The 57,671-nt window shown below is 42.7% G+C and carries 41 protein-coding genes (2 of these 41 cut by a window edge); 23 read left to right on the top strand and 18 right to left on the bottom strand.

The window, feature by feature from the left end; genetic code table 11:
- From M1P97_RS18460 to M1P97_RS18450, 3 genes are all read right to left on the bottom strand, one after another.
- Positions 1–3,050, bottom strand: partial view of a DUF6383 domain-containing protein gene (locus tag M1P97_RS18460; protein ID WP_249389838.1) — the 5' portion only. Its footprint begins 1,339 nt before the window's first position; the window shows 3,050 of its 4,389 coding nt (coding positions 1–3,050); its start codon is at positions 3,048–3,050; the stop codon falls past the left edge of the window.
- Positions 3,051–3,776: 726 nt separating this feature from the next.
- On the bottom strand, positions 3,777–6,062 hold the full coding sequence (locus M1P97_RS18455) for a DUF2339 domain-containing protein (protein WP_249389837.1): 2,286 nt from the start codon (positions 6,060–6,062) through the stop codon (positions 3,777–3,779).
- A gap of 45 nt (positions 6,063–6,107) precedes the next feature.
- Complete coding sequence (locus tag M1P97_RS18450; protein WP_195373416.1) at positions 6,108–7,073, bottom strand: helix-turn-helix domain-containing protein; 966 nt, start codon at positions 7,071–7,073, stop codon at positions 6,108–6,110.
- A 110-nt stretch (positions 7,074–7,183) separates the two neighbouring features.
- On the opposite strand from M1P97_RS18450, the gene M1P97_RS18445 reads away from it, so the two are divergent.
- Complete coding sequence (locus tag M1P97_RS18445) at positions 7,184–8,077, top strand: PfkB family carbohydrate kinase (protein WP_195373415.1); 894 nt, start codon at positions 7,184–7,186, stop codon at positions 8,075–8,077.
- 383 nt (positions 8,078–8,460) lie between these two features.
- On the opposite strand, the gene M1P97_RS18440 is transcribed toward M1P97_RS18445, so the two are convergent.
- Entirely contained in the window at positions 8,461–9,675 is a 1,215-nt protein-coding gene (locus tag M1P97_RS18440; RefSeq protein WP_249389836.1) for an MFS transporter, read from the bottom strand.
- Between the two features lie 201 nt (positions 9,676–9,876).
- On the opposite strand from M1P97_RS18440, the gene M1P97_RS18435 reads away from it, so the two are divergent.
- The 5 genes from M1P97_RS18435 (at position 9,877) to M1P97_RS18415 (ending at position 17,876) form a co-directional block, all read left to right on the top strand.
- Entirely contained in the window at positions 9,877–10,446 is a 570-nt protein-coding gene (locus tag M1P97_RS18435) for an RNA polymerase sigma-70 factor (RefSeq protein ID WP_195373413.1), read from the top strand.
- A 93-nt stretch (positions 10,447–10,539) separates the two neighbouring features.
- The gene (locus M1P97_RS18430) at positions 10,540–11,481 is read left to right on the top strand and encodes a FecR family protein (RefSeq protein WP_249389835.1); all 942 of its coding nucleotides are present in this window, start codon (positions 10,540–10,542) and stop codon (positions 11,479–11,481) included.
- A 207-nt stretch (positions 11,482–11,688) separates the two neighbouring features.
- A complete protein-coding gene (locus M1P97_RS18425; protein WP_249389834.1) occupies positions 11,689–15,000 on the top strand; it encodes a TonB-dependent receptor in 3,312 nt (1,103 codons plus the stop codon).
- A 13-nt stretch (positions 15,001–15,013) separates the two neighbouring features.
- Complete coding sequence (locus tag M1P97_RS18420; RefSeq protein WP_249389833.1) at positions 15,014–16,495, top strand: RagB/SusD family nutrient uptake outer membrane protein; 1,482 nt, start codon at positions 15,014–15,016, stop codon at positions 16,493–16,495.
- A gap of 1 nt (position 16,496) precedes the next feature.
- Positions 16,497–17,876: an FAD-dependent oxidoreductase gene (locus M1P97_RS18415; RefSeq protein ID WP_249389832.1), complete on the top strand. Its 1,380-nt coding sequence runs from the start codon at positions 16,497–16,499 to the stop codon at positions 17,874–17,876.
- Positions 17,877–17,907: 31 nt separating this feature from the next.
- Here the strand turns inward: M1P97_RS18415 and M1P97_RS18410 are convergent, their stop codons facing one another.
- Positions 17,908–20,010, bottom strand: a complete 2,103-nt coding sequence (locus M1P97_RS18410) for a PAS domain-containing sensor histidine kinase (RefSeq protein ID WP_195373409.1) — start codon at positions 20,008–20,010, stop codon at positions 17,908–17,910.
- Between the two features lie 282 nt (positions 20,011–20,292).
- Between M1P97_RS18410 and M1P97_RS18405 the strand changes: the two genes are divergently transcribed.
- Positions 20,293–20,868: a DUF4840 domain-containing protein gene (locus tag M1P97_RS18405; RefSeq protein WP_195373408.1), complete on the top strand. Its 576-nt coding sequence runs from the start codon at positions 20,293–20,295 to the stop codon at positions 20,866–20,868.
- 72 nt (positions 20,869–20,940) lie between these two features.
- On the opposite strand, the gene M1P97_RS18400 is transcribed toward M1P97_RS18405, so the two are convergent.
- From M1P97_RS18400 to uvrA, 3 genes are all read right to left on the bottom strand, one after another.
- On the bottom strand, positions 20,941–21,240 hold the full coding sequence (locus M1P97_RS18400) for a Fic family protein (RefSeq protein WP_229058546.1): 300 nt from the start codon (positions 21,238–21,240) through the stop codon (positions 20,941–20,943).
- 185 nt (positions 21,241–21,425) lie between these two features.
- Positions 21,426–22,568: an iron-containing alcohol dehydrogenase gene (locus M1P97_RS18395; RefSeq protein ID WP_195373407.1), complete on the bottom strand. Its 1,143-nt coding sequence runs from the start codon at positions 22,566–22,568 to the stop codon at positions 21,426–21,428.
- Positions 22,569–22,572: 4 nt separating this feature from the next.
- Complete coding sequence (gene uvrA, locus M1P97_RS18390) at positions 22,573–25,359, bottom strand: excinuclease ABC subunit UvrA (protein WP_195373406.1); 2,787 nt, start codon at positions 25,357–25,359, stop codon at positions 22,573–22,575.
- 101 nt (positions 25,360–25,460) lie between these two features.
- Here uvrA and M1P97_RS18385 point away from each other — a divergent pair, with 101 nt between their 5' ends.
- From M1P97_RS18385 to M1P97_RS18355, 7 genes are all read left to right on the top strand, one after another.
- Positions 25,461–26,990 carry a glycoside hydrolase family 10 protein gene (locus M1P97_RS18385; RefSeq protein WP_249389831.1) on the top strand — a complete coding sequence of 510 codons (1,530 nt, stop codon included), beginning with the start codon at positions 25,461–25,463 and terminating at the stop codon, positions 26,988–26,990.
- A gap of 14 nt (positions 26,991–27,004) precedes the next feature.
- On the top strand, positions 27,005–27,862 hold the full coding sequence (locus tag M1P97_RS18380; RefSeq protein WP_249389830.1) for an AraC family transcriptional regulator: 858 nt from the start codon (positions 27,005–27,007) through the stop codon (positions 27,860–27,862).
- 122 nt (positions 27,863–27,984) lie between these two features.
- A complete protein-coding gene (locus tag M1P97_RS18375) occupies positions 27,985–28,896 on the top strand; it encodes a DUF5119 domain-containing protein (RefSeq protein WP_249389829.1) in 912 nt (303 codons plus the stop codon).
- 51 nt (positions 28,897–28,947) lie between these two features.
- Positions 28,948–29,880 carry a fimbrillin family protein gene (locus M1P97_RS18370; RefSeq protein ID WP_249389828.1) on the top strand — a complete coding sequence of 311 codons (933 nt, stop codon included), beginning with the start codon at positions 28,948–28,950 and terminating at the stop codon, positions 29,878–29,880.
- Positions 29,881–29,961: 81 nt separating this feature from the next.
- Positions 29,962–30,837: a fimbrillin family protein gene (locus M1P97_RS18365; protein ID WP_195373401.1), complete on the top strand. Its 876-nt coding sequence runs from the start codon at positions 29,962–29,964 to the stop codon at positions 30,835–30,837.
- Position 30,838: 1 nt separating this feature from the next.
- Entirely contained in the window at positions 30,839–31,747 is a 909-nt protein-coding gene (locus M1P97_RS18360) for a fimbrillin family protein (RefSeq protein WP_195373400.1), read from the top strand.
- An 808-nt stretch (positions 31,748–32,555) separates the two neighbouring features.
- On the top strand, positions 32,556–33,473 hold the full coding sequence (locus M1P97_RS18355; protein ID WP_249389827.1) for an Rpn family recombination-promoting nuclease/putative transposase: 918 nt from the start codon (positions 32,556–32,558) through the stop codon (positions 33,471–33,473).
- Positions 33,474–33,544: 71 nt separating this feature from the next.
- Here M1P97_RS18355 and M1P97_RS18350 read toward each other — a convergent pair whose 3' ends face one another.
- Together M1P97_RS18350 and M1P97_RS18345 are read right to left on the bottom strand one after the other, a co-directional pair.
- Positions 33,545–34,048, bottom strand: coding sequence for a DUF3868 domain-containing protein (locus M1P97_RS18350; protein ID WP_195373398.1), 504 nt, complete (start codon positions 34,046–34,048; stop codon positions 33,545–33,547).
- Positions 34,049–34,055: 7 nt separating this feature from the next.
- Positions 34,056–34,619, bottom strand: a complete 564-nt coding sequence (locus M1P97_RS18345; RefSeq protein ID WP_195373397.1) for a DUF3575 domain-containing protein — start codon at positions 34,617–34,619, stop codon at positions 34,056–34,058.
- A gap of 146 nt (positions 34,620–34,765) precedes the next feature.
- Between M1P97_RS18345 and M1P97_RS18340 the strand changes: the two genes are divergently transcribed.
- Positions 34,766–35,899, top strand: a complete 1,134-nt coding sequence (locus M1P97_RS18340) for a clostripain-related cysteine peptidase (protein ID WP_249389826.1) — start codon at positions 34,766–34,768, stop codon at positions 35,897–35,899.
- A gap of 15 nt (positions 35,900–35,914) precedes the next feature.
- Here M1P97_RS18340 and M1P97_RS18335 read toward each other — a convergent pair whose 3' ends face one another.
- The 3 genes from M1P97_RS18335 to M1P97_RS18330 form a co-directional block, all read right to left on the bottom strand.
- Positions 35,915–36,352 (bottom strand): DUF5053 domain-containing protein, encoded by a 438-nt coding sequence (locus M1P97_RS18335; protein WP_249389825.1) that lies wholly within the window; start codon positions 36,350–36,352, stop codon positions 35,915–35,917.
- A gap of 58 nt (positions 36,353–36,410) precedes the next feature.
- Entirely contained in the window at positions 36,411–36,533 is a 123-nt protein-coding gene (locus tag M1P97_RS26305) for a hypothetical protein (protein ID WP_262923244.1), read from the bottom strand.
- Positions 36,534–36,651: 118 nt separating this feature from the next.
- The gene (locus tag M1P97_RS18330) at positions 36,652–38,982 is read right to left on the bottom strand and encodes a lamin tail domain-containing protein (RefSeq protein ID WP_249389824.1); all 2,331 of its coding nucleotides are present in this window, start codon (positions 38,980–38,982) and stop codon (positions 36,652–36,654) included.
- Positions 38,983–39,113: 131 nt separating this feature from the next.
- On the opposite strand from M1P97_RS18330, the gene M1P97_RS18325 reads away from it, so the two are divergent.
- Positions 39,114–40,124, top strand: a complete 1,011-nt coding sequence (locus M1P97_RS18325; protein WP_195373394.1) for an aspartate-semialdehyde dehydrogenase — start codon at positions 39,114–39,116, stop codon at positions 40,122–40,124.
- A gap of 355 nt (positions 40,125–40,479) precedes the next feature.
- On the opposite strand, the gene M1P97_RS18320 is transcribed toward M1P97_RS18325, so the two are convergent.
- The 4 genes from M1P97_RS18320 to M1P97_RS18305 are packed head-to-tail and all read right to left on the bottom strand — an operon-like array spanning position 40,480 to position 45,036.
- Positions 40,480–41,667 (bottom strand): phosphoribosylaminoimidazolecarboxamide formyltransferase, encoded by a 1,188-nt coding sequence (locus M1P97_RS18320; RefSeq protein WP_195373393.1) that lies wholly within the window; start codon positions 41,665–41,667, stop codon positions 40,480–40,482.
- Positions 41,668–41,689: 22 nt separating this feature from the next.
- Positions 41,690–42,574 carry an SDR family oxidoreductase gene (locus tag M1P97_RS18315; protein WP_195373392.1) on the bottom strand — a complete coding sequence of 295 codons (885 nt, stop codon included), beginning with the start codon at positions 42,572–42,574 and terminating at the stop codon, positions 41,690–41,692.
- Positions 42,574–43,797, bottom strand: coding sequence for a DcaP family trimeric outer membrane transporter (locus M1P97_RS18310; RefSeq protein ID WP_195373391.1), 1,224 nt, complete (start codon positions 43,795–43,797; stop codon positions 42,574–42,576). The genes M1P97_RS18315 and M1P97_RS18310 overlap by 1 nt, the downstream gene beginning before the upstream one ends.
- Positions 43,798–43,812: 15 nt before the next feature.
- Positions 43,813–45,036, bottom strand: a complete 1,224-nt coding sequence (locus M1P97_RS18305; RefSeq protein ID WP_249389823.1) for a hypothetical protein — start codon at positions 45,034–45,036, stop codon at positions 43,813–43,815.
- A gap of 156 nt (positions 45,037–45,192) precedes the next feature.
- On the opposite strand from M1P97_RS18305, the gene M1P97_RS18300 reads away from it, so the two are divergent.
- Entirely contained in the window at positions 45,193–46,557 is a 1,365-nt protein-coding gene (locus tag M1P97_RS18300; protein WP_075559306.1) for a TrpB-like pyridoxal phosphate-dependent enzyme, read from the top strand.
- A gap of 110 nt (positions 46,558–46,667) precedes the next feature.
- Here M1P97_RS18300 and M1P97_RS18295 read toward each other — a convergent pair whose 3' ends face one another.
- Complete coding sequence (locus M1P97_RS18295; RefSeq protein WP_195373389.1) at positions 46,668–47,078, bottom strand: DUF3836 domain-containing protein; 411 nt, start codon at positions 47,076–47,078, stop codon at positions 46,668–46,670.
- 367 nt (positions 47,079–47,445) lie between these two features.
- Between M1P97_RS18295 and M1P97_RS18290 the strand changes: the two genes are divergently transcribed.
- From M1P97_RS18290 to M1P97_RS18265, 6 genes are all read left to right on the top strand, one after another.
- Positions 47,446–48,654, top strand: coding sequence for a hexokinase family protein (locus tag M1P97_RS18290; RefSeq protein WP_249389822.1), 1,209 nt, complete (start codon positions 47,446–47,448; stop codon positions 48,652–48,654).
- A 171-nt stretch (positions 48,655–48,825) separates the two neighbouring features.
- A complete protein-coding gene (locus M1P97_RS18285; protein ID WP_195373387.1) occupies positions 48,826–49,701 on the top strand; it encodes an AraC family transcriptional regulator in 876 nt (291 codons plus the stop codon).
- 330 nt (positions 49,702–50,031) lie between these two features.
- Entirely contained in the window at positions 50,032–51,546 is a 1,515-nt protein-coding gene (locus M1P97_RS18280; protein WP_195373386.1) for a glycoside hydrolase, read from the top strand.
- Positions 51,547–51,784: 238 nt separating this feature from the next.
- Positions 51,785–54,808 (top strand): SusC/RagA family TonB-linked outer membrane protein, encoded by a 3,024-nt coding sequence (locus M1P97_RS18275; protein WP_195373385.1) that lies wholly within the window; start codon positions 51,785–51,787, stop codon positions 54,806–54,808.
- Positions 54,809–54,828: 20 nt separating this feature from the next.
- Positions 54,829–56,457, top strand: a complete 1,629-nt coding sequence (locus M1P97_RS18270; protein WP_195373384.1) for a RagB/SusD family nutrient uptake outer membrane protein — start codon at positions 54,829–54,831, stop codon at positions 56,455–56,457.
- Positions 56,458–56,558: 101 nt separating this feature from the next.
- On the top strand, positions 56,559–57,671 hold the 5' portion of the coding sequence (locus M1P97_RS18265) for an aryl-sulfate sulfotransferase (protein WP_195373383.1). The gene runs 687 nt beyond the window's last position; only the first 1,113 of its 1,800 coding nucleotides appear in the window; it begins with the start codon at positions 56,559–56,561; the stop codon falls past the right edge of the window.

The following is a 57,671-nucleotide window of genomic DNA, read 5'->3' as shown; positions in this document are numbered from 1 at the left end:
CCAGTAGTCAACAATGTTTCGTTATGAACACGCAGTGCATAAGCTGCTTTATAAAGCTGTACAGCACCTGCTTTTGTGCTTGCATAACCGAATTCAGTATCTTCAGAAGCAGGAACAAATTCGATGAATGTCTTACCACCCTTCAGGTCTACATAAACAGAAGAGTCACCCTTGAAGCTTACATAGTTACCCAATTCCATACCTGACAGATAATCCAAGTTGTAGAATTTTTCGTAGTCTAATGCTTTTTCAAACTTCTTGTAACCAAGGTATTTGTCTGATGTATATTTGTCAGCAACCTTAGTATAAGCCAATGTATCAATTACAGAAGTATTAGCAAATGCACCTACCTGAGCAAATACATTGTCACCAGCTTTGTACAATTGGACATTATTATAACGAACACCAAATTCACGGTTTGTGATAGTTACAGTCTGAATTCCAGCTACGCCTTCGTTCTGTTCAACAACCCACTGAGTACGTGGCATGTGATTGAAGTCCTGAGCTTTACCAAAACGCTGAGTTGTTTCTTCGTTTTCATAAGCTTTCCAGTTATCACCACAATAAGTAGCTACACGATATTTACCATTGTCATCTATTCTTGATTTCAGATCTGTTACCAGATTGAAGAAATAAACACCGGAAGCCAAAGTTGTACGTTCGTAGTTTGAATTTCCACCCAAGTAGATACGAGTGTTGATAGTTGTAGCAGATGTAGATGTGTTCGTTTTATCAGCTACACCTACTGTCACTTCACGGTGATCCTTAGCCAAAATAGCCAATTTAACCTGCTGACCAGCATATTCCGGTTTAGCTTTAGCTGTTGCAACTTCTGTATTAGTTATATCAGCATATGCTTTGTCAGTAAATGGATAAATGTAAGAAGCCGGTTCAATCATCAAAGAATCCTGAGTAGGATAATAAGTGAACTTGAAGCTATAACGACCATTGAAGTCTTCTTGTAAACGTGCATCAACCAACTGTTTTTTAGAGTTTTTCAATGCAGAATTAAATGTACCGACAGCAAATGCCAACTGATACTTATCAGAAGATACAGTTGTCAAATAAGTAGTATCTACACGCAGATATGTAGTCTTGCTTGCATCTGTTTTATTGATATTTGAAGCCAAAGATACATAATCAGCAGAAGCACCAACATATTCTGCAGCTTTTTCTACAGCAGCATCAATAACTTCAGCCACAGCTGTTTTTGCATTAGCAGCATCATGAATAGCTGTTACAGCATCATTTTCTTCTGTAGAATAATAAGATTGTTTTGTTGCATTAATAGCGGCAAGAACCTGTGCTTTATCACCATTATAGCTAGAAACTGCAGAACCTACAGTTGTTGCAATTGTATTTGCTCCTGTTGCAGCCAACTTAGCATCTTCAAAAGAACGAACTACAGCTAAAACTGCTTCAGGCGTTGGTTTTACAAAACCAGGACCAGCAACCAATGCTTTCATAGCCTTTTGAACTGCCTTCATTTCGTCGGTTGTAGCAGATGAAGCACCTACGGTAACTGCTTCTACAGCAGCATCGTAATCAGCTTTTGAATTAACGCCAGTCAATGCTTTAACTTTAGTATTAATTGCCTGAACATCTGTCAGATTAGAAGCAGCCGCTGCTGCTGCAGCATCATAATCTGCTAATGTAGCTTTTGCTGCAGTTTGAGCTGTTCCTATCGCAAAAGGAGCACCACAATCAGCTTCAGCCACTAAAGCAACCTTATCTATTAACTCCTTAAATATAACCTGATCTACAGCTGGTAAAGATATAGCTTTGATACCAATGACAAAATTTGCAAAGTCAACACTAGCTAATTTATCAATCTCAGCATCAATCAAATCTCTGATAGCCTTCTTTTGATCTGCACTAGTTTTTTTTGCAACATATTCATCTTCCATTCCTTGGATAGCCGTTTTTGCAGCAGTCAAGCTATAACCGGCTTCTGCAACTAAGCCTTTTGCATCATTTTTCAAAGAAGCTGTTGTAACAGAAGCTCCATCCACAGCATCAACAAATTCAGCATAAGTTGCAGCAGTTAAAGCGTTAATAGCAGTCTGTTGCAGCACTGCATAATCATATTCATGAGTCGCTGCAGTTTGAGCTGAAGTATATTTACCAACAGCAGTAGTAGCTTTGGTTTTTGCTTCAGCAACTGTACTTCCTTTAGCAGCCTCTGTTGCGATTGTATATACAATCTCTTTTTGAGCAGCTGTATAGCTAGGAATAATTGTTGCAATAATGGCATCTGCAACTCCAGAAGGAGTATTTACATTCTTTGCAGCTTGAGCAGCAGCTTGCGCAGCTTTAGCTACAACACTTTCACCAAGAGCCGTTACTGCTGTGTACTCTTTTAACCAAATGTTCTCAACACCATTCAACTGATCGCGAGTGAAGCCTAACTTCATCTTGCCATCTATCGGCTGGATACCCAACATAGAGTTCAAAGCATCAACCCCTAAAACAACTTCCTCTGCCTGATATGCATCAACAGTAAAAGAACTTGAAGGAGTTGTTGTCTTTGCATACACTTTCTTTGCAGAAATCGCACCTCCGTTATTTTCCAAAACCAAAGCAGAGTCCTTATGGAAATAAGACACTAAATCTTTAGCACCTTTGACAGAAGTACCAGTTCTCCATTTCCACAAAGAAACATTACCCATTGCATTTGTAGCATTTGTACCACCTAATTTTGCATCTTTTGTATCGAATGCAAGAGGAAGACCTGTTGCTTTGTTGATGAATGTATAAGAAACACCACCTTCACCATCATCTTCAGATACAATCGTCCATAAAGAAGACATCAAGTCTGCTTCATCAGCAGCAACCATCTTTAATGCCATAGTACCATTGCTCTGTTCCTGCATAACCAGAACATTAGCGCCTGAAGTCAATTGATAGGACACACCATTAACAACTGTTTCTGCCTGAGTACCGACACCGACACTCTTCACATAACTGTTGTAAGGAACAACAGCACCCACAGTTCCAACGGCACCCGCCAGCAGGACGCTGGCAACAAGCGTAGAAAACTTTTTGTTCATAATTCTAAATTTAATATTAATACTAATGTTAATGAAAACTTCTTTGTACACGTTCTATAGCTGTAATGACTAGCTAAAACGTTCCTTTTTTCTAGTCATTCTTTCCGGGTTCGTGGCCAGAACGCCCTATTTCGTACAAACTTTGCTATTCGGTTGATAAGAAAGCATATAGAGAGGGAAAATATTTTTACAAAATGATTGCAGAAACAAAACTTATATCTAAATTTGTAGACTAGAAAAAAGGAACGTTATTTCTAGTCATTCCGATTTGTTCGTAATACTCACCATAAAAGTAATTTAAATCACTTTTCCTTATATATAATGTACCCGCGTACATCTTATATATGTATTTTTTTGATATCTCATTTCCAGCACCTTACGAACACCCGATTCACCGATTTTCAAACTTCCCCCAAAATTCACCTGAAAAGCAGGTTCTTTTCTCTCTTTCCAGCCATCTGTCGGCTACTACTACGGAGGCAATTTAAACGATCCGGCATCTGCCGACAATCACCTGCGGGGTAAAGGGGAATACATGCCGAACTAATCTTTGTTCGACACAGGTCAAACAACTGTTCGACGAGTGTCAGACAGCTGTCCCATTCGGGTCGAACAGCTGTCCCACCCCTGTCAAACAAATATTAAGTGAGGAGTCAGCAAGAACAGGAAGCACATAAAGGAGATGAGAAGGAAGGAGAACAACAACAATACAAAGGTAATTGGCACTTACCCATTTGCCGATAGATTGTCATCATTATCCATAAACAACACCTTCTTCAGCTTCTGATACAGGAAGGACAGGACAAGCAGGATAACCCCCAGCATGATAAAGACAATGATCTTTCCGACCGTAGGCAGCAACCACAAATCGACAATGACCAGCTTCAGAAGAACAACGCCAAAGACAGCCAGGCTAATCATACGCAGAATCTTCAGATGCAAACGCATACCAAACGACATTTGAATAAAGCCCGCAATACTCAGGGTAATGGAAAGGGCTGCACTCGATTCATTCTGTAAACCGGAAAGATACAATATATTATGCACAGCAACTGCCCATAGTATAGTTGAAGCAATTGCAATAAACGAAGTCATCGGGTTCGCCCTTTTCTGACGGAAATCGAAAGAACGGTAATACCATTTTCCAAGAAGAAACAGATGGATCACTACAATAACGAGGGATGTCCACTGCAAAATAAACAGGGAAGAATCACCATACTCGTTGGCAACCCGCGAAAGCTGGATAAACAGACAGCCGGAAAGCCCCGCTGCCACCGCGTAAACAACAGAGAATCGCTCCATCGGAAAACGCTTCCTCAACCCTATCAACAGTAATAATAGGGTAAAGCCTGTAAAGGCCAGACAAGAACAACAACTCAACGGCCAGTACGCTATATTACGGTAGAAATCTACAATAAACGAAAGATATACCACACTACAGGCAACCAGTAACGAAATCACACTAAAAGGAATATATTTCAGGCTTGTCGCCCCGGCAAACAGTTCTTTCTCCCGTTCCATCAACCAGGCAAACAAGCCAAAGGCCAACCCGGTAAAGATCCCGGTAGCAAATGTACCGTTCAGCAACAAAGGCTGAACAAGACCTTCCGATAAGGCATTCTCCACATCGATCAGGAAAGAAATGATTGTCAGGAAAAGAAGAGCTAAAGCAAAATACTCATAAACAGTCTGCCGGAACTTTGTGAAAAACCACAGGACAGCAACCATTTCGGTAGCCCAAAGCAGCGTAATGAAACTACCTTCCAACTGAATAGGTGTGCTTATCGAAATAAAGGTCAGAAACATACCTGTCAATGCGGTAAACAGATAACCCGTATCCGACTTTCTCCGACGTATGGCAAAAGCAAGACATGCATTAACCAAAGCAATAAACAGGGTGAATGCACCTTTGATATTATAAGGCAACTGCAACTCATGGAGATACCATAAAGCAAAATAAAGATAGATGAAATTATTCAATACTACAATCATCATCAACGGCTGATTCGCTTTCTTATTATCCGTACGCAACACAGAAACGACAGGCAGCAGGAATATCAGATAAAACAAGGTGGAGAAAAGCAACAGATGGATCAATTGTCCGCTTCCGGCAATATCCAGGTCAGCCACCAGTGAATATCCCAGCATGATCACATAAGTAGCCACAAAGCCGATAACAGGTAACTCACCCCATTTCTTATACAGCGACAAACCGAACATACCCAGATTCAAAATTGTCAGATAAATAAACAGAACCAGGTAGTTTCCCATCCCGTTACTGACCAGGAAAGGAGCGATAAAGCCACCCACCAAACCTATAATAGCCAATTCGCGCCGGTTGTAAATTACCGAAAGCAGGGACATCAACACCGTCAGTACCACCAATATAACAAACGCAACAGTCTGGCTGAACAAACCATAATAATGATAAGCCATCGCCACCGTTACATAAAAAATAGCAAAAGCGCCACCCGCCAGCAGGGAACTGAATGTGCGGTAGGTGTTCTTCAGCCTTTGCGACACCACCAACAAGCCACCGCCGACCACAAAGCCCAGGATTGTACGGAATACTTCATTTATCCAATCCTTATCGATCGCATATTTAACAAACAATCCCATACCGACCACAAGGACAAGGATACCTATCTTTCCGAATAAATTCTCTCCGATGTATTTCTCGTAATCGACTTTCTTTTTCTCTTTGACGAGGCCGAACGGCTGGATCAGGGGTTGGATTTCTACCTCGTCCGACTTTTCCACAGAAACCGTAACAGGTTCTTCTGCAATATTTTGTACCGGTTCTTCTATTACTACCTCTTTCGGAATATCCTCCGTTATGATAGTCGTACTTGTTCCCGATTGCCGTTTTATCTCTTCCAACTGAGATTCCACAAACTTCTTCAGACTGTAAATATCTTTCCGGAGAGCATCTGCATGAGCATTCATCTTACTTATATGAGAATATAGGCTGACCCACACGACAACGATCAGTACGACTAGTAGAAATTCCATAACGTTATATTTAAAGATCGCAACTAAGATACGGATTTATTTGGATTACAGGCAATCAATAATCGCCCTTTGCTTTTCAAAAAATAAGATACGCTGTTTCTCCCCACTGACAGAGATCATCGTCGACGATTTCAATAGCGCCTGCATCCAGTTATAAAATATCCCGTACGCCTTCTCGTCCAGTGAAATAACCGAATTCAAGATAAAAGCACGGATCATACTGATACGCAAGCTCTTGGTTTCCAGATAACTGTAACTGGCATTAAAATTAATATTGGATATATAGAGTTGTATCGGATTACCGGTATCACTATACGTTCCCCTCGAAGCAAGAATCTCCAACTTATTAAGAAAATGCAGTAATTCTTGTTTTATCGAATGGACATCCTCCATATCGATCAGACGGATACTGCTGTAATACTGGAGATCATTTACTATATACTGGAAGATCAAAGGGTCCCATATATAAGTAGTATTCTTTATATGTTTGGATTCGATGGCTGTTACCCGCTGGACTTCCAACAATTTCTCTGCTGATTCAATATCCCGGAAATGGACACTCCTATCCGAATGGCCATACTGGTTATACCATTTAAACAAATAAAAACGGGTGATATGTGTATAATCGAGCAAAAAAATAGTTGGCAGAACGTTTATACATTCCACATTACAGGAGGCCGGATCTTCCCGTGCTTCCTTCAGTCGTTCGTTGTACAGTCCCCACATCTTGTAATCGTCTTCGATCGGATCGACATACTCCACCAGACTCAACTGGTAAGGACGACTTTTAGCCGAGTTTGTTCCGACCAGATTATCCAACGAGAGTCCTAGTTTATTGGAGATCGCCGCAATCTCCGAGAAGGAGAAAGCTACATCGCCCCTCATACGACGATAAACAGCCTCTCTCTCCAGGCTCAGTAATTCAACCAATGTGTTGGTTAAGGTTGCTTTGTGCGGTATCTTCTCTCTGATTGCGCCAACGAATTTTTCATGAATCAGGTTTTTACTCATAACAACAATTTTAATGATCGTCAATAGACAAAAATAATAAAAATAAAGATACGGTTCCTATCCGTTGCAATTTTGACTACTTTTGTACGTATTTACAAATAATCAATAATATGCATGATCTTTGCTGTATAGGGCACATCACGTTAGACAAGATAGTGACCCCTAAAAATACTGTACACATGGCGGGAGGAACCGCATTTTACTTCTCGCATGCAATCAAACATTTCAACGATATAGATTACACATTGATAACCGCGCTTGCAGAATCTGAAATGAAGGAGGTCGACAGACTGCGGTCTGAAGGAATCGACGTCGCGGTAATGCCCAGTAAACATTCCGTTTATTTTGAAAACATCTATGGAGAGAATCAGGATAACCGTACACAACGGGTATTGGCTAAAGCCGATCCCTTCACCATCGATTACCTGAAAGATGTGGAAGCAAAAATATTCCACCTGGGCAGCTTGTTGGCAGACGACTTTTCATTGGATATAGTAAAATACATGGCCAACAAAGGATTTGTCTCGGCCGACTCGCAAGGTTATCTACGGGAAGTAAGGGATAAAAATGTATACGCCACCGACTGGGTCGGGAAAGAGGAAGCACTGAAATATATCCATTTCCTGAAAGCCAATGAACTTGAGATGGTAGCACTGACCGGATACGCAGATGTTGCCAGTGCTGCTAAACAGTTATATACCTGGGGAGTAAAAGAGGTATTGATCACTTTAGGCAGTCTGGGATCTGTCATTTATGACGGACAGGCATTCCATAAGATACCGGCTTATAAGCCGAAAGAAATTGTCGATGCCACCGGCTGTGGCGACACTTACATGACCGGCTACCTGTATCAGCGTGCCAAAGGTGCCGGGATAGAAGAAGCAGGGTGCTTCGCAGCTGCCATGTCGACCATTAAGATCGAAGCATCAGGTCCTTTCAATGGAACCAAGGAAGATGTCATCCGTTGCATGGAGACGGCAGAACAACGTTTGCCGGAAATTTAAATTTAGCAAAAGGTGAAACCTTTTCAATTAATAATTAATAATGAATAATTGGGCTTCGCGCTCGGATGTTAGAAATAATTGAGCTATTATAGCAAGATATGAGCTTATGTGCCCACCGGCTAACTGTCCTTAATAAGGCAGGCTTAGTTACAGGTTCATTTGCCGTCAGTTTTAACTGACGGATTAGTAAATGCTCTCTCTCATTGGACTTTAGTCCCATTTTAAATACACACTCTCTGTTAAGAGAAATGTGGCTAAAGCCAAAAAAGGAGAAACAACTTGTAATCCGTCAGCTAAAGCAGACGGCAAATGAACCTGTAATGGCGAAGTCTCTTTGATAAGGGGATAGCTTCAATGATTGCTCAAAACTGACAAATACCGAATCATTTAAAAGCTTTACTGAACGTAGTCATCAACAAGATACATAGACCTAAAAGACCTACCACCATATAGGCATATTCCATATTGAATGCCTGCGAAATAGCGCCAATCAAGAGCGGAGCGATCAGTGAACCTATAAAGCTGATACTCGACAGAATAGTCAGAGCAATACCGACCGGTGTTTTGGACTTTGCACCGACCAAGCTATAAATTGTAGGCACCATACTGGAAATACCCAATCCTACCAACATGAAACCGAAAGAGTTTACGATCACCTTCAATACCATCGAATCAAAAGAACTTCCCAGTAGGGCCGATATAAAGAACCCAAGAAAAATAAAAGCACCGGACAACTGCAATACCCGCTGTTTACCTAATATCCGGTACGCATAATTAGCCAGGAAACGTCCTACGGTCATCATCACCATAAATACCAGGAATCCGATCTGCAACGATTTCGGTACCTGTAATACCGACTCAAAGTACACACCACTCCAGTCAAACATTGCACTTTCCACGATCAAGGCAAATAAACCTACCAAACCGAGTTTGATAAGCAGCATCTCCGGGCGTTTTATATATTGCCATTTCTCTGACTTATCTTCTTTTACAACTTCTCCTCCGGCCTTCACCTGCTCCGTATCTTCCTGCAGGTACCCCCTGCTAAACATCGTTATAAAAAGAATTATCACGGCAATCATCGTAAAATGCCAGAAAGGAGTAATACCGGAAACGATCATAATAAAACCTATCAGGGCTCCCAGACAGGCTGCCAGACTCCATCCTCCGTGAAAAGAAGCCATGATCGTCCGCCCATAAAGACGTTCGATCCCGATCCCCTGCGTATTCAACGAGATATCGCATAAATTCCAGAATACGCCAAAAGAGAACAGACATGCTCCCAACATATAGATATTCACGGCAGACCCGATAGCAAACAGGGAAACGGCATATCCCATAATACTCACCTGCACCATGATACGGCTTCCCAGTTTCGACACCAGGTAACCCGCCAATGGAATGGCTATGAATTTTCCAACCGGGATCATAAACAACACCATTCCCCAATAGAGCGCATCATTGACTGTGAATAGTTCTTTAATATCGGGAATACGACTCGCCCAACTGGAGAAACAAAGCCCCTGGGCAAGAAAAAAGGAAAGAACAGCATAACGTATATGTTCCTTCGGATAAGTAGCGAGGTTATTAAGATTCATTTTGTCAAATGTTTTGAACAAATAAAAATAGGTATATTTTCTTTATCCCGGTAATCTTTCCGATAAAAAACAATAAACCAGTTATCAATCCCCTCTCAAGCCCGGTTGATTAAAATATTATTTTATTGGAAGAAAATCAAGGTGTGAAATAGGAAAAACCAGATTTATGCATATCTTTATCACCAATTTGATCATACATTTATGAAAGGCGAATCCGAGATACATTCTTTCAATCAGCTATTTACTGATTATAAAAGTCGTTTTGTCCATTTTGCCAATACATACGTAGGCGATAATATGATTGCAGAAGATATTGCAATCGAAAGCCTGATGTATTATTGGGAAAACAGGAAAAAGATTGCGACTGACTCCAATGTGCCGGCTTATATCCTTACTATCATCAAACATAAATGTTTGAATTACCTTCAACGTCTGCGCACACGTGAAGAAATTGTCGAATATTTAAAGAACTGCGATGTTTGGGAATTAAATCTGCGGATTGCAACCCTTGAAGCCTGCAATCCGGAAAAGCTGTTTTCCGATGAATTACAGTCTTTGGTAGAAAAAGCCTTAAAAACACTGCCAGAACAGACCCGCGACATCTTTATCCGCAGTCGCTATAATAGCCAAAGCCACAAAGAAATAGCGGAAGCATTGGGTATCTCGACGAAAAGTGTCGAATTCCATATCACTAAAGCTTTAAAAATTCTACGCATAACATTGAAGGATTATTTCCCTCTACTGGCTTTCTTGCCAAGATTTTTAAACTAAGCCTCTTTCCTGAGAAAAACTTTTTTGAAAAAAGTGCCATTTTCCGTTAGGGATGTTTTTTCCTTATTTGCTATATAAGCAGAAACGGAAAAAATGGAAAAAGAAATACTATATAAGTTTTTTGACGGAAAAGCTTCCCGGGAAGAAAAAGAAGCGATCCGTATATGGCTGGAAACTTCGGAGGAAAACGAACAGGAACTATTCAGGGAGCGTGAGTTTTTCGACGCAATGATTCTGTCGGGAGATACCGGAAAGACTACGAAAGAAAAGAAATCCCGTCCTTTCTATCTGACAGCAATATTGGAAATGGTAAAACTAGCTGCCGTATTAGCGATAGCGATTACCTGTGGTACTTATGCTTATAAATCAGAGATAAAAAAGATCCGTCAGGCAATGAATACAATCACCGTTCCTGCCGGTCAACGCGTAAACCTGACCTTACCCGACGGGACAAATGTCTGGCTGAACGCCTGCTCGGAAATGAAATATCCCGCTGCATTCACCGGAGATAAAAGAGAGATCACACTGAACGGAGAAGCTTATTTTGAAGTTACCCATAACGCGGATAAACCATTCCTTGTGCAAACAAATAAATGTAACATAGAAGTATTAGGTACAAAATTCAATGTAGAAGCATATAACGACTCGAAAGACTTTTGTACTTCTTTACTCGAAGGTTCCGTCAAGATCGTCGAGAGAGAGAAACCATCCGACAACCTGATATTAACACCCAATCAGCAAGCGACTCTGGTAAACGGTCATTTATCATCGGAACCTATTGCCGATTTCGATCTTTTCCGTTGGAAAGAAGGACTTATATGCTTTAGAAATATGCATTTCAAGGAATTAATGACCCGTTTTGAGAAATGTTATGGTATACATATTATTATAGAGAATACCAATCTGGCCGATTATGTTTGCAGCGGCAAATTCCGTATATCCGATGGTATAGATAAAGCATTGAGCATCTTACAAAAAGATGCCCAATATACATTTATACGAAGCAAAGACGACTCGGCTATTTATATAAAATGATGTTTAACCCTAAAAAAGAGAGCCTATGTAAAATTGAAAGTTAACCTTTAATTAAAATGCCGACAAGTGTGGGGACACTTACCGGCATAGAATTAACACAATTATCTAACTGTATTAATAAACTTGATTTCCAAAGATATGAATAAAAAATCTTTGTCGGTGTCTTATTCTGCAAAAAGACCTCGATGTAAACAATTTTTTAGAGTCATGAAAATAACCACTTTGTTATTATTCGTGTTCATGTTCTGCCTGTACGCAGAAAATTCCAGTTCACAGAATGTAAACGTTACTATCAAAAGAAGTAATACCGAATTGGAAAACGTATTGAACGAGATTGAAAAACAAACCGATTATCTGTTCATTTATAACAAGCATGTAAATGTAAACAGAAAAGTGTCTGTCAACCTGAAAAAAGCATCTCTGGATGATGTATTGGCTAATCTGTTTGAAAAGACAGATGTGAAATACTCCATCGACGGATCGTATATCATATTGTCTGTCGGTAGAACAACAACTGCTATACCTTCGTCAGCACAACAAAGTAAAACAATCAGCGGAGTCGTCACGGATAGTAACGGTGAACCTGTTATAGGAGCCAATGTTGTCGAGAAAAGTTCAAGATCAGTAGGGACAGTGACCGATACCGAGGGTAAATTCACTTTAAACCTGGACCGTCCTTCCGGTACGTTGTTCGTTTCTTATATCGGTTATTTGACGAAAGAAGTACCGGTAGGCAGCCAGTCTTTCCTGAAAATAATTCTATCGGAGGATACCCAGAGCCTGGATGAAGTAGTTGTTATCGGCTATGGTTCCGTGAAGAAAAGCGACCTGACAGGAGCCGTCGGCTCTATCCAGGTGGATAAGATGCAAGGGATCAGTATCAAATCGGTAGATCAGATGTTACAAGGACGTACATCAGGCCTGTATATGGTACAAAATTCCGGGATGCCGGGCGCCAGTTCCACAGTACGTATCCGTGGCGGCAACTCTATCTCCGGAGGAAACGAGCCTTTATATATCATCGACGGTATGCCGGTTTATCCAAGTGCCAGTTCGAGCCAAACGGCATTAAGCCCTTTAAACTCTATTCCGACATCTGATATTGAATCGATTGAAGTTTTAAAGGATGCCTCTTCCACAGCAATCTATGGTTCACGCGGTGCCAATGGTGTAATTATCGTAACGACAAAGAAAGGTAAGAGCGGCAAAACATCCGTTGCCTTCGACGCTTACTGGGGCATTCAGAATATTTATAAAAAATACGACCTGCTGGACTCCCGTTCATTTGAACAACTGGCCAATGAAGCTTTGGTCAATTCAGGAGGTGACGCGATTTATGATGAAAGCCTGAATCCGGCAACAACCGATTGGCAGAAACTGACGTCCAACGATAATGCACTGACACAGAATTACCAGTTGAGTATCTCCGGAGGAAATGAAAAGACAACTTTCCTGACATCTTTCAATTATTTTGACCAGGAAGGTGTCATCAAGTCTACTGAGATGAAGAAATATGCTTTCAGGGCAAATATCGATCACAAAATATCTTCGACTATCAATTTAGGATTGAGTCTGACAATGACGAAAGTAGACAACAATCGTGTTGGTAACTCGGTTTTGGAAACACGCCTGACAACACCTCCGAATTTACCTGTAAACCAGGCAGACGGCAGCTATACCTTTAGTGATAACAACGGTATTATCACGTTCGACAATCCGGTTGCCATAATCAATGAAAAAGTGGATTGGAATGCTAATTTCCGCACACTGAATAATGCATTTGTCGAATGGAATATTATTAAAGGTTTGAAGTTTAAATCCTCGATTGGTATCGACATCGATTATACAACAAACAAATACTATAATCCCCGCTCAGTTTATTCCGGTAGCCAGAAAGGAGGAGAAGCAAAGAAAACTTCCAACAATACGTACACCTGGATCAACGAGAACATACTGACTTACAATAATACATGGGGAATGCATTCATTCACCGGATTAGTCGGCTATACCCAGCAATCTTCCAGCTACGACGGTTTTAATGCCGGTGCTTATGGCTTTCTGAACGATAACTTACAAATGAATAATTTAGGATCCGGCACAACTTATTCCGCACCCGGTTCGAGTGTTACAAAATGGGCTTTGAACTCCTATCTGGCACGCGTTAATTATACATTGAATAATAAGTATTTGTTCACGGCCTCCATTCGTGCCGACGGTTCTTCCCGTTTCGGTAAAGATAACCGCTGGGGGTATTTCCCGTCTGCAGCCTTTGCATGGAGAGCTTCGGAAGAGCCGTTCATTAAGAATCTGAATGTGTTCAGTAATTTAAAGCCGAGAATAAGTTTTGGTATAACGGGAAATCAGGACGGAATCGGAACTTATCCTTCATATGCATTGTTGGGGTCAACCGGTTATGTAAGCGATAGTCAAAAAGTAACGGGCTACTATCCGTCACAAGTAGCCAACACGAACCTTAAATGGGAAACCACTTCGCAGTTCGATGCAGGTATCGATCTCGGCTTTTTCAATAACCGCCTGACCGTTACGATCGACGGCTATTACAAAAAGACACACGACTTGCTATTGAAAGTCAAAATCCCCGGATCTTCCGGCTTCTCTTCCGGCTTGAAAAATATCGGAGAGGTGGAAAACAAAGGTTTTGAACTATCCGTCAATGCAACTCCGGTAGAAGGAGCCTTTACCTGGAATACCAGTTTAAATCTTACTTACAACAAAAACAAAGTGTTGGATCTGGGAGATGTCTCTTTCATCTATCCGGACCAGCCCGGACAGGATGATACAGGGACACACCTGGGACGTATCGTACAGGTAGGACAGCCTCTGGGAACATTCTATGGATATGTATATGACGGACTGTTCAGTGAATCGGATGATATCAAAGGATCTGCCCAGCCAACAGCCAAACCTGGAGACATCCGTTTTAAGGATATCAGCGGACCGGATGGCGTTCCGGACGGCATAATCAACGACCTCGACCGCACCATTATCGGTTGTGCCCAGCCAAAGGTATTCGGAGGTTTCAATAATACATTCTCCTATAAGAACTTCGACTTAAATGTAAATACGATTTTCACTATTGGAAATGATGTATATAATGGAACAAGAGTCATGATGGAGAACATGCAGGGAGCGACCAACATGTTTGCTACGACGATGGATAGATGGACTCCTACAAATCAGAATGCAGCTTTTCCAAGACCTCTCCGTTCGAAAGCCGTCTTGCGCGTATCCGACCAATATGTAGAAAACGGTTCTTACTGGCGTTTCCAGAATATCACATTAGGGTATACCGTGCCGACTGAGTTCCTGGGCTTCACGAAGTATATAACCGGTTTGCGTGTTTATGCTTCTTTACAAAACTTCTTTACGATCACAAGCTATTCCGGTGATAACCCGGAAGTAAGTAAATACGGTCAGGATAACCTGGGAGCCGGGTATGATGCCTTCTCATATCCATTTGCAAAGTCAGTGTTGTTTGGTTTGAATATAAAATTCTAATTGAGTCTAAGTTATGAAAAAGATAGCATTTATAATCGTGAGCTCAATCATGATGAGTTCTTGTACAGATATGAATCTGATCCCGGAATCCAATCTCAGCCCCGAAAACTTCTTTAAATCGGAAGAAGACGCGACTGCAGCCGTATACGGAGCTTATTCTGTTTTTACGGATAACGACATTTACAATCAGTTCTGGGAAGTGCTGCAAAGCCAGGGTACGGACGATAGTGAATGGGGCGGCGGCCGTACCACCACCAATCTGGATAAAAATGCATTGGATAAGTTTGAGTTTGACGGGAATACGAATTTGGTTTATTCTGTCTGGATCAAACATTATATAGCAGTCAACCGCTCCAATTTCGCAATAGAGAACATTTCGAATATGGGGAGCGACCTGATCAAAGAAGAAGTGAGAAGCAGGCTTGTCGGAGAAGCTAAATTCCTGCGGGCTTTAGCTTACTTCAACTTAGTCCGCGTATATGGAGGAGTACCTCTGGTACTACAACAAACGACAAAACTGGACGGATTGGAAGTGGCAAGAAATACAACCGACCAATGTTATGAGCAGATCATAAAAGACTTACAGGAAGCCAAATCTGTTTTACCTTCTGTCGGTCAACTGCCCAGCGGTTATTTAGGACGTGCCACAAAAGGTTCCGCAGCCGCCTTACTGGCAAAAGTATATTTAACCCGCGAGGATTATCAGAATGTAGTGAAAGAGACAGAGGAAATAATGCAAATGGGATATAAACTCTGGGAAAACTACGCTGATAACTTTGATGTTGAAAAAGAAAACGGACAAGAGTCTATTTTCGAAATTCAGTATAAACGGAACACTCCGGGAGTGATAGGGAGTAATTACAACGGTTTTTACCGTCCTCCCTTTGTCAATATAAACGGCTGGGTAGGATACGGCGATAACCCTGTGACATCCGATCACTATAACTGTTATGAAGAAGGAGATCTACGGCGGGATATAAATGTTCGCCTTTACACCAAAGAAGAATATCCGAATATGTCTTCTAATTATGAATTTCCCTGTTATGTGAACAAATTCCAGGATCCATCTCCACTAGCCGTAAGATCACAGGGAGGAGAAAATAATTATCCGCTATTGCGTTACTCGGATGTCTACCTGATGCGTGCAGAAGCTTTAAACGCCATCAATCCATCTGATGCAGAGGCATATAATTGCCTGAACGTAGTACGCCGCCGGGCTTTCGGGTTTAACATGAATGAAACTTCGCCTATCGATATCAAGACAGGATTAAATAAGGAGGACTTTCTGGACACCATCCTTCTGGAGCGTCGCAGAGAGTTTGCCTTCGAAGGACATCGCCGCTTCGACCTCTTGCGCACACATAAACTGAAAGAAGCGATGATGAAACAAAATCCGGCTATCGGAGCAGTGATAGAAGAAAAACATTATTTGTTGCCTATACCTGTCACCGAATTGGATGCGAATAAATTACTGGAACAAAATCCCGGATGGTAATATGAAAAGAAGAAATTTTATCAGAAACATTAGTTCTTTAGGCCTGGCATCCGTAGCAAGCGTAACACCGTTTGCTGCGGAAAATCCTACCGGCAGTTATTCACCGGATAAATCGAAGATACCGGTTTACGATGATTGGGATGTGATAGTTGTCGGAGGAGGACCTTCGGGATGTGCTGCGGCTACGGCCGCGGCACGCGAAGGTGCCAAAACATTATTAATAGAAGGAACAGGTGCTTTGGGAGGAATGGGGACCTCCGGCTTGCTAAATGCCTGGTGCCCTTTTACAGACGGTGAAAAAATCATCTATAAAGGTATTGCGGAGAAAGTCTTCACCGAATCGAAAAAAGGAGTGCCCCATATCCATTACGATAATTGGGTTCCGATAAACGGTGAATACTTAAAGGTAGTATACGATGATTTGGTAACCTCCGCCGGTGTATCAGTCCTGTTTTTCTCAACAATGGCAGCCGTCGAAATGAAACGGAAAGGAGTGGTCGACGCAATAGTTGTTGCCAACAAAGCCGGACTGTCTACTTATAAAGCAAAGGTATTTATCGATTGCACGGGTGACGGAGACCTGGCCGCCTGGGCCGGAGCCGGTTTCGTTATGGGAGACGACAGCGGTTCCGTGCAGGAAGGTACTTTATGCTTCACCGTATCGAATGTCGATCCATATGCATTTTCTATAATAGGGAATGTCCATACCAACCGGCCAAACAGTCCGATCCATTCGATCTACGGTAACCCGAAGTATCCGTTGGTAAAGGATAAACACATGAATGACAAACTGATCGGTCCCGGATTCCTGGGATTCAACGCCGGACACGTAACTGTCGACAGTACCGATCCGGCATCATTGACAGAAGCCATGATGAAAGGGCGTAAACTGGCACGGCAGTTACATGAAGGGCTGGTAGAATTCGAACCTAAATCGTTTGCGTCATCGTTTCTGGCAGGTACAGCCAATTTGATGGGGATACGGGAAAGCCGCCGGATAAAATGTGACTATACATTTACATTGGAAGATTGGCTGGAACGCCGGGAATTTAACGATGGTATCGGACGTAACTGTTATTATATCGATGTTCATAAACAGGATGCAACGGTTTATCCCCGTTACAAAAAAGGAGAATCCCACGGAATACCGTTCGGTTGCCTTACCCCTATGGATCTAAAAAATGTAATGGTTGCCGGACGTTGTATTTCGACGGACTCATATGCACATGGAAGTTTACGCGTTATGCCGCCATCCTTAGTGACCGGGGAAGCCGTCGGTATTGCTGCCGGCCAGATCTATCCATCCAAATCTCCGGATGTCCATAATGTGGATATCAAACAATTAAGAAAACGTTTACAGGAAGTAGGTCAACTGATCTGATCACAAGAATATCCGCCTTATAATCTTTCCCTTACGAAACCGGGGAAGATGTTAAGGCGGATACAGAATCTTCAGGCAACGTGAACCAGAAGGTCGAACCTTCTCTTTCTTCAGATACCACCCCGATCTCTCCTCCCAAAGACTGTACAATAGACTGGCAAATAGATAGTCCCAGTCCTGTGCCCTGGATGAAAGAATCGAATTTGGCAAACCGGTCAAAAACGTTTGCCAAGTTCTTTGCCGCAATTCCTTTACCGGTGTCCGTAACGAAAAAGCGCAAACCACCGTCAATATGTTCATACCCTATCCGGATCGAACCCGTAAACGTAAACTTACAGGCGTTACTCATAAAGTTGGAAAGCACCTGGGTCAGGCGGTTTCTTTCCGATTGTATTATATAAGATACATCCGGTATCTCGCAGATCAGTTGTACCCCCTCTTTGGTCCGGCTCTTGTAAACCTGCTCCAGGTCACGAATAATTACAGGGAGATCCACCTCCGAATAATTAAAGTCGAGTTGCCCGGCTTCGATCTTCGACAAGTCAAGAATGTCATTGACCAGTTGCAGCAACAATTCATTGTTCGTTTCAATGATCCGGCAGTATTCCTCTACCTCATCCGGATCTTCTGCCATGGTAATCAGATTAGAGAAGCCGACAATTGCATTAAGCGGCGTACGGATTTCATGGCTCATATTGGCTAGGAAAGCACTTTTCAAACGGTTGGATTCTTCGGCTTTATCACGCAGGCGGATCAGTTCATTTGTCATTTTCAGGTCGGTTATATCGCGACGGATTCCCAGGATACGCGACACACGCCCCTGATCGTCATGCTCATACGAGACTGCTTGCAACTCAAACCACCGTTCCTCTTGCTCGGGGAAAGCGATACGTGCCTGGATATCCATGACCTTATCGCTGCCATTAATCAGATCGGCCAGTCCATCCTTTACCAGTTCCACATCTTCCGGATGCACATACGACAAATAATTTACTTCCGAGATCACCCTTCTACCTTCATTTGTCAGATAGCCTTGTGTATAGAAGGTACGTTCAACCACGCTGAATTCCCAAGGGATGATCTGTGCGGCATCGATCGTAAATTCCAGTTTAAGTTTATTCTGCTCCATCTCATGCTCTTTCTTTCGAACCTCCGTGGTATCGACAAGGATAGCAACGATATAACACCGCCCGTTACTATCCGTGAGTTTCGACTTGGTCGTTACGCCCCAACGGAAACCGTTACCGGGAAGCTCATTCATAAAAACACGGTCGAAAGAGATCGGGTGGTCACTATTCAACACCAACTCATCCTCTTTCCTGTATTTTTCTGCATTCGGATCATCCACTTCAAAGTCATTTTTTCCCAGCATGAACCTCCGGTCTCCCTGATAAAACTCGTTCACTTTGCTATTATAGAACAAATAACGGTAGTCATCGGATACATCCTTTACAAAAAGTCCGACAGGCAAATTATCCACGATCGACTGCAGGAAAGTTTTCCAATTGGATATTTCTTTCTCGGCAGTAACCTGAGGAGTAACATCATGTACAAAACAGATAACCCCTCCCTCGGCAAACGGGGCTGAGCGGGCGTTCATATAATAAGTAGTTTCGCCATCGGATACTTCATAAGTAAATGAAAAAGTCTTTCCTATATTCCGGGTTTCACTGATATAATGTTCTATTGTCCGGGAAGCATCGGCATGCACCGGATACCTGACTGCCAAATCATTCATTGTTATACCGACCAGTTTTTCCTTCTTAATGCCAAGCAATATTCCCTCCTGCGGATTTATAACATCCAGAATTCTTAATTCCCGATCGTATACCAATGCCATATTGGGCATTGCTTCCAGCAACTGCATCATTTTCCGGTTCGCCGCCTTATAGCTTTTTTCTTTTTTACGCCGATAATAAAAGATAGTAAAAAACAGGATAAACATAAATACGAGTAACGAGAGTATCAGAATGATCTCTAACGAGCGTTCACACCAAAGGCCGGATTCTGAAGTGTCCTCCGACAAACAACAGAAAGAAACAGCCTCCTTTCCCCACAATACAGTAGAAAACAAAAACAAGCCCCCCAAAAAGAATATATACCTTATACTCGTCTCCCGGCCAAACAATGCCATAAACTTATTAATTTCTTTATAGGTTGCAAATATACTCAGAAAAAAGAAAAAGAAGATATGTTTATCATTGATTTATAACCAGTTTCATCAAATATAACAAGAACATACTTTGCCGGGAAATACAGACCCTCGAATGGACGCTTAAAAAAGATGGTTTAAAACGCTTCAAATAAAAATCTTATTTCTTTTTTCGATTATTATTTGATTTCAATGCAGCCTTTTGTCAACTCCTTCCATCTTATTAGTCGTACATAATTTATTAACACTAAAAAAATAAGAACGATGAAAAAGACGTTGAAATGGTCACTTGTGATGATGCTAGCTGTATTTGGTTTAACTTTTGCTTCTTGTAGTGATGATGACGATGAGACCCCGACAGTAGGAACAGTGGAAGATGTAAATGGTGAATTTACCGGAAAGATGACTTATGCTAAAGAAGCCAAAGCAACAGCAGCTGATCCCACAGCAACAGAGTTGGAACTTAAAGTCGCAAATGACTCAATTCAATTCGAAAAATTCCCTTATCAGGCATTAGTAGTAGCAATCCTGGGTGAAGAAGCTTCAAAACCTATCATTGAACAGATTGGTGATAGTCTGCAATACAAAACAAACTACACGGCAACAATGAATGCGGCAAAAGATTCTGTTGTCATGACATTAAATCCGGATCCATTGAAGATATCCATCAAAGCATTGAATATGGAAGTGGTAGTAAACATTGAAGTACCAAACAAAGCTTCTTATGCAATTAACGACAAGAACTTGAAATTCGCATTAAAAGCTGCCAGCGTAAAAGTTGGTGAAAACGCATTTCCTTTTACTCCGATGGACTTATCATTTGATATGAAGAAGAAATAAGACTAATTCTATCCAATATATAAAGGAGAATGTCCCCGATATGAGGCATTCTCCTTTTTTATTATCTATATCTTATATATATGTATAACGTGTCAGACTTTTCTCTCCTTCTTTCCGCAACAAATGATTATCGACAGCATCTTTCAGATCACGGCTGGCTGTAGCCGTTGACAGTTCTTTAAAATATCTCAGATAATCTTTACGGGTAAAAGATCGATCTGCGATATAGTCCTTAAATAAAGCAATCCTGTCACTACCTGAAATAGTTATATTTTGCGATTGTAGCAACTCTTCCAGCGATTCTTCTAAAATCCGGAGCATAAACTCTATAAAAACAGTGGATGCTCCCTGGCTATCAGCCACAGCCAACATTCGATAATATTCTTCTTGATTCTCTTTAATAAGAATATGTAAGGGGTTATATTATAAGGAGGTTTCATGCCGGTAGTATCATTTGATAGTATCAAAGGTAATAAATATATTCAAATGAGCACAAAAAATCCTCTGCCGGAATATTAATTAACATTCAACAGCAGAGGATTCTGTATAAAGATGGTTTATTTACAGTTTTCAAGGATTTGTCTGGCAACTGCTCCGGTTACATTTCCGGCATCACCATAAGCGACATTGGCTGCATTGAAGCGGCGTTCGATTTCGGCAATTGTTTCTTCACCGATATTTTCTTCACCCAGACGGGTAGACAGACCCAGGCTGCGGAAAAACTCTTCTGTCTTCCGGATAGCCTGATCGACACGTTCGTCAACCGAACCTTCGGTAATCCCCCAGACGCGTTCGCCATATTGAAGGATCTTATCCTGTTTCTGCGGGCGAAGGGTACGCAAAGTACCGGGGAAAACAATAGCCAAAGTAGCACCATGTGTCAGACCATGTAAAGCAGTCAGTTCATGACCGATCATGTGAGTAGCCCAGTCTTGGGTAACCCCCATAGCGATAAAGCCGTTCAATGCCATTGTGGCAGAAAGCATAAAGTCAGCCATTACATTATAATCCTGCTGATTCGCCTTGATCTTAGGAGCTATCTCAATAACAGTGCTCAGGATACTTTCAGCCCAGCGATCCATCAGGCGCGACTGTCCGGTGGTAGTCATATACTGTTCCATTACATGCACAAACGTATCGGCCAGACCACAAGCGATCTGATGAGCCGGTAACGTAAAAGTCGTTTCCGGATCGAGGATCGAGAAAACCGGGAAATTACTATAAAACGGATATTTCTCTTTTGTTTCATGACGGGAGATCACTGCACCGTTATTCATTTCCGAGCCGGTAGCAGGCAAAGTAAGCACAGCTCCCATCGGAACAGTCTCTTTGGCAGCACCTCTCTTTACCAGATCCCAGGCATCACCGTCATACAATAAACCGGCAGAGATCAGCTTAGTCCCATCGAGTACCGATCCACCGCCCACAGCCAATAGAAAATCCACGTTCTCTTCCTTACCTAAAGCGATTGCCTTACGCAAAGTCTCGATCGAAGGGTTCGGTTCGATTCCCCAGAACTCTACATACTCCCGTCCAGCCAAAGCCTTTATTACCTGATCGTATACGCCGTTTTTCTTTACGCTGCCACCTCCGAAAGTGATCATGATGCGCTTATCGGCGGGAATAGCTTTATTCAATTCCGCAATCATCCCTTTACCGAAGATCAGTCGGGTAGGATTCTGAAACTTGAAGTTGTTCATAGCTCTATAATTTTTCTTTTAAATACTTTCCTGTATACGATTCCGGACACATAGCCACTTCCTCCGGTGTTCCGGCACAAACCAGATAACCGCCGGCATTACCACCTTCCGGACCTAAGTCTACCAGATAGTCGGCACATTTGATCACGTCCATGTTATGTTCGATGATCACAACCGTATGTCCTTTATCGATCAAGGCATTAAATGCTTTCAATAATGTTTTTATATCGTGAAAGTGCAGTCCGGTGGTCGGTTCGTCGAACACGAACAAGGTCGGTTGCTGCTTTTCCTGTCCCAGGTAATAAGCCAGTTTCACACGCTGGTTCTCACCGCCGGATAACGTAGAAGACGTTTGTCCCAGTTTGATATAACCCAGACCGACATCCTGCAACGGTTTCAGTTTCTTGACAATCTTCTTTTCCTGTGAGCCGGGATACTGTTCGAAGAATTCGATCGCCTGGTTCACCGTCATTTCCAACATATCATAAATGTTTGCCCCATGATATTCCACATCGAGCACATCCTGTTTGAAGCGTTTGCCGTGACAAGTTTCGCACTCGAGCGTGATATCCGCCATAAACTGCATCTCGACAGTGATCCGGCCGTCACCCTTGCACTCCTCACAGCGTCCTCCTTCTTTATTAAAAGAGAAGTATGCAGATGTATAACCCATTTGCTTGGCCAAAGGTTGTTCGCCGAACAACTTACGGATCTCGTCATAAGCCCCGATATAGGTCACGGGATTAGAGCGGGAGCTCTTACCGATCGAATTCTGGTCGACAAACTCGATACCCTGAATCAGATTCATATCTCCGCTCAATCCGGAGCAATCCACCATCAGGCGGGCGGCTTCATCCAGGTAATGTTTCACCCCCTCAAAAAAGATATCACGGACAAGCGAACTCTTACCGGAACCGCTGACACCCGTTACCACCGTCATCACATTCAATGGAAACTTCACATCGATCCCTTTCAGGTTATTCTTACGGGCCCCTTTTACCTCTATATAATTATTCCACAAACGACGGAAAGAAGGAACCTCGATCTTATCCTCACCGGTCAGGTAACGGACAGTATAACTGTTACTGCTGGTCTGCAGGTTGTTTACATCCCCCTGATAAACCACTTCACCACCCAGACGTCCGGCTTTCGGGCCAATGTCGATAATATAATCGGCTGCCCGGATAATATCTTCATCATGTTCAACCACAACGACCGTATTTCCCAGCGACTGTAACTGCCGCAGTACCTTTACGAGCAGATCGGTATCCCGCGAATGCAGACCGATACTCGGTTCATCCAATATATATAAAGAACCGACCAGGCTGCTACCCAACGAAGTGGCCAGATTGATACGCTGGCTTTCACCACCGGAAAGAGAAGCCGACAGACGGTCGAGCGACAAATACCCCAACCCTACATCCAACAGGAACTGCAGGCGGTTCATGATCTCCGTCAACAGACGCTTTGCTACGGCAGCATCCGTTTCATCCAGTTGCAGGTTATCGAAGAATGCTTTGGCATCCGTGATAGGCAAAGTCACCAGTTCGGCAATATTCTTCCCGCCAACCTTTACATACAAGGCTTCCGGTTTCAGACGGGCACCCTTGCAGGACGGACAGGTCGTTTTACCCCGGTAACGGGCCTGCATCACCCGGTACTGTATCTTATATAGGTTCTCTTCTACGAATTTAAAGAAGTCGTCGATGCCGTGCAGTCCCCTGGCACCATGCCACAAGAGGTCTTTCTCCTTTTGTGTCAAGTCGTAATACGGACGGTGGATCGGGAAGTTGTATTTTTCGCTCTTGGCGATGAACTCCTTCAACCATTCTCCCATCACTTCACCTTTCCAACAGACTACCGCACCCTGATAGACCGACAGGCTCTTATCAGGTACCACCAGATTCTCATCTATCCCGAGCACCTTACCGAATCCTTCGCAGACCGGACAAGCCCCTAACGGATTATTGAAGCTGAACATCATATCCGTCGGTTCGATAAAGGTAATACCATCCGCTTCGAACTTCTTGGAGTATTCCTTCACGACCGTGCCTTCAGCCGCATAGATACGGATGATACAGGTATCGTGCCCCTCGAAGAAAGCAGTCTCCGCCGAGTCGGCCAAACGGCTTTTCAACGTCTTATCGTCCGAAACGGTCAGACGGTCTACCAACAGTTCGATAGAAGGAGAAGCCAATAACGACTCGTCTGCCATCACTTCCGCCATACGGTAAGCCGTGTCGTTGATCGACAAACGGGTATATCCTTCTTTCTGCAGGATCTCCAGTTGTTCCTTCATATTTCGTCCCTCGGGCAACACCACCGGGGCGAATACGGCAAAACGGGTTCCGTCCGGGTAAGACAATACCTCTTTGACGATATCTTTTACCTGATGCTTCTTCACCTCCAACCCGGAAACAGGCGAGATCGTCTTTCCGATACGGGCATAAAGCAGTCGTAGGTATTCATAAATTTCCGTGGATGTACCCACCGTCGAACGGGGGTTACGGGTATTCACCTTCTGCTCGATCGCGATAGCGGGCGGAATGCCTTTAATATAGTCACACTCCGGCTTGCTCATACGTCCCAGGAACTGGCGGGCATAAGCCGAAAGGCTTTCCACATACCGGCGCTGACCTTCGGCGTATAAGGTATCAAAAGCGAGTGAAGACTTTCCACTACCGGATAATCCGGTGATGACGACCAATTTGTCGCGTGGGATCTCTACATCAATGTTCTTCAGGTTATTGACACGAGCCCCCTTGATAAATATAGAATTATTTTCAGACATAAATCTTTCCCTAATAAAGGATACAAAAATAGCAAAAAGAAATGTATCTTTGCCACAAGATTTGATAATGTGTTACAATAATCCCAAACCAACGAAAATTCATGAAGATCCAATATATCCGACTGTTGCTGGCCATACTCCTGTGTGTCGTAACGTCTTGTTCGACAACCAGACAGATATCAACTCAAAAAACAGAAGGAAAAGATAAACGGGAATTCAGGGGAGCCTGGATACAAACCGCATTTCAGGGGGAATACAAGGATATGACTCCCGCCCAACTCCGCAAAGACTTCGTCCGCAAACTCAACTATCTGCAGGCTTGTGGCATCAATGCCATCATTTTCCAGGTACGCCCTGAAGCCGACGCTTTTTATAAATCGGATATCGAACCCTGGAGCCGTTTCTATACAGGTGAACAGGGTGTAGCACCGGCCGGTAACTTCGATGTGATGGCCTTCCTTATAGAAGAGTGCCATAAACGGAACATGGAATTTCATGCCTGGCTGAACCCTTACCGGGCAAGCACGGCCGGAAATACCCGATTCGCCGATTCGCATATCTATCACAAACACCCGGAGTGGTTCGTAACCTATAATAAACAGATCCTGTTCGACCCGGGACTGCCCGACAGCCGCCAGTTCATCTGTAAAGTGGTACGCGATATCGTAAGTCGTTACGACGTAGACGCCATCCATATGGACGACTACTTCTATCCTTATCCCGCAGCAGGAATGCCTTTCCCCGACGACGACAGTTTCCGGAAATATGGCCTGAACAAAGGATACACCTCCGCCCAACGGGGCGACTGGCGCCGTGAGAACGTAAACACGCTGATCCGCGAACTGAAACGGACCATCCTGCTTACCAAACCCTGGGTGCGTTTCGGCATCAGCCCCTTCGGTATCTACCGGAATAAGAAAAGTACACCCGACGGCTCAGGCAGTAACACCAACGGCCTGCAAAACTACGACGATCTCTACGCCGATGTACTCCACTGGGTAAAAGAAGGCTGGATCGACTACAACATGCCACAGATATACTGGGAAATCGGCCACCCGGCAGCCGACTATATCACCCTGATCCAATGGTGGAACAAGAATGCGACACCCGAAGGTACACATCTTTATATAGGTCAGGACGTAGCCCGTACCATGAAAGCCGACCAGCTGACCCGCAAAATGCTTTACGAACGTTCGCTCTCGAAAGTAAAAGGCAACTGTTTCTGGCCTGCCAACGAGATCCTATGGAACAACAAAGGCGTAGCCGACAGCCTGAAAAGAAACTATCACCGTTACCCGGCCCTGATCCCGGCTTATAGCCATATGCATAACCGCGCCCCGCAGGAAGTAAAAAAGCTGAAAGCGGAATGGACAGCCGAGGGGTATAAACTGCACTGGCAAGCTGAACAAAGCCCTACAAATCCGGAACTTGCTTCTTATTTTGTAGTTTACCGTTTCGAGAATAAAGAACCGGTCGACCTGAGCAATCCGGCCAAAATCGTAAAAATAACCCGCGAGGCAAGTTATTTAATGCCTTATAACAATGGGAAGCAAAAATATCACTATATTGTGACCGCTGTCGATCGTTTTCACAACGAAAGTTCAGGAAAGAGTAAAAAGGTTAAGTTATAAGACTTTAGGGTAATATGTTCTCACAAGATCTGAGGTATACCAAATTCACGGATTGTGCCTCCTGTCCCGAATACAGGAAGCAGATCTTTAAATATCGTTCTTATCCGAAGGGGATAATAATCCCCCAGGAAAAATGCATGCAGAATACACTCTATTTTCTGCTGAAAGGAACCGTCGAAGTAAACAGTGAAGAACATCCCCACACTATCATTAGTGACGGCCAGTTCATCCTGCAACCGATCGGCTCGAAGGTGGAGTTCAAAGTCCTCGAAGCTGTAGAATGTATCCTGTATCTGTTCGAACGCCCGATCAACGTCTGCAACGAGCGTTTCAACAAAGGAGCAAGCATAGCCGAGACTTCCCGTCGCGAGGCCATCGTGATGGAAATGTGTCCGCCGTTGCGCTATTTCGTGGAAGGAGTAAGAATGTATCTGAACGACGACCTGTTGTGCGCCGGCTTCCTGCAGGCCAAACGGACAGAGTTGGTCTACCTGCTTAACTGCTACTATACATTAAAAGATCTTGCAGCGTTCTACTCGCCGATCTACCGTTACAGCAAAAGCTTCCGTTACTTCGTTATGCAAAATTATATGAAGGCAAAGGACGTGGAAGCCTTCGCCCAGTTGGGAGGATACAGCACGCCCACCTTCCGCCGTCTGTTTAAAGAAACGTTCGGTGAACCGGCCTACCAGTGGATGCTGAAAAAGAAATGTGAAGACATCCAGAACGACCTGACCACCACCGAAATGTCTATTTCCGAGATCAGTTATAAATATGGTTTCGAGTCGCTGTCCAACTTTTCCCACTTCTGCCGGACTAATTTTGGCCAGTCACCCCGTTCAATGCGTACCCCGAAAGATGAAAACCAGTAAAAATCAACGGATCTTGCACTTTTTACAACTTATTGAATAGAAAAAGCAATATTTCGCCTGTTTTTTCCCGATATATTTGCGTCATCAACAACAATAGTTGATAATCAACGAATGTTACAAAAATGATAAAAGGAGAAATAGGTTGTACGTGTGGCATAGCAGTCTGCATAATATTGATCATTACATGCTTCATAAAATGCAGTCCTGAAGACAAGTCGGAACAATCCTCCTACGGTTTCATTTCATATTCGTTGAAATGGGAACAGGCCATGAGCGGCTACAAAAATCCCCAGAAATTACGTTATTGCTTTTATCCCCAGGAAAAGGGTGCCATGACACAGATCGAAGGCAATGCCGACGGTTTGCAGTTCACCCTGCCACCGGATAAATACCGTTTACTGATCTTCAACTGCGATGCAGATAACATTCAGTTCCGCAATATGGAGTCATTCGAAACGGCAGAAGCATACATCCCGGAGACAAAAGCATCCGGAAGCGTAACATCGGGACGTACTCCTTTATACGGGATAGCCATCAATGATCTGAAAGTGGAGGCCGACGAAGGCACACAGAACAAACGAGAGTTTAGTCCGACTCCATTGATCCGCGAAGTAACGCTCGACATAAAAGTCGACGGTATGGAACATATAAAAGACTGCAAAGGAGGGCTATCGGGCGTACCGTCGGCTTTCAACTTAAGCAAGTTAGAGATCGTACCGGATAAAACAACCACGGTTAACTTTGAAACCACTCCCTCAAAGGAAGGAGTAAAAGCAAACATCATGATACTAGGAACCGCCCCCAAGCATGGAGAAACCCCTCCCACCACCCCCACAAACGAGGTCAAGTTGGATTTCACCCTCACCGACGGCACTACCTCTTCCTCCACCCTCGATTTGGGAGAGTCGATAGGCACAACGGAAGGCAACAACGTAAATGTAGACGTATCCGTAACGGTAGAAAAGACCGCTTCCTTCACTGTAAAGATCAACAAGTGGGAAGTCTCTGCCGGAGACAATATGGTCATCGAATGATAAAAATAACAAGCAACGAATAAAATTCAAACAATTTAAATTTTTATAGTTATGAAAACATTAGTATTAAGTATGATTTCAATTGCTGCAACTCTTGCAGCAATGACCGCTTGTACAAGCGAAGGTGACCCAATAGATGAAGTTGATGTAAAGGTTCCAATTGAGTTAAATGCAGGAGTATTGGAAATTAGTTCAAAAGCTGTTGTAAACCCAGGTGATGCATTTGAAGCTCAAGTGATAGCTAGTGAAACTACAAAAACATATACCACATCACTTTGGACTGAATCAGGAGCAGGAAATATATCCGTAGACACGGATGGTAAAGTATCTTTTAATCCCATCCAATATTACCCTGCTGATGGCAAAACTATTTATATGATTGGTTATAGCCCTAGAGCTACAGCCTCCAATGGTAAAGTGGCATATACTATCCAAGGAGATAATGACATCATGGTATCCAATGAAATATCTGGTAGCAGAACAAATAAATCGTCTACTGGTAAAGAATTGAACTTCAAACATCTTTTAACTCAACTGCAGATTAAGGTTATTGCCGCTGATAAAGATGCTATAGATGCGTGGGGAGATATCACAAGTATAGAGGTGGTAGATGCGAGTACTACTGTTGAGTTAGATTTAACCCAAGGGGTACTAACAGAAACGAGCAGCAAAACTATAGCAAATGTTCCTGTTGATTACGATTTCACAACAGCATTAACTCTACCTAACTCTGCAGCAAGTCCTACTGCAGAAGAAGCTAAACCTGCAGGAAATGTAATGGTACTACCTAGCGACACAAAATACCAATTATTAATAAAAACAGAAAAGAATATAGATGGTATTACTATTGACCCTTCTGTTGTGAGTACTGAAGCCAGTAAAGCATATGAGATTAAATTAACATTTAAAGCTTCAAACGTTGACGTAACAGCATCAGTTGGACAATGGGAGCCCGTTACAGGTGGTACAGGTACAGTTGAATAAAGAACAAAACAATTAGTAACTTTTCTTCTTTTTGATTGAAAAGTTACTAATTGTTTATTTAGTCATCTAAATTAATTCATCATGAAAGCTCACCCCTCATACATATTTAGCCTCCTACTCTTCCTTTGTGGATGTAGTAGCGAAATAGCCGAGGAAGCTGCTAAGATAATAGAGAAGCCCGTCCCTATTCTTATCAACACCCCTAAGCAGATTGATGTAGAAACAAAAGCTGCAGTTAATGCTTTTACCACCGACAATATTTCACATATAAAAATATATAGGACTGACAATCTATATTCAGATGGCATCTCACCTTATTCGAACAACTTAAATTCGCAATTAGCATTCGACTCGCCGGTTGTTTATCCGGTAGACGGCAGCGATGTTACTCTATATAGCTACTATCCATCCTATATACAAGACACGAATCAACCAACAACAGCCAACGAAATCGCCTTTTCTATCTCAGGACAAGACGATTTAATGTATGCTTCCGCTCAGGCAGGAAACAAAAGCCATCCTATATCAGTCAATTTGACCTTCGACCATAAACTGGCACAAATCAAATTCAAACTGAAAAGTAATATCAATGACTCACTAGAACCCAGTTCAGCAGTAAATATCATTGCTTCCGGCCCAAACACAGGAACGATGGATATTACAAATGGGAACGTAGACATCGCCTCAGGCACAACAGGCACATTTATACTATCCACAGGTTTTACCTTTGGTCAATTACTAACTAACGACGAAACAGTAATACCTGGAGAATTGCTATTATTCCCCAAAAGCGAATACAGCTTTTCCTTGCAGATCGGGAATAGCTACTATCCAGTCACTTTCGATCAACAGACATTGACAACCTCATGGAATGAAAGCTCCGTCTATACGTTAACTATTTCGATCAACTCACTGAATAACCCCCAATCGACCCCAGTCGTGAAAGAAAATATTTAATATGATAAACAAAAGATATTTTATAATCACCCTCTTCGTTCTCATATTCGGTTGTAATAGCGATAGCGATATACCTCAAAACGAGACTGGAAAAGGTGCGGTCATACTATTCGGTGGAAAAATAACCAACATTGTTTCCAAAGCCATCACCGAGGGCGAAACCTTTCCATCAACCGCCTCTATTGGTATTTTCAGTTGGGGACACAACAAAAACAACGCAACCGAACAAGTTATCCGCAAAGATCTAAACAACACCCCATACACTAAATCATCCGGCAGCAACGACTTCACCAGTACAACTGAAGCCCATTACTCTGTCAACCCCGACACCTTACTAAACTTTTACGCTTATTACCCTTATAACGAAGCGGCCACAGCCACTCCGTTAAGTATCTCCTTTGACCTGACGAAACAAAACGACATCATGTGGGCTACCCCCGTCTTAGACAAAGATAAAACGACAGCCGACGAGAAAGTCAATCTCTCTTTCAACCATATCCTTTCCGCCATCACACTTAAATTCAAGAAAGCGGACGACATCAAAGAAGATATGATTTTGCAAAGCGTCTCGATGGAAAACTATCCGTCGACAATCCTGTTGAATGTGCAGACCGGAGTACTAAGCGCAAACGCTTCTACCTCTCCCTTTACAATCACAGACGGTAAAAACGAGGCTATTACCCCAACAGAAACAACGGTCGTTACCGATTTTCTTCTTTATCCGGTAGATAAACCTGTATTCATCGTCCGAATGAGCGACAAAGACTATCGTATCGAATCGAAAAAAGGCTTTGAAAAAGGAAAGAGACAAATTTACACCTTCACTATCCAGGCATCAGACATAAGCTTATCGGGCAGCATTACCCCCTGGGCAGATGGCGGAACCAGCAACGAGACGGTTTACTTCTAGCAATAACTGAGTCAACAATATAGAGAAATGTCCCTGTCTGTCCAATCGCTTCAATGATAGCTCACATTTAGGAATAATGAACCTACACATAAACGGATATTGTCCAACAGAACTGTCATACTATCATTCTTGACTTCTTGCGTATTGAAATATAATGCTTACAGACTATGATAGTTCGTGTGATAGTTCCATTTTCAACCATCATACTATCATAAAACAGCCTAGCAAAACAGGCTGGGTATATGACTTATTTTCAGCGAAGTAGGAACTTTTCTTTTCCGAGACCCGGGTGTAAAGGGTATTGGGATCCGGGTCTTAGCATCGTTCACCCCCGGGTGTAAAAGGGCCTGAAAAGGGGATCTCAAGGAGAAGAATAAGTAGCTTTCGTGAAAATAACAGCCATATTTGAGCTAAATATGTAGGATATTATCGGAAAACAGTAGGCATCTGATCGTTTTTAATCCCCTTTTTTGCGATGCATTACCTCAAACAGGTCGTTTTATGATAGTTTATGATAGTTGAATGATAGTTAAAACAGGCGACCATCATTAACGTGTTTATTGATATTCAAATGGTATAATGAAATCATGATAGTATGATAGTTCATTTGGAAAACATTTAGTACCAGCCTTCAAGTCTCAATTAATAATTACTCCCCACCCCTACCAACGACACTTACATTCACATCTGACAAAAGGTGATCTCCATTGGCACATTGGCAAATTTCACTAAGATTATCCCTTATTATTCCTTGTTGCACATGAATATTACGTATATTTGTAGAGATATTAACACAAAACACTTAATTATGAAAGATTTAGATCCGAAAGCCATGGCAGGGAATGAAAGACAAAAGTTACAGGACCGGTATATCCGATTTGACTGGGCCATCAAGCGTTTGCTACGTCAGAAGGCCAATTTTGGTGTGCTCAACGGCTTTCTGACTGTCATGCTGCGTGAAGAAGTCCATATCCTCGAAATCCTTGAAAGCGAAGGAAACCAGGAGAGGGCTGACGACAAGTTCAATCGTGTCGACATCAAGGCCAAGAACAGTAAAGGTGAGATTATCTTTGTCGAAATCCAGAACACTCGCGAAGTGCATTATCTCGAACGTATCCTCTACGGTGTAGCCAAAGCCATCACCGAACATATATCATTAGGGGATGGCTATCAGAATGTGAAAAAAGTCTACTCCATCAGTATCCTTTATTTCGACCTCGGCGTAGGAACGGATTATATCTATCATGGTCAGAACCACTTCACCGGTGTGCATACCGGTGACTGTCTGCGTATCAACGCGCGCGATCGTGACGCTGTCATCACTCGCCTGCCGGCAGAAATCTTTCCGGAATATATATTGATCCGCGTAAACGAATTCGACAAAGTGGCTACAACACCGCTCGACGAATGGATCACATACCTGAAAGACGGCACGATCCGTCCCGATACAACTACTCCCGGTCTTCGCGAAGCCCGCGAGAAACTAAAATACTACTCCATGTCGTCGAGTGAGCGCCATGCATACGACGAGCATCTGAATGCGATCATGATCCAGAACGACGTTCTCGACACTGCCAAATGGGAAGGTCGGCTCGAAGGGCTTGCAGAAGGGAAAGCAGAAGCTTTGCATCAGGCCGCAGCCAATATGAAACGCATGGGAATGGCAACTGCCAACATAGCTAAATGCACAGGAATATCGGTAGAAGAAATCGAAACACTCTGCTGAATGGAATGAATACAAAACAGCGAAAACTCTTTGCGGAAAGAGTTTTCGCTGCTATTATATGATTAATGAAGTTAGCGGATATTCAGATCATCCGACAGGACATCCGTATAAACCTGAACCGGGATATCATCATAGTTATTCAGTTCGCCAACAAGGATCAGTTCGGCATGTTGCATCCACGGAAGGAAAGGAACTTCTTTCTTATAAGAAATTTCCTGCAATAGAGCCGGGTCGCTTTCCAAAACTACGTAAGCATTCCCATCGGCAGCCGCTTTCCCCTGAAAGGCCAGTGCCCGCTTATACATCTTTTGTTTGTTCGCTCCGTTGACACGGATAGGTTGCAGGCGCACAGAATTACTTCCGTTACGTAACACCGGAGTCAGCTCCAGGCTCTGAAGACGCCCCACAGACAGTCCGCACAGGCTGACATCCATATCCAACGATAAGACACCCTTTTCAAGCTCAATCTTATTTTGCTTAATATTGACCATTCCTTTATAAACAGATGTCTGTGCCTGCGACGGCAACACCTGCATGATCAAAAAGAAAAAGAATATGTAGAATGAAGTTTTCATTGTTCGCTTATTTTATGATATAAGTAATACTTACGCCCAGTTTCGTCGGCCCGAAATAGTTATTGCGGTACTTTGCAGAAGAACCGTCTTCGGTAGTCGGGTAAACCGATTTATCGTACTCGAAATGTATAAAGCCGACACCTGCCGAAAACTCAATATTCCAGTGCGGAGAAAGATACAACTGATAACCGTAGGAAACACCGCCTCCATATCCGTTACCGTCGTAAATATAGTCTTTTTTCATCACCGACAGGAAGTTGGAATTGGAAATATCATAATCCATGTAGATACCATGCACGCCAAAGAAATGTCCGTTAAACTTTTCATGCAGCCAGTAACGTCCTTCGGGCTGTATCATCCAATGTTTCCACGATTTATCGCTGACAATATCCCATCCGTTATAATTTCCGGAGATATCCAACGACCAGTGTTTGTTGAAAGCCACCTCAACACCCAGATTCACCGTAGCTGTTGCATCATACAACACGTTCGACTTTACAGCCACGACCTGTGCCTTTACCCCCATCCCGACACATAAAGATGTCAGGAATATCAACAAGAGTTTGTTCATACTAGTTTTATTTAATCATTGATTCTCAATTAATTTAAGCCTACAAATATAAATAAAAAGAATGTCCCGATAGATAGAAATGATATTAATTTCATCGCGTGGATAAAAATTATCCGTACCTTTGTAAGAAATAGTATTACTAGTATATGATGAAGATTAAGTATTTTATATATATCCTACTTATCGTCCTTGCATTCGGGAGTTGTACGAAGGAGGAGTTTAAGGAAGAAGGGCCAAAACGGACTGTGTTGATGTATGTTGTTGCCAGCAATTTAGGATCGAATATCAGCAAGAATATTGAAGATATGATTTCTGTCGCTACCCCAAAGAACCTGAATGGAGGAAATCTGATCGTTTATTATTCAAAGAGTGATAAAAGTGCGGAGCTTTATCAGATCAAAGAAGGTACGAATGGTATCGTAACCAAGCATCATATTGAAGATTATACTAACCAAAGTGCAATCGATCCGGAAGTGATGAAAAGCGTAATCAACAGGGTTGCAACTGATTTTCCGGCAGACAGCTACGGCATGATCTTTTCCAGCCATGGTACTTCCTGGTTACCTTCCGGTTATAATAAGATGCTTAAATCGTTCGGTGAAGAGGCTGGTAAAAACATGGAAATACATGAGTTGGCTAAAGGTATACCCGATGAATATCATTTTGACTTCCTGCTTTTCGATGTTTGCAGTATGGGAGGTGTCGAATGTGTGTACGAGTTGAAAGATAAAGCAGATTATATCGTGGCATCACCTGCAGAAGTTCTTGCTGCAGGATTCCCTTACAAGGAAGTACTTCCTTATTTATTTGAGACAAAAGCGAACCTCGACGGAGTGGCAAAAGGTTTTTACGAACACTACAAGAATAATGGAAGTCCTTTTGGCTGTATTGCCGTAACGAAAACAAGCGAGTTGAATGATCTTGCCGCCATCACTAAGGAGATTATTACCGCTAAGGGAGGGGAAGAAGGTACTTATTCATTACCTTATTCGGGTATACAGACATTATCCTACTTACCCAGCGCACCGACAAGACTGTATGATTTGAGCGACCTTATAAAACATCTGGCTACAGACGAACAGTTTACCCGCTTCACGGATTGTATGGACAAAGCAGTAACAAGCAGGTACAGTACCGATTATATTTATTGCTCAAAAGGTGGAGAGACGAAAGTCAACACGTTCTCCGGATTATCTATCTATCCATTACAAGAAAATTTGACTCAGTTGAACGACTGGTACAGAAATAATACACAATGGTATAAGGCGGTTTATCAATAAAACCGCCTTTCTTTTTTAAAGACTCAATGCAGCTTCCTGTATCTTTCGACTGATATCCAAAAGGGCTTGCCGGAATTGTTCTTTTTCAGCAAAGGTAAAGGTTGCCGGCTTATTATTTACATTATAATTTTTCAAACGCTGATAAAGCCACTGCTTTGTTTTTCCAAAGTAATCGGTTGCAACCGGAGCCAAAGACATATATCGTGACGCCTCTCTCATTTTCATGTATAATGCAAGTTCCGGATCCTCTTTTTTAGCAAATTCGACAGCTTGTGTCATGCCTTTAATCAGGTTTTTATCATACTCTTTCAACTCTTCCTGAGACATATTCTTTATCTTAAGAATATTTTCTTCAGAAAACGTTTCACGTTCTGCCTCATTCATTTTTGAAAAACGAAGAAACTCTTCATACATTTCCTCTGTTGAGAAAAAGACTCTTTCATCCATAATCATTCCTCCTTATTTTTAGTTAAGCCAATATACCAATCCAAGACAACATCTATTTGTATTATCAGATAATCCATCTCTTCCTGAATGATTCTACCTGATGCCAAACGATCTGAATAAATCCTGCTATAATATAGAAGGTTCTTTTTAATGAGGCCTTTCCTTCCTCTAATTCTTTCTTATTCATAAGCATTAAGTTTTATGGTTAATGCCCTGTACTTCAGAAACACTCCAAAGGTAATACACTAAAGTATATTCCACAAATACAAAGCAATAAAATTATTAACCGGTTATTAATATTATCGTCATTTTGCCAAAAACACTTTCTTATAAGTCTTCATTTGTCCACTAACATGATACAGTTCCACATAAAAGATATAAACACCTGTTGGCAACTTCCTTCCTACAGACGACGAACCGTCCCAGGTCAGCTCCCCGGAAAGGCCCAATAATTCATGGTTGGCTATTTCGGCAACATGCTGGCCGGCGATGTTGAAGACAAAGGCGCGGCAACTGTATCCCGGTTGATCCAGATAATAAGTAATTTTATAATGCTCCAAACCGGGAACCCACTCCGGGGCTTCGATACCGGTCGGCTTATCCGGTTCATTGGGAGACGATGCATCGGATTGGGAATTACGGTATCCGGGAGTTCCGTAACCAGCCGTGGCTGACGCGGAAGTCCAGTTGGCAGCCGATTGTGTTTCAGCTTCGGAGTCAATCCGTTCAAGGGCTACGCCTTTCTGGTCTTTGACAGAAGGGACATGCCATTTGGAGGAATAGGAGACTTCATCGATTACCGTTTCATCTTCAGTACGGAACAAAACAAGTGTAGAAGATGTATTTGCCAGTATAGGGAGTTTGGGTATTTCAAACAAGGAAGAGGAAGACAGGATTGTGTAAAAATCGGTAACACCCGACAGATTCTTTGTTAACAGCACATAACCGTCCGGCTCAATCATAGAGGTAACGGAAGATAGCGGGTAACGGGTATTTAATGTTCCATCGGTCTTACGGACTGCAACAGATAATCCGGAAACCGGCAACGAACAATCCGAACGGTTATATAGTTCGATGTATTCAGCACCACCGGCAAAAGGATTGGGAAGAAGTTCGTTAAAGATGAATTCGCCTGGTTCTACGATTATTGAAGGTTCATCGGGATTATTGGGCTTATCAGGCTCGACCGGTTCTTCCGGCTTATTGGGTTTATCCGGCTCTTCCACTCCTGAAGAATTAACAGAGCCAGGTGTTCCTCCGCGGGGATCGGAAGAAAGATGCCAATCACCGGAATCGGAGCGTTCCCAGGATTTAGCAAGAGTGGCTTTAGGATATTCATATTCATCGATAATAGTTCCATCTGAACTTTTTAGAACAAGCGTCTTTCCACCATCATTCAAAGCATAAAACTTTTCAATTGGTATAGCGACGCCTTCACCACTATAATCTATAGTATCATTATATAGTAATGCATATTCATGAGGTGGCAATACAACATCTGGTAATCTCTTATGTTTATTCCCATTCCAAAGTTCTAATTTATTCAATGAGAATATAAGATCTGTCGGATTATATAACTCCACATATTCAAAAAGAGGACCATCCCCTGGTTTTGCCATAACTTCGTTGATAAGAATAGAAGGGGGAATGTTTTCTTCCTCATCATCTTCTAAAGTAAAATCCTGAGAATAAGCATCCATCTTATTTCCATTTAAATCGGTTAACCCATTATAAGAAATAGTATAATTCTCTCCCGGAGTCATTTCTTTTGGGAAAACAGTCTTTACTACCATCTCCGTATTAACGTAAGAAATAGATGTTGTATTTCCAATTCCGGTAATTGAGAACCGTGCATTCGATATATCAACCGGCAAGTCGAATGTAAATTGCAACTCACTAAGACTTAATGGCATAATATCTAACAATGTCGGTAAAGCAGCCTCTACAGGAGGATATTCCGGTTCAGGATCAACCGGAATATCATCTGGAGATGTTATATGCAAATTGTCAATAAAATGTCCTCTAACTTTTTTGGAATAAAAGCAAGCAATTCTTGATTCTATAGATTTTATTCTGGAAGAAAGATGTTGCTCATAGGTTCCCAACAAAGTATACGTATCCATACCAACATTACAAACATATAGCGACCATAACTTCCTATTCTCTAAAGTCACCTTTATACTTAATAAAACGGACTCCTGTTTCAATATATCTAACTCTTTTTCAATAACTCGTTTAGGAGACTTTTCAGTCTCACGCAAACGACGTAAAGTAATCGTTTTCTTTGTACTGCCTATTTGTACATAGAACTCATCGACTAAGCCGCCTGGTAATGTATATTTATCTGTAAGCAAATAAAAACGAATATGGTTTTGATCACTTGGTTTAAAAGCCATCTTCACATCAAATGTCCATTCCATATTATCAGCAAAAGATAAAGGTATTTTAAGCTCCGATGATTTCTTTTCTGAATCACCAATCAGCTGAAGCCATCCATCATCAGATATCACAAAATCATTTAAATCACCCTTCCACTGATTAGAGGAAGTAATTTCCGGCCCATCAAAAGTTTCTGTGAACTGTGCAAATACACAAACAGGAAGTAATACAAGGATAATAAGAATAAATTGTTTCATAGTTATATAGTTTTGTTTTAAAAATATCTATCTTTGCACCCTAATAGTTTACAACTATTACGCGCGTTCGATTTTGGATGCGGTAAAGTTATAACATTATTTTTTACAAAACAATTTAATTAGTGCTCAAAATGAAAGTAGCAATTGTTGGTGTGAGTGGAGCTGTAGGGCAAGAATTCCTGCGCGTACTCGACGAAAGAAACTTCCCGATGGATGAGCTTGTGCTTTTTGGCTCATCGCGTAGTGCCGGACGTGTTTATGACTTCCGTGGTAAACAGTACACCGTTAAGGAGCTTAAGCATAACGACGACTTTAAGGGAATCGATGTTGCTTTTGTTTCGGCCGGTGGCGGTACATCTATCGAATTTGCAGAAACCATTACAAAACATGGCACTGTAATGATCGACAACTCCAGCGCATTCCGCATGGACAACGATGTACCTTTGGTAGTTCCTGAAGTGAACCCGGAAGATGCACTGAATCGTCCTCGCGGTATCATTGCCAATCCGAACTGTACTACCATCCAGATGGTCGTTGCATTGAAGGCAATCGAAAAAGTATCGCACATTAAGCGCGTACATGTATCTACTTACCAGGCTGCCAGCGGTGCAGGTGCAACAGCTATGGCCGAACTGATCAAACAGTACGAACAGCTTCTGAAGGGCGAAGAACCGACAGTAGAAAAATTCGCTTATCAACTGGCATACAACGTGATCCCTCACGTAGATGTGTTCACTGAAAACGGTTATACAAAAGAAGAAATGAAGATGTATAACGAGACACGTAAGATCATGCACTCCGATATCGAAGTGAGCGCAACTTGCGTTCGTGTCCCGGTTATGCGTGCTCATAGCGAAGCAACCTGGATCGAAACAGAACGTCCGATCAGTGTAGAAGAAGCCCGCAAAGCTTTTGCTGAAGGCGAAGGTATCATTCTGCAGGACGAACCGGCAAAGAAAGACTATCCGATGCCTCTGTTCGTTGCCGATAAAGAACCTGTTTACGTAGGCCGTATCCGCAAGGATATCAGCAACCCGAACGGCCTGACATTCTGGACTGTCAGCGACCAGATCAAGAAAGGTGCCGCCCTAAACGCTGTTCAGATCGCTGAATACCTGATCAAGGTGAAGAATATAGGATAATAACTTTACAATCTTTCTATATATGGAAAGGGACGGTCTGTTAGAGACGGTCCCTTTTTTATTTAATATAAACTCCGTATCTTGTATAATCGATAAAACAGAGGCTTTTCTATCTTCTATAATCGATAAAATTGCACTATATTTGTCTTGTATAAAAGATACAGCTGTATGGAAAAGGTTGACCCGGCATGGTATTTCAAGAACCGGTCGGAAGTAGTCCGTTCTTTTACCGAATATTTCTAATAGCCTGAAAGAAGATACGACACGTAAACGGGAGGTGGCAGCTTGAATAACAGTTGCGAGGACGATAAATATTTGTACGCCCTCACAAACTGATTAGCAATATATAACCAAATCAATGGTGGAACAACCGTACGCCTGTAAACGCCATTGTTATACCATATTTGTCGCAAGTATCGATCACATGATCGTCACGGACTGAGCCGCCTGCCTGTGCGATGTATTCCACACCACTCTTATGTGCACGTTCGATATTGTCGCCGAACGGGAAGAATGCATCCGAGCCCAAAGCCACACCATTCATGGTATCCAGCCAGGCACGCTTCTCTTCGCGGGTCAGGACTTCCGGTTTTTCAGTGAAGAATTGCTGCCATACACCTTCGGCCAATACATCTTCATGGTCATCGCTGATATATACATCTATCGTATTATCACGATCGGCACGGCGTATTTTTTCGATCCAGGGCAGATTCATTACTTTCGGATGCTGACGGAGAAACCAGATATCCGCTTTGTTACCAGCCAAACGGGTACAATGGATACGGCTTTGCTGACCGGCACCGATGCCGATAGCCTGTCCGTCTTTTGTATAACAAACAGAGTTACTCTGTGTATATTTCAATGTAATAAGGGCGATGATCAGGTCACGTTTGGCCTCTGCGGTGAAGTGCTGGCTCTTTGTCGGGATATTGGTCAACAGGCTTTCATCCAGTTTGATCTCGTTACGTCCCTGTTCGAAAGTGATACCGAATACATCCTTATGTTCGATCGGAGCCGGTTTGTAAGCCGGATCGATCTTGATCACATTATAGGTTCCTTTTCGTTTGTTCTTCAGTATCTCCAATGCTTCCGGCGTATAATCGGGAGCAATGACACCATCGGATACTTCGCGGTTGATAAGGCGGGCCGTTGCTTCGTCACAGGTATCGCTCAAAGCGATAAAGTCACCGTAAGAAGACATACGGTCGGCACCACGGGCACGTGCATAAGCAGTGGCAAGAGGAGTTAGCGGCAGATCATCTACAAAATAGATCTTTTTCAAGGTGTCGCTCATTTCGATACCTACTGCGGCACCGGCCGGACTTACATGCTTGAAAGATGCGGCAGCGGGAAGACCGGTAGCCTCTTTCAGCTCTTTCACCAATTGCCAGCTATTGAAAGCATCCATGAAATTGATATATCCGGGGCGTCCGTTCAATACCTCGATAGGCAATTCCCCTTGCTGCATAAAAATGCGCGACGGCTTCTGATTGGGGTTGCAGCCGTACTTAAGTTCCAGAGAGTTTTTATTTTCTGTATTCATATTACTTATTATATATGATAAACTATCTCATTTCCTCCATTCCTTCCTCCAGGGAATGAGGGGTATATCCTAACTCGCGTCTGGCTTTCCCGATACTCAGTCCACTGAATCGGGGGCGCGGTGTAGCCTCATTCATTTCTTCCGTAGTCACAGGAAGGATCAATGAACGGTCCAACCCGAAATAATCGGCTACACGATACGCAATTTCCGCGATGGAAAGACATTCGCCTCCACAAATATGATACGTGCCGCTTTGAGAAACGTGCATCAGTTTTTCGACTCCGTCGGCAATATCATTTACCCAGGTCGGCGTACGGAACTGATCGGAAACGACCCGTATCTCCTGTCCTGCCTGCAGACGGTTCTTTACCAATTGCAGAATGTTACCGTGCTGCCCGGGAAAAGCTTTACCGTAAACGACAACCACGCGGACATTGGCATAACTGCTGCAATTGGCAGCTACGGCTTGTTCACCCTGATATTTAGAGATACCATAGTAATTCACCGGGGCAGGAGTATCCTCTTCGGTATACAGCGATCCTTTATCTCCATCAAATACAAAGTCGGTCGACAGATGGATAAAACGGCTTCCCAGACTCTCGCAGCAACGGGCTATATTCTCGACAGCAGACACATTCGCCGCATACGCTTCTTCATGATGCAGCTCGCAATAATCGGGCACGGAAAGAGCAGAACCGTTTATCACTACCTCCGGACGGATCTCGCCCATCAGTTGTGCGATAGCAGCATGATCGTTGATATCTGCCTGAACGAACCGGTGACTGTTTGCCGGGGCTATATCTTCGTGCAGGGAACAACCGACCAATTCATATTTACCTTGTAAAGACAGGTTTTGCAATATCCGTCTCCCGGTAAAACCGTTAGCTCCAATTATCAGTGTTTTCATTAGAATGAATAGATTAATACACCTAATATACGGTGATTCGTTACTGAATGCGTATCACGGATACGTCCGTCCGGCAGTTTTTCTTCGCCATACCAGGCAAGAGAAGGGCTGTATTCAAATCCTAGTTTCCAGTGGGGCAATACATAAGACAACTGCAAATTGGTTGTAAAAACCTGATCTACATCCAGACCGACACCATAGGTATCACCAACAATATCCTTACCTGCCCCCAGGTTTTTCAAATAACCGACAAACAAACCCGGTTGCCATTTCTTTCCATAAACCACATTTAACCAGGTCATCGAATGACGGTAAGCCGTATACTCCTGTTTACCTGTACGCGGATCGATGTTGCTCACGCCATAACCTCCCAGCATACACAGGTGTGCCAGATTCTCTCCCATAATTGTCTTAGCGGAGATCTTCCAATTTTCGTCGGTATAGCGGGCATGCGCTTCGAGAGACAAAGAGGTAATACGTTCGTTGACCTTATAAGTATTATCGCCTACAACAGATTTCACGCGTGGCACCAGTGAAAGAACATCCACACCAACACCTGCCGTCCAGTTCTTCCGTTTATAATCGATACCACCGTAAAATTCAGGTACACAGCTATTCTTTATATATTCTTCGCTTTTACCATTTGGTCCGGTTGAAAGATACTGCAACTGCCAGATAGCCGCTCCGGTCAGGCTCCATCCATTGTCCGTATAACGGTAACGAAGCATCGGGTTACGGCTAAAGGCCTGAAAAGGAGCTCCCGTAGAAAGATTCAGCATCTGCGGAAAGATGTCTCCGAACAACGGATGCCAGGTCTGGCCAATCAGTACCGCCGACTTTCCCCAGTCGAGATTCACATAAGCATGCCGTATACGTATCATAGCAAAGTTACTCCCCGAACCACGGAAATCGACTTCCAGCTTGGCTGTTGTCTTTGCTTTACCGACATTCGGACCGCCCACATCGATTCCCAGACGGGAATAAAGCAGGTAAAAACTACCGTTTGCTGTTGCATTCAGGTCGTTACCATCGGCATCCGGTTTCTTGTCCAACGGATAAAGATGGAACAAACCGTCCACGATCTCGGAGTTTGCCCGGGAGTTATAAAACAAATCACCACGTACCTGTCCGTAAAACTTATACGAAAAGTTCTTCTTCTGTGCATAACCGGAAGCTACAACTAACAATCCGGCTATTAAAAGCATGCTCAGTCTCGTTCTCATTTAAAAGCGTTTAATTTAGAAATAATACATAACCAATCCCAGTATCCGATGGTTGGTTACGGCGTGGGTGTCTCCCACTTTCCCGTTCTTTTGGTCGATCGTGCCGTACCAAGCCGTTGCCGGCGAGTACTCAAGTCCGATCTGCCAATGAGGGAGGTTATATGATAAATTCAAATTCACTGTAAAAAGCTGGTCGATATTCAATCCCATACCATAAACTGTATTCGATACCAACGCATCATCCGTTCCCAGATTTTTGGTATATCCCATAAAGATACCCGACTTCCATTTCGTTCCATATGTAAAATTAGCCCAGGTTGTCGAATGCCGGAACGGAGTATACTCCTGTTCCCCCGTCCGGGGATCGACCGAACTGATACCATAACCACCGATCAGCGCCGTCTGATCCAGACACGAAGCCATTAGGCTTTTGGCTGCAAAGGTATAATTACGCCCGGTATATTTCAAGTGAGCTTCATACGAATATGTCGTCATCCGTTCATTTACCTTATAAACTTTCTTATCTACCTCAGAAGAGGTACGAGGCTTCAGTGAAATCAGATGGACACCGGCACCGGCCAGCCACCCATTATCGGATGCATAATCGGCTCCGACATAAAACTCCGGGACACAACTATTCTTTATATAATCTTCACTCATTCCCTTCGGACCACTCGACAAATACTGCAACTGCCAAAGAGCAGAAGCAGTAAGATTTACCTGTCCGGCTTTATACTGATAGCGGATTTGCGGACTGCGGTTGAACGGCTGAAAAGGCGCCCCCGTAGACAGGTTCAGTATATCCGGAAAAACAGAGCCGAACAGCGGATGCCAGGTTTGCCCGATCAAGACATTACTCTTTTCCCAGTCCAGAGCCACCCAGGCCTGACGGATACGCAACATGGTCGTACTTCCGGAAAAGCCGCCGAAGTCGGTTTCCAGGCAAGCGGAAGTTCGGGCAGTACCGACATTCGGGCCGGTCACACTAATACCCAAGCGCGATGTAAACGTATAGAAACTGCCATTGGGCGTTCCATTCAGATCTTCTCCATCCGCGTCCGGATTCTTATCCAGCGGGAAAAGGTAGAAGTTTCCGTCTACCGGAGCCATATTCGCACGCGTGTTGTAAAATAAGTCACCACGCACAAATCCATAAAACTTGTAAGTGAAGTTTTTCTTCTGGGCAGTTGCGGAAAACAAAGTCAGTGCACTTACCAGTAGCAGAGCCAGCTTTTTCATTGTTGTCGTTTGTTATCTATTTGTCTAATTTGAAGGCACAAAGGTATATATTTTTGTTTATTCAATTTGAAGAACGAAATATTATTTGTTACTTTGCTTCCAAGTTGTAAGCCTTAAAGGCCAAATTGATTAATAATGTAAACTACATAAAGAATTATGAGTACTAAAAAGTTTTTATTGGAGGAGAAAGACATACCCACAGCCTGGTATAATATTGTGGCTGATATGAAGAACAAACCACTTCCTATTCTGAATCCGCAGACAAAGCAACCGATGAAAGAAGAGGATCTCTATCCCCTGTTTTCCAAAGCTGCTTCCCATCAGGAAATGAATACGACCGATGCCTGGATTGAAATACCGGAAGAGGTTCGCGAATTATATAAGGTATGGCGTCCCACTCCGCTGGTTCGTGCTTACGGACTGGAGAAGATGCTGGATACTCCTGCACATATTTACTTTAAGAACGAAAGTGTCAGTCCGATCGGTTCACACAAACTGAACTCTGCTATCGCACAGGCTTACTATTGTAAACAGGAAGGCGTTACCAATATCACCACTGAAACAGGTGCCGGACAATGGGGTGCCGCCCTTTCCTATGCAGCCAAGGCTTTCGGCCTGGAACTGGCTGTTTATATGGTAAAGGTCAGCTATCACCAGAAACCTTACCGCCGTTCGATCATGCAGACTTTCGGTGCACAGGTGATCGCTTCACCGAGTATGAGCACGAAAGCCGGACGTAAGATCCTGACCGATCATCCTAACTATCAGGGTAGTCTGGGAACTGCTATTTCGGAAGCCGTAGAGTTGGCTATGCAGGTGCCTAACTGTAAATATACATTGGGTAGCGTTTTGAACCACGTAATGTTGCACCAGACTGTGATTGGTCTGGAAGCTGAAAAGCAGATGGAAATGGCAGGCGAATATCCGGATGTTGTAATCGGTTGCTTCGGTGGCGGTTCAAACTTCTCAGGTATCACTTTCCCGTTCCTGCGTCATAAACTGACAGAAGGTAAAGATATTCGTGTGATTGCTGCAGAACCGGCATCCTGCCCGAAACTGACACGCGGACAGTTCCAGTACGACTTCGGAGACGAGGCAGGATATACTCCGCTGATCCCGATGTTCACATTAGGACATAACTTTGCTCCTGCCAATATCCATGCAGGCGGTCTGCGTTATCATGGTGCAGGTTCGATCGTGAGCCAGTTGATGAAAGACGGACTGATGAATGCTGCGGACGTAAAACAGTTGGATACATTCAAAGCAGCAACAATGTTTGCCCAGGCAGAAGGAATCATCCCGGCTCCTGAATCTTCTCACGCTATTGCTGTTGCCATCCGCGAAGCAGAAGAAGCGAAGAAAGAGGGAAAGGCACGTACGATCCTGTTCAACTTGTCCGGTCACGGTCTGATCGATATGGCAGCCTACGACCAGTATCTGGCAGGCGACCTGACCAATTATGAAGTAACAGACGAAGATGTAGCCAAGAATCTGGAAGAATTAGAAAAGATTATCGGATAACCCGATAATCTTTTACAAAATAAAAGTGGCGCTAATAACAGGGACTCACGTCTTTTGTTATTCGCGCCACTTTCGTGTGTGTGTGTCTATGAAATGTTTTAAAATAGGTATTATGAGAATATATCCTCATAACTGGCTGCAGGTACAACCATTTCTTGTGTATTCAAACTAAAATCTTTTTTCTTTTTGTTCCACATTCCGTATACGGAATTGATTTCACCTTTTTCCTCGTTATACTGATAAGAAATCAGATAATAAGGATCCCAAGTTTCTTTTGACTGATTCCAGCGATACGCTTTCTTTTCAGCGACCTTACCGTTATCATTGTAGGTGAATTCATATTTCACCTGTTTGTTCAAAAGCCCTTCCTCATGTAAGAAGATAACTTTCGATACGATCTTACCATTCTCCTCTTTTGTATCATAAAGATAGTTTCTTGGAGATGCAGCACTCATTGCCAGACTACAAACGAACAAAACAACCAGTGCCAAAATTTCTTTTCTTAAAACTGAAGCTTTCATAAATATATTACCTATAAGATTTACTTTCAAATTGCGTGCAAATGAACACAGTTTTCCGGTATCAACCAAATATTTTCTGACATTTTGATAGCCAAAATAACATATTTAACCATTTTAAACCATCACAAGACATTGCCTCCCACAAGCACAACTTACAATTTACAACAAATCCAACTTATTACTTCAAAACAAAGTCTTTTAGTGTACCGGTTTTCTTAAAAAACACATAAAATCCGTTACACAACTTACGAATTGACACAAAGAGTTTTTTGTACATCATCTACATTTTTTAGAACTAAATAATGCCCTCCGTTTGTTATTTATAAATAAAGAAAGGATATTAGTATCCGAATTAAATCAGTATATCATGGAGAAGAACATTTTTAAACTAGAACAAGAGCAATTGAAAGAAATAGCCCTTTCATTGCAAAAGAAAGTGGAAGAAGGTCTGGCAGAAGACAATGCAGAAATACAATGTCTCCCAACATTTATTACTCCCAGGAGTAAAGGCATAAACGGAAAAGCATTGGTCCTCGACCTGGGGGGAACCAATTATAGGGTGGCAACCGTCAATTTTGCAAACGATAAAACAACCATTCATCCGGAAAACGGGTGGAAAAAAGATTTATCCGTTATGAAAACTCCCGGTTTCACCCGTGATGAATTATTTAAAGAACTGGCCGACCCGATCGGAGAAATCAAACGGGATGAAGAAATGCCGATCGGTTATTGCTTCTCCTATGCTGCCGAATCGCTTCCCGACGGTGATGCCCGGTTACTACATTGGACCAAAGGGGTTAATATAAAGGATATGATCGGACAACCTGTAGGGAAGCCTTTACTCAACTACTTGAATGAAATGAACAACGTCAAGTTCACCGGCATAAAGGTGCTTAATGACACAGTAGCCAGTCTGTTTGCCGGTCTTACCGACAGCAGTTACGATGCTTATATCGGACTGATTGTCGGAACGGGAACTAATATGGCTACTTTTATCCCGGCAGAAAAAATAACCAAACTTCCTCCTTCCTGCCAGATGAAAGGACTTATCCCCGTTAATCTGGAATCCGGAAACTTCAACCCGCCTTTCCTGACTACTGTCGATGATACGGTCGATGCCTGTTCCGACAGCCGGGGTAGTCAGCGTTTTGAAAAAGCAGTCTCGGGCATGTATCTGGGAGAAATACTTAAAGCAGCCTTCCCGTTGGAAGAATTCGAAGAGAAATTCGATGCACAGAAACTGACAACGATTATGAACTATCCGGATATCCACAAAGAAAAATACGTAGAGGTGGCCCATTGGATCTATAACCGGTCGGCACAACTGGTAGCCGCATCCCTCGCCGGATTGATCAAATTGCTTACATCTTATAATAAAGAGACCAAAAAGATCTGTCTGGTCGCCGAAGGCAGCCTCTTCTGGAGTAAGAACCGGAAAGACAAAGATTATAATATCCTGGTAATGGAAAAATTACAGGAACTTCTGAATGAATTCGGACTGGGTGATGTAAAAGTTCACATCAATCAGATGAACAATGCCAATCTTATCGGAACAAGTATTGCAGCATTATCCTGAACATATTTTCAGAAGTTTGCTGTCGATAATTGCCGACAGGCTTGCCAACAATTATGAGCAAGCTTGTTGACAATTATGAACCGGAAAAATAAATTTATTCCGAATTCATCCCACAGATTTAATTCAATCTACTATCTTTGCCTGCAACACACTAGTTTTAATACAATATCTATGATAACAGAAGTTTTCAGAGAAAAGTCACCTTTATCTAATAAAGACAGTTTTATTTTGTTTGAACGCACAAAATCTTCTTTCACTTTTCCAATCCATGTCCATAACGTTTGGGAGTTGAACTTTGTGGAACATGCAGCCGGTGCGCAACGGATCGTTGGCGACTCGGATGAAGTCATCGGAGAGAAAGACCTTGTATTGATTACCAACACCGAGTTAAAACACGCCTGGCTGAATGGGAGTTGCCGTTCGAACGACATTCATGAAATCACCATCCAGTTTCCTCCTTCCTTATTCTCCAACCCGGCTTTTCAGAAAAACCAGTTCGACTCGGTCATGAAAATGATGGTAAAAGCAGAGCATGGACTGGTATTCGGCCTGGCAGATATCAACCGCGTACTTCCTATTATGCGAATGATTTCGACCGAGAAAGGGTTCTATTCCGTCATGAAATTCTTTATCCTGTTGCATGAACTGTCCTTATCCGAAGATGTCCGTGTCTTATCAAAGAATGTCTCTTCCCAATATACGGAAAGCGACTATCAAATGAAAAAAATACTCGACTATATCACTAAAAACCTCTGCAATCAGATAACCATCGATGAACTGGCTCAATATATGGGAATGAGCTTGTCTACGCTTTCCCGTTTCCTCAAAAAGAACACAGGACATAGTTTTACTGACTTTCTGCAGGAATACCGGATCAACTCCGTCGTTCGCGAACTGAATAATAACGAGAAAGAAAGCATCATGGATATCGCTTCCCGTTGCGGTTTCGTCAGTCAATCCTATTTCTATAAAGTATTCAAGAAATACAAGAACGTCACACCGCAGGAATATCGCGAAAATTATCAACGCCTGCGGGTTATCGTTTAAACACTATTACATTTTGACCGAATAGAGCAATCGATTTTGACCTTCCAGCACACTGGAAGGTCAACTAACGAACTAAAAACCAAACAATTAAACAAAACACAAGAGATTAACATCCAAGACTATATAAAACAAAGATTTTCACTAAAATAAGTTAAACTCATGCTACAAGGAAAAGTCATATAGTTAATTATTGTAATATACAAACGCTTATCATAGTTACAATTTTATAAAATTGACAGAAACGAGCAATAAGATTGACTGAATCCGACACTTCTCCATTTACTTCATTCTCTACATTTGCAATGAAGTCAAACATTAATGCCAATTAATATGAAAACACCTCGAAAATTAACCTTAGGATTGTTCGCTTGTTTGTTCCTTTTAGGAGCTTGTACAGACAGTGAAATGGTAGACCAGAAAGCTGGTGGTTCTCTTGCAACAAAAGCCGTTGCAAATACTGACGTAATACTCCATTGGAATACAGAAGAACAAAACATTGATGGTTTCGGTGTGGCACAAGCCGGATGGGCAGATTATCTGTATGCACACCGCAAACGTGATACAGTCTTAGACCTGATGTTCGGAAAAGATGGATTACACTTGAATATATTAAGAGGTGAAATCTATTCCCATTATTGGAAAAACGAAGGAGATACTTCTTTCCATTTGGATGAAGAAATCGATATGCCGCTCGACGATCCGTTTTTTGATATCGACTACAGTGCCGATGGGAATGAAGCTGCAGAAGAAATAGCTCAACGCAAAGGCCAGTTATGGATCAACCAACGTGTCAAAGCGTTATATGACGTAGATAAATTCGTTTATTCTGTCTGGAGTCCGCCTGCCTATATGAAAAGTAACGACAGTGATTCGAAAGGGAATTTAAAATCTGCTTACTATCAAAAATTTGCCGATTATCTGTCAGCTTTCTGTGATGCTTACAGTTCAGTAGGTCTAAAGCCTTATGCCATATCACCAGCCAATGAACCGGAATATGCAGCTTCCTGGAGTTCTTGCCTCTGGTTACCGGGAACAACTACCTTGGGACGATTCATTGTTAACAACATGGGGCCGACATTTGCCGCCAATCACCCGGATGTTAAGATTATTTTCGGTGAAAATGCACAATGGACAGGTATTTTAGGTTTTATCATGGGTAGTAAAAACTATGTACGCGATATTTTAAATGTCAATACCCGCATTACCAATTACCCGATCATCGCAGCCGGACACGGTTATGTGGACCCGGTAACAAAAAAAGATCCGGGTATCGAACCGTTTACGAAGGCAGAATCAAAAAACATTCCGGTATGGTTGACAGAAATCAGCGACCCGAACAACTCATACACAACTTCCATAGATGACGGCCTAAACTGGGCAGTCAAATTCCACCGTTACCTTTGTGAAGCCAATGTAAGTTCAATTATCTGGTGGGCAGGAGCCTTGCCTGACAGTGGTACTAATGAAGGGTTGATTTATATTAACAAAGAAAATCGTACCGATTACGAAACCGGAAAACGTTATGAGACATTCGGAAACTTTACACGCTATATTCCTGTAGGCAGTACCCGCATCTCAGCCGAATACAACTCCGACCAAGGCTATATGGTATCCGGTTATAAAAAAGGCAATAACTTTACAATTGTAGCCATCAATACCAACGACACAGAAACAACTATCGACCTAGCATTAGACAACAACCAAACAGCTAGCCCGCTTGCCGGTTACCTGACCGATGCCACCCACAAATGGGAAACCTTGGAGACTATCCAACCGGTAGGTAATACGTACATGATAACTCTTCCGGCAAAGAGCGTTGTAACCTTTACAGGAAATGTTGAATAACTTTAAATTTATAAGATCATGAAAAGTTTTTTTTACACAAACAATTTTACTGGTTGTTGCTTTATTAGTAGGAACAAGAGCAAAAGCGGTTAGTTATAAAATGGTGTAGAGACTGCCAAGATCATCAAAAAATAACAACCTAAATCATATAACAATCTGTTTACTATCCTTCAAAATTTAAGGATAGTAAACCCTTTATTAACCTAATAGAATTATTTTATCATTTAAATATTTAATTATGAACAGAAAACTAGCTTTTTCTCTATTACTAGGAGCCTTTGCTGTTTCCAGTTGGGCGCAGCAGGCTATGACCGTGAAAGGTACGGTAAAAGACTCGGAGAACAATCCAGTCATCGGAGCAACAGTTGTTGTAAAAGGAACCACAATAGGTACAACAACTGACATTGATGGGAACTACACCATCAATGTCAATCCAGGACAGGTCCTGGAATTTTCTTACGTAGGTATGCAACAATCTTTTATCACTGTTGGAGATAAAAATGTAATCAATATCACAATGGCTGACGGTGAACAATTGGATGAGGTTGTCGTAATCGGTTATGGTACGGTGAAGAAAAGAGATTTGACCGGTGCCGTTGCCTCTGTTTCTTCTAAAGACCTACAAGCCAATATCGCCAAAAGTGCAGCCGGGGCATTGCAAGGTCGTATTGCCGGTGTAAGTGTTTCCAACGTTGGAGGCCAACCCGGTTCAGGCATGAGTATCAACATTCGTGGATTAAGTTCTTTAGGTTCAAATACACCGTTGTATGTAATCGATGGCGTTTATGGAGATATCAACATGGTAGACCCGGCAGATATAGCATCACTTGAAGTATTGAAAGATGCTTCGGCTGCGGCTATCTACGGTTCACGTGCAGCTAATGGCGTTGTGCTGATTACGACTAAAGGCGGTAAAAAAGAAACTCCTACGACTATCGACGTAAATGTTTATTCCGGTTTCCAGAACATCACCAAGAAACTGGATGTGCTAGACGCTCAACAATGGATCTCAGTGATGAAACAAAGCGGTTACCTTCCTGAAAGCGCAGCAAACTTCCAAGGAGCCGGAACAAACTGGCAGGATGAAGTATATCGTACAGCTCCTGTCACAAAAGCCAATTTAAATATCAGCGGAGGTACAAAAACGGCTACCTATAATGTGTCTGCCGGTTATATCAACCAACAAGGTATCTTATTGAATTCAGGATACAGTGCATTTAATGTTCGAGCCAAAAACACATTCTCTTTCTTTAACGATCATTTCCGTGTTGGAAATACATTGTTAGTGAAAACAGCCGACAAACAGATCAATGACTTAGTCATTACAGACCCCTTGCGTCAGAACCCGTTGATGAAGGTGAAAGACCCGAATCAGTTAGGTGGTTATGCCGGTATCGAACCTTGGATGAAAAACATGGACAACCCTGTCGGTTATTCCGAATTGTTCGACAGACAAAAACACAACATGGAGTTGTTATTGAACGCTTACGCAGAAATCGACCTGGGTCTAAAAGGATTAAAATACAAACTGAACTTTGGTTACAACAAAAACAACGGCCGTAGCTACAACTACAATCCTGAATACAATTTCGGTTCCGGAGCCATACAGTCAAGCCTGAGTGAAGGTGCTTCTTTCGGTGACCAATGGTTGGTTGAAAACACGTTGCACTACGACAACACATTCGGAAAACACACCGTATCCGGCTTGTTCGGTTATTCCGCACAAGAAAATAAAGACCGTTCGTTTGGTGCAGCCCGTAAAGATATTCCGGCAGGAACAGATGCAATCGGAGCTGGTGCCACTACGGAACAAACCACTTCCGGATCTTTACAGGAACACTCATTAGTTTCTCTGTTTGCCCGTGCCATGTATAGCTACGATTCGCGCTATATGATTTCTGCCTCTATCCGCCGTGATGGTTCTTCCCGCTTTGCCGATGGTCACAGATATGGTGTATTCCCATCTGTATCCGCCGGTTGGAATATCATGAACGAACAGTTCTTTGAAAATGCGAAAAAAACTGTTGACGAATTGAAACTACGCCTCAGCTACGGTGTATTGGGTAACCAGGAAATCGGAAACTATACCACTCAAAGTACAGCCACCAGCGGTATCAACTACGTACAAGGCGGTCAGTGGTGGATGGGTAGTAGTACCGGTGTTAACTGGGTATCACCTAAAGATTTGACTTGGGAAGAGACTCGGACTACCAACATCGGTTTGGATGCAAGCTTCTTCAACGGGAAACTATCTTTCAATGCAGATTACTTTATCCAGGAAACCAAAGACGTATTATTAAGTATCTCTATGCCCCCATCTGTCGGTATGGGCGGTAGTCCGACAATGAATGCCGGTACTATCCAGAATAAAGGTTTTGAATTGGTTGTTAACCACCGCAATACGGTAGGAGAAGTTTATTACAACGTCGGAGTAAACCTCTCTACGGTCAGCAACAAGATCAAAGAAATTACCGTAGGTAGCGACAAACAAGAGTTTGCTGGTTACAATCCACAAGGTGAAGGTACTATAACTTGGGCCAAAGTCGGTGATCCGATTGGTGCATTCTATGTTGTAAAGACAGACGGTATCTTCCAAAATGAACAAGAAATAAAAGCACATACCACTGCCGATGGTAAATTGATCCAACCGGACGCACAGCCGGGAGATATTCGCTTCATCGACTACAACGGTGATGGCCAGATTAGCGACGATGACCGTCAATATGCAGGAAGTCCGTTTCCCGATGTAACCTTCGGCATCCGTGGCAACGTTCAATACAAAGGATTTGATTTAGGATTGTTCTTTGACGGCATGATTGGTAACAAAATATACAACTACACACGTTGCCGCATGGAATCCATGAACGAATTCACCAACTTCGGTACAAGCACATTAAATGCATGGACCGAACAGAACAGAAATACCGATATGCCCCGCTTCACACAAGAAGACAAAAATGAAAACCGCCGTCGTTGTAGCGACCGCTGGTTAGAAAACGGTTCTTTCTTCCGTTTGAAGACATTGGAATTCGGTTACACATTGCCACAAAATCTGTTGACACCGTTAAGAATGAACAATTTGCGTATATATACAGCAATGGACAATCTATTTACTGCCACTAAATACACCGGCTATACACCTGACTTAGGACAGAACGACGATCAGAACGGTGGTGGTGACGGTACCATGACAAGAGGTTGTGACCACGGTCGTTTCCCGTTGGCAAGAACAATTACATTTGGCGTTCAACTTAATTTCTAATTTAACAAAATGCTCATAATATGAAAACGAATATATTAAAAAAGCTGGTTCTCGTTCCGGCTGCTGTCCTTGCCATGACAGGATGCAACGAGTCTGATTTTTTAAGTTTTACAAACCCGAATGAATATGTAGAAGATACCTATTGGTCTTCTGAAGCCAATGCACAAGCTGCTATGGCAACCATCTATTCTCCTATCCGTAGCCAGATGTATGGCTATTTCGGAGGTTATACCGGTTGGCATACCATAAACCGTGCAGATGATACTTGGTTCATCTTGGGAGAAGAAGCGCACAACTGGCAACCCGCCACTTTCACCAACACCCCGAATACGGCAGAAAGTGATTTTGGCAGAATCTATAACACCATCAATCGTGCCAATGTCCTTCTAAACAATATTCATAAAGCGGATATGGACCAGACTAAAATGAACGAACTGATTGGAGAAGCTAGTTTCTTAAGAGGTTACGCTTACTTCCTGTTAGTTACCAACTTTGGCGATGTTCCTCTGCGTCTGGTTTCTGCTGCTGAAAGTTTGGAGGAAACCATGAAGCCGAGTTCTCCGGAAGCTGATATATGGAAACAAGTTGAAGCTGACTTCAAAACAGCCAAGGAATATTTGCCGATCACCCGTCCTTCTGAAGAAGCCGGTCGTGTAACCAAAGGAACTGCTATCGCTTACTTGGGCAAAACATACAACTATCTGAAAAGATACGAAGAGGGAGAAGCGGAATTGAAAACAATCATGCAAAGCCCTTACACATACGACCTGACTGAAAATTTCGAAGACAACTTCACCGAATATACAGAGTTAAACAAAGAATCAATATTTGAACTCGTATATGAAGGGAAATACGGTTCAGGTAGTTGGGGCTCTGAAGGGCCGAACGATACACAGGGTTGGGTAATTCCTAACTTCGTAGGGCCGCAAGGTACAGGCGGTTGGTTCAAATGGATGCCGACAGCTTCTATCGTAGATGACTTCATCGTTGAAGAACGCCCGGCCGGTTCCGATACACGCTTTGATAAACGTATGTACACCAGTTTCTTCTGGAAACATTCTGATTATGAAACGACTGTAGAAGATGGTGCATGGTTCGGAGATATGTCATTCGATGAGATCTGGGAGGCTTGTGCGACCAAACGTTTAAGAGGTGAACCGGATTACCCGACCATCAGTGACAAACCCGGACGTTTCTTGATCAAGAAATTCACCAATTTCTACAAAAATGAAGCAGAATCAAACAGTATGTACAACCAGGCAAACCAGAATAACAACCTGCGTGTGATGCGTTTTGCCGAAGTATTGCTGCTACATGCCGAAGCCTGTATCAAAACCAATAAACTGGCTGAAGCGGCTGCTGACCTGACACGTATCCGCGACCGTGCCGGACTTGCTAAAAAGACTTGGAACGGAGCCGATGAATTGTGGGAAGAAATGGTTCATCAAAACGAACTTGAATTCTTCTTTGAAGGTCACCGTTTCTTTGACTTGAAACGCTGGTATTCTTACGAAGAGATGAAGCAGATTTTCGTCAAAAACAAAAAACAAGGTGCTGAGAACTTCCAGCCAAAACATTTTTATCTGCCTATTCCGCAAAATGAATTGAATACCAATGCGGCTATCGAACAGCATCCGATGTGGAGATAAACCGAAATAATTGAATAGAACAGCTATAGGGGGAAGTGACACCCTGACAAACACAGTACGTGTCCTTCCCCTCCCTTTGTCTGTAAATAGAAAGTAATCGCATGAGAAAATATATTCATAACACAAGAACTGCCTTGCTTGCTCTTTTACTGGGAGTATGTACCGGATGTAACGAAGAGATTGATTCTCCTGAAACAGAAACAGGTGAAGAAATAACAACTATCCGTTCATTAATGGAAGAAGGTAGCCTGTTAATAAAAACCGAACAAAATGAGGATAAACACCTTTTCTATTTTGAAACAGACACGTTGGTTATCCCCTCGCATGAAATCATCCGATTGACACCCGACATTGACAACTGGAAAACAACACTGCTTTTCGCAGACAACACGATATTAGAGATTCCGACCTTAGGAACCTCTTTCCATCTTAGCGACAAAAACATCAAACTCGATCCTACCGGCTATGCCCCTTTAAGTGCAGAACTCAATTTACTTTTACCGGCAAGCGGTTACCTGACCGTCTGTGTCAAGGGGAAACACGAAGGTACCGATTTGTCACATACATTCAAGAAGTACAGCTCTGCATACCGGGTAAACGTACACGGTCTCTATGAGAATCACACCAATACGGTCTATATCTCCCAAACAAACAAGCAGGGGAAAGTACGACTGACCGACTCAATCAAAATAACAGTCCCCGACTTGCTACTTAACACCCAATATCCCCAAATAACAACGATTGTCGCTCAACGGGAAAAAATGGAGCCCGGAGTGACGTTAATCAATTTCTTGGGAGATAACGAATACGATACACATCGCCCATTCATCATAGATAACTATGGCGATATCCGGTGGCTGTTACGCCTGAAAGATCATCCGGAGATGAGAATAACAGCCCATACCGGCTTAAAACGAAACAAGAAAGGAAATTTCTATTGCGGAGATGTAAAGACAGGAAGAATCCTGGAGTTTGACATGGTCGGCAATATACTAAATACATGGAACATACAAGACAAAGGATATTCATTCCATCATGATGTCATTGAAATACCTAACGGCCATCTGATTGCAACAGCCAGTAAAGATGGAAGCATTGGACAAGACGGGAAAGTAACGACTTACGACTATGTGGTGGAAGTAGACAATGAAACCGGTGCCATTGTCAATGAATGGGATCTAAAAAAATCGCTGGATGAAACTCGTAAAACTTTT

It is taken from the genome of Parabacteroides leei, assembly GCF_023369805.1.
Classification (GTDB): Bacteria; Bacteroidota; Bacteroidia; order Bacteroidales; family Tannerellaceae; genus Parabacteroides; species Parabacteroides leei.
The sequence above is the reverse complement of the archived record's forward strand: the minus strand, read 5'-3'. Positions and strand labels throughout refer to the sequence as shown.

Excerpts from the sequence above, each read along its gene's own strand:
- M1P97_RS18455 (WP_249389837.1), bottom strand. The coding sequence starts at position 6,062 with ATGGAATTTCTACTAGTCGTACTGATCGTTGTCGTGTGGGTCAGCCTA.
- M1P97_RS18450 (WP_195373416.1), bottom strand. The coding sequence starts at position 7,073 with ATGAGTAAAAACCTGATTCATGAAAAATTCGTTGGCGCAATCAGAGAG.
- M1P97_RS18445 (WP_195373415.1), top strand. The coding sequence starts at position 7,184 with ATGCATGATCTTTGCTGTATAGGGCACATCACGTTAGACAAGATAGTG.
- M1P97_RS18440 (WP_249389836.1), bottom strand. The coding sequence starts at position 9,675 with ATGAATCTTAATAACCTCGCTACTTATCCGAAGGAACATATACGTTAT.
- M1P97_RS18435 (WP_195373413.1), top strand. The coding sequence starts at position 9,877 with ATGAAAGGCGAATCCGAGATACATTCTTTCAATCAGCTATTTACTGAT.
- M1P97_RS18430 (WP_249389835.1), top strand. The coding sequence starts at position 10,540 with ATGGAAAAAGAAATACTATATAAGTTTTTTGACGGAAAAGCTTCCCGG.
- M1P97_RS18425 (WP_249389834.1), top strand. The coding sequence starts at position 11,689 with ATGAAAATAACCACTTTGTTATTATTCGTGTTCATGTTCTGCCTGTAC.
- M1P97_RS18420 (WP_249389833.1), top strand. The coding sequence starts at position 15,014 with ATGAAAAAGATAGCATTTATAATCGTGAGCTCAATCATGATGAGTTCT.
- M1P97_RS18415 (WP_249389832.1), top strand. The coding sequence starts at position 16,497 with ATGAAAAGAAGAAATTTTATCAGAAACATTAGTTCTTTAGGCCTGGCA.
- M1P97_RS18410 (WP_195373409.1), bottom strand. The coding sequence starts at position 20,010 with ATGGCATTGTTTGGCCGGGAGACGAGTATAAGGTATATATTCTTTTTG.
- M1P97_RS18405 (WP_195373408.1), top strand. The coding sequence starts at position 20,293 with ATGAAAAAGACGTTGAAATGGTCACTTGTGATGATGCTAGCTGTATTT.
- M1P97_RS18400 (WP_229058546.1), bottom strand. The coding sequence starts at position 21,240 with ATGTTGGCTGTGGCTGATAGCCAGGGAGCATCCACTGTTTTTATAGAG.
- M1P97_RS18395 (WP_195373407.1), bottom strand. The coding sequence starts at position 22,568 with ATGAACAACTTCAAGTTTCAGAATCCTACCCGACTGATCTTCGGTAAA.
- uvrA (WP_195373406.1), bottom strand. The coding sequence starts at position 25,359 with ATGTCTGAAAATAATTCTATATTTATCAAGGGGGCTCGTGTCAATAAC.
- M1P97_RS18385 (WP_249389831.1), top strand. The coding sequence starts at position 25,461 with ATGAAGATCCAATATATCCGACTGTTGCTGGCCATACTCCTGTGTGTC.
- M1P97_RS18380 (WP_249389830.1), top strand. The coding sequence starts at position 27,005 with ATGTTCTCACAAGATCTGAGGTATACCAAATTCACGGATTGTGCCTCC.
- M1P97_RS18375 (WP_249389829.1), top strand. The coding sequence starts at position 27,985 with ATGATAAAAGGAGAAATAGGTTGTACGTGTGGCATAGCAGTCTGCATA.
- M1P97_RS18370 (WP_249389828.1), top strand. The coding sequence starts at position 28,948 with ATGAAAACATTAGTATTAAGTATGATTTCAATTGCTGCAACTCTTGCA.
- M1P97_RS18365 (WP_195373401.1), top strand. The coding sequence starts at position 29,962 with ATGAAAGCTCACCCCTCATACATATTTAGCCTCCTACTCTTCCTTTGT.
- M1P97_RS18360 (WP_195373400.1), top strand. The coding sequence starts at position 30,839 with ATGATAAACAAAAGATATTTTATAATCACCCTCTTCGTTCTCATATTC.
- M1P97_RS18355 (WP_249389827.1), top strand. The coding sequence starts at position 32,556 with ATGAAAGATTTAGATCCGAAAGCCATGGCAGGGAATGAAAGACAAAAG.
- M1P97_RS18350 (WP_195373398.1), bottom strand. The coding sequence starts at position 34,048 with ATGAAAACTTCATTCTACATATTCTTTTTCTTTTTGATCATGCAGGTG.
- M1P97_RS18345 (WP_195373397.1), bottom strand. The coding sequence starts at position 34,619 with ATGAACAAACTCTTGTTGATATTCCTGACATCTTTATGTGTCGGGATG.
- M1P97_RS18340 (WP_249389826.1), top strand. The coding sequence starts at position 34,766 with ATGATGAAGATTAAGTATTTTATATATATCCTACTTATCGTCCTTGCA.
- M1P97_RS18335 (WP_249389825.1), bottom strand. The coding sequence starts at position 36,352 with ATGATTATGGATGAAAGAGTCTTTTTCTCAACAGAGGAAATGTATGAA.
- M1P97_RS26305 (WP_262923244.1), bottom strand. The coding sequence starts at position 36,533 with ATGAATAAGAAAGAATTAGAGGAAGGAAAGGCCTCATTAAAAAGAACC.
- M1P97_RS18330 (WP_249389824.1), bottom strand. The coding sequence starts at position 38,982 with ATGAAACAATTTATTCTTATTATCCTTGTATTACTTCCTGTTTGTGTA.
- M1P97_RS18325 (WP_195373394.1), top strand. The coding sequence starts at position 39,114 with ATGAAAGTAGCAATTGTTGGTGTGAGTGGAGCTGTAGGGCAAGAATTC.
- M1P97_RS18320 (WP_195373393.1), bottom strand. The coding sequence starts at position 41,667 with ATGAATACAGAAAATAAAAACTCTCTGGAACTTAAGTACGGCTGCAAC.
- M1P97_RS18315 (WP_195373392.1), bottom strand. The coding sequence starts at position 42,574 with ATGAAAACACTGATAATTGGAGCTAACGGTTTTACCGGGAGACGGATA.
- M1P97_RS18310 (WP_195373391.1), bottom strand. The coding sequence starts at position 43,797 with ATGAGAACGAGACTGAGCATGCTTTTAATAGCCGGATTGTTAGTTGTA.
- M1P97_RS18305 (WP_249389823.1), bottom strand. The coding sequence starts at position 45,036 with ATGAAAAAGCTGGCTCTGCTACTGGTAAGTGCACTGACTTTGTTTTCC.
- M1P97_RS18300 (WP_075559306.1), top strand. The coding sequence starts at position 45,193 with ATGAGTACTAAAAAGTTTTTATTGGAGGAGAAAGACATACCCACAGCC.
- M1P97_RS18295 (WP_195373389.1), bottom strand. The coding sequence starts at position 47,078 with ATGAAAGCTTCAGTTTTAAGAAAAGAAATTTTGGCACTGGTTGTTTTG.
- M1P97_RS18290 (WP_249389822.1), top strand. The coding sequence starts at position 47,446 with ATGGAGAAGAACATTTTTAAACTAGAACAAGAGCAATTGAAAGAAATA.
- M1P97_RS18285 (WP_195373387.1), top strand. The coding sequence starts at position 48,826 with ATGATAACAGAAGTTTTCAGAGAAAAGTCACCTTTATCTAATAAAGAC.
- M1P97_RS18280 (WP_195373386.1), top strand. The coding sequence starts at position 50,032 with ATGAAAACACCTCGAAAATTAACCTTAGGATTGTTCGCTTGTTTGTTC.
- M1P97_RS18275 (WP_195373385.1), top strand. The coding sequence starts at position 51,785 with ATGAACAGAAAACTAGCTTTTTCTCTATTACTAGGAGCCTTTGCTGTT.
- M1P97_RS18270 (WP_195373384.1), top strand. The coding sequence starts at position 54,829 with ATGAAAACGAATATATTAAAAAAGCTGGTTCTCGTTCCGGCTGCTGTC.